The 57671-nt window shown below is 35.7% G+C and carries 49 protein-coding genes and 1 riboswitch (1 of these 50 running past the window's edge); of the genes, 24 read left to right on the top strand and 25 right to left on the bottom strand.

Going from position 1 to position 57671, the window contains the following annotated elements; translation table 11 throughout:
* The first annotated feature begins 107 nt into the window (after window positions 1-107).
* The 5 genes from LZQ00_RS18160 (at window position 108) to LZQ00_RS18140 (ending at window position 4970) form a co-directional block, all read left to right on the top strand.
* Window positions 108-677 (top strand): hypothetical protein, encoded by a 570-nt coding sequence (locus LZQ00_RS18160; RefSeq protein ID WP_234510670.1) that lies wholly within the window; start codon window positions 108-110, stop codon window positions 675-677.
* 104 nt (window positions 678-781) lie between these two features.
* On the top strand, window positions 782-2179 hold the full coding sequence (gene fumC / locus LZQ00_RS18155; protein ID WP_234510669.1) for a class II fumarate hydratase: 1398 nt from the start codon (window positions 782-784) through the stop codon (window positions 2177-2179).
* A gap of 103 nt (window positions 2180-2282) precedes the next feature.
* On the top strand, window positions 2283-2714 hold the full coding sequence (locus LZQ00_RS18150) for a fumarate hydratase (RefSeq protein WP_234510668.1): 432 nt from the start codon (window positions 2283-2285) through the stop codon (window positions 2712-2714).
* A gap of 85 nt (window positions 2715-2799) precedes the next feature.
* On the top strand, window positions 2800-3969 hold the full coding sequence (locus tag LZQ00_RS18145) for an MFS transporter (RefSeq protein WP_234510667.1): 1170 nt from the start codon (window positions 2800-2802) through the stop codon (window positions 3967-3969).
* Window positions 3970-3977: 8 nt separating this feature from the next.
* Window positions 3978-4970: an acyltransferase gene (locus LZQ00_RS18140; protein WP_234510666.1), complete on the top strand. Its 993-nt coding sequence runs from the start codon at window positions 3978-3980 to the stop codon at window positions 4968-4970.
* Window positions 4971-5028: 58 nt separating this feature from the next.
* Here the strand turns inward: LZQ00_RS18140 and LZQ00_RS18135 are convergent, their stop codons facing one another.
* Window positions 5029-5403, bottom strand: a complete 375-nt coding sequence (locus LZQ00_RS18135; protein ID WP_234510665.1) for a DUF3127 domain-containing protein — start codon at window positions 5401-5403, stop codon at window positions 5029-5031.
* A 70-nt stretch (window positions 5404-5473) separates the two neighbouring features.
* Here LZQ00_RS18135 and LZQ00_RS18130 point away from each other — a divergent pair, with 70 nt between their 5' ends.
* The 7 genes from LZQ00_RS18130 (at window position 5474) to LZQ00_RS18100 (ending at window position 12673) form a co-directional block, all read left to right on the top strand.
* Window positions 5474-6655, top strand: a complete 1182-nt coding sequence (locus LZQ00_RS18130) for a class I SAM-dependent RNA methyltransferase (RefSeq protein ID WP_234510664.1) — start codon at window positions 5474-5476, stop codon at window positions 6653-6655.
* A complete protein-coding gene (locus tag LZQ00_RS18125) occupies window positions 6648-7295 on the top strand; it encodes an HD domain-containing protein (protein WP_234510663.1) in 648 nt (215 codons plus the stop codon). Before LZQ00_RS18130 ends, LZQ00_RS18125 begins: the two co-directional genes overlap by 8 nt.
* 271 nt (window positions 7296-7566) lie before the next feature.
* The gene (locus LZQ00_RS18120; RefSeq protein ID WP_234510662.1) at window positions 7567-8334 is read left to right on the top strand and encodes a glycerophosphodiester phosphodiesterase family protein; all 768 of its coding nucleotides are present in this window, start codon (window positions 7567-7569) and stop codon (window positions 8332-8334) included.
* Between the two features lie 4 nt (window positions 8335-8338).
* Window positions 8339-9175 carry an endonuclease/exonuclease/phosphatase family protein gene (locus LZQ00_RS18115; protein WP_234510661.1) on the top strand — a complete coding sequence of 279 codons (837 nt, stop codon included), beginning with the start codon at window positions 8339-8341 and terminating at the stop codon, window positions 9173-9175.
* A gap of 235 nt (window positions 9176-9410) precedes the next feature.
* Entirely contained in the window at window positions 9411-10250 is an 840-nt protein-coding gene (locus LZQ00_RS18110; RefSeq protein WP_234510660.1) for a DUF4197 domain-containing protein, read from the top strand.
* A gap of 553 nt (window positions 10251-10803) precedes the next feature.
* The gene (pepT, locus tag LZQ00_RS18105; RefSeq protein WP_234510659.1) at window positions 10804-12063 is read left to right on the top strand and encodes a peptidase T; all 1260 of its coding nucleotides are present in this window, start codon (window positions 10804-10806) and stop codon (window positions 12061-12063) included.
* 43 nt (window positions 12064-12106) lie between these two features.
* Window positions 12107-12673: a nitroreductase gene (locus LZQ00_RS18100; RefSeq protein WP_234510658.1), complete on the top strand. Its 567-nt coding sequence runs from the start codon at window positions 12107-12109 to the stop codon at window positions 12671-12673.
* A gap of 33 nt (window positions 12674-12706) precedes the next feature.
* Here the strand turns inward: LZQ00_RS18100 and LZQ00_RS18095 are convergent, their stop codons facing one another.
* Entirely contained in the window at window positions 12707-13417 is a 711-nt protein-coding gene (locus LZQ00_RS18095; protein ID WP_234510657.1) for a hypothetical protein, read from the bottom strand.
* A 1-nt stretch (window position 13418) separates the two neighbouring features.
* Entirely contained in the window at window positions 13419-13955 is a 537-nt protein-coding gene (locus LZQ00_RS18090; RefSeq protein WP_234510656.1) for an RNA polymerase sigma factor, read from the bottom strand.
* A gap of 411 nt (window positions 13956-14366) precedes the next feature.
* On the opposite strand from LZQ00_RS18090, the gene LZQ00_RS18085 reads away from it, so the two are divergent.
* A complete protein-coding gene (locus LZQ00_RS18085) occupies window positions 14367-15023 on the top strand; it encodes a DUF6266 family protein (RefSeq protein WP_234510655.1) in 657 nt (218 codons plus the stop codon).
* A gap of 70 nt (window positions 15024-15093) precedes the next feature.
* On the opposite strand, the gene LZQ00_RS18080 is transcribed toward LZQ00_RS18085, so the two are convergent.
* The 6 genes from LZQ00_RS18080 to LZQ00_RS18055 all read right to left on the bottom strand — a co-directional run bounded on the left by LZQ00_RS18080 (window position 15094) and on the right by LZQ00_RS18055 (window position 23112).
* Entirely contained in the window at window positions 15094-16350 is a 1257-nt protein-coding gene (locus LZQ00_RS18080) for a YeiH family protein (RefSeq protein WP_234510654.1), read from the bottom strand.
* 133 nt (window positions 16351-16483) lie between these two features.
* The gene (locus tag LZQ00_RS18075) at window positions 16484-18268 is read right to left on the bottom strand and encodes an acyl-CoA dehydrogenase family protein (RefSeq protein WP_234510653.1); all 1785 of its coding nucleotides are present in this window, start codon (window positions 18266-18268) and stop codon (window positions 16484-16486) included.
* Between the two features lie 294 nt (window positions 18269-18562).
* On the bottom strand, window positions 18563-19741 hold the full coding sequence (locus LZQ00_RS18070; protein ID WP_234510652.1) for an acetyl-CoA C-acyltransferase: 1179 nt from the start codon (window positions 19739-19741) through the stop codon (window positions 18563-18565).
* A gap of 54 nt (window positions 19742-19795) precedes the next feature.
* The gene (locus tag LZQ00_RS18065) at window positions 19796-20158 is read right to left on the bottom strand and encodes a four helix bundle protein (protein WP_234510651.1); all 363 of its coding nucleotides are present in this window, start codon (window positions 20156-20158) and stop codon (window positions 19796-19798) included.
* 38 nt (window positions 20159-20196) lie between these two features.
* On the bottom strand, window positions 20197-22623 hold the full coding sequence (locus LZQ00_RS18060; protein ID WP_234510650.1) for a 3-hydroxyacyl-CoA dehydrogenase/enoyl-CoA hydratase family protein: 2427 nt from the start codon (window positions 22621-22623) through the stop codon (window positions 20197-20199).
* A 36-nt stretch (window positions 22624-22659) separates the two neighbouring features.
* Window positions 22660-23112, bottom strand: a complete 453-nt coding sequence (locus LZQ00_RS18055; RefSeq protein WP_234510649.1) for a MarR family winged helix-turn-helix transcriptional regulator — start codon at window positions 23110-23112, stop codon at window positions 22660-22662.
* A gap of 290 nt (window positions 23113-23402) precedes the next feature.
* Between LZQ00_RS18055 and LZQ00_RS18050 the strand changes: the two genes are divergently transcribed.
* On the top strand, window positions 23403-24365 hold the full coding sequence (locus tag LZQ00_RS18050) for an isopenicillin N synthase family dioxygenase (protein WP_234510648.1): 963 nt from the start codon (window positions 23403-23405) through the stop codon (window positions 24363-24365).
* Between the two features lie 202 nt (window positions 24366-24567).
* Here the strand turns inward: LZQ00_RS18050 and LZQ00_RS18045 are convergent, their stop codons facing one another.
* Window positions 24568-24924 carry an MmcQ/YjbR family DNA-binding protein gene (locus tag LZQ00_RS18045; protein ID WP_234510647.1) on the bottom strand — a complete coding sequence of 119 codons (357 nt, stop codon included), beginning with the start codon at window positions 24922-24924 and terminating at the stop codon, window positions 24568-24570.
* A gap of 193 nt (window positions 24925-25117) precedes the next feature.
* On the opposite strand from LZQ00_RS18045, the gene LZQ00_RS18040 reads away from it, so the two are divergent.
* Window positions 25118-27790: a TonB-dependent receptor domain-containing protein gene (locus LZQ00_RS18040; protein ID WP_234510646.1), complete on the top strand. Its 2673-nt coding sequence runs from the start codon at window positions 25118-25120 to the stop codon at window positions 27788-27790.
* Window positions 27783-28670 (top strand): GLPGLI family protein, encoded by an 888-nt coding sequence (locus LZQ00_RS18035; protein WP_234510645.1) that lies wholly within the window; start codon window positions 27783-27785, stop codon window positions 28668-28670. Before LZQ00_RS18040 ends, LZQ00_RS18035 begins: the two co-directional genes overlap by 8 nt.
* A gap of 23 nt (window positions 28671-28693) precedes the next feature.
* On the opposite strand, the gene LZQ00_RS18030 is transcribed toward LZQ00_RS18035, so the two are convergent.
* The gene (locus LZQ00_RS18030; protein WP_234510644.1) at window positions 28694-29245 is read right to left on the bottom strand and encodes a thioredoxin family protein; all 552 of its coding nucleotides are present in this window, start codon (window positions 29243-29245) and stop codon (window positions 28694-28696) included.
* A 229-nt stretch (window positions 29246-29474) separates the two neighbouring features.
* Here LZQ00_RS18030 and dnaK point away from each other — a divergent pair, with 229 nt between their 5' ends.
* Window positions 29475-31379 (top strand): molecular chaperone DnaK, encoded by a 1905-nt coding sequence (gene dnaK / locus LZQ00_RS18025; RefSeq protein ID WP_234510643.1) that lies wholly within the window; start codon window positions 29475-29477, stop codon window positions 31377-31379.
* Window positions 31380-31576: 197 nt separating this feature from the next.
* Here the strand turns inward: dnaK and LZQ00_RS18020 are convergent, their stop codons facing one another.
* The 6 genes from LZQ00_RS18020 to LZQ00_RS17995 all read right to left on the bottom strand — a co-directional run bounded on the left by LZQ00_RS18020 (window position 31577) and on the right by LZQ00_RS17995 (window position 36076).
* Window positions 31577-31777, bottom strand: a complete 201-nt coding sequence (locus LZQ00_RS18020) for a helix-turn-helix transcriptional regulator (RefSeq protein WP_234510642.1) — start codon at window positions 31775-31777, stop codon at window positions 31577-31579.
* Window positions 31767-32276 carry a hypothetical protein gene (locus LZQ00_RS18015; RefSeq protein WP_234510641.1) on the bottom strand — a complete coding sequence of 170 codons (510 nt, stop codon included), beginning with the start codon at window positions 32274-32276 and terminating at the stop codon, window positions 31767-31769. The genes LZQ00_RS18020 and LZQ00_RS18015 overlap by 11 nt, the downstream gene beginning before the upstream one ends.
* Window positions 32277-32350: 74 nt before the next feature.
* Entirely contained in the window at window positions 32351-32773 is a 423-nt protein-coding gene (locus LZQ00_RS18010) for a hypothetical protein (RefSeq protein ID WP_234510640.1), read from the bottom strand.
* Between the two features lie 4 nt (window positions 32774-32777).
* Entirely contained in the window at window positions 32778-33458 is a 681-nt protein-coding gene (locus tag LZQ00_RS18005; protein ID WP_234510639.1) for a TIGR02117 family protein, read from the bottom strand.
* 102 nt (window positions 33459-33560) lie between these two features.
* Window positions 33561-34472 carry a sugar phosphate nucleotidyltransferase gene (locus tag LZQ00_RS18000; RefSeq protein WP_234510638.1) on the bottom strand — a complete coding sequence of 304 codons (912 nt, stop codon included), beginning with the start codon at window positions 34470-34472 and terminating at the stop codon, window positions 33561-33563.
* 62 nt (window positions 34473-34534) lie between these two features.
* Entirely contained in the window at window positions 34535-36076 is a 1542-nt protein-coding gene (locus LZQ00_RS17995; RefSeq protein ID WP_234510637.1) for a helicase HerA-like domain-containing protein, read from the bottom strand.
* A gap of 224 nt (window positions 36077-36300) precedes the next feature.
* On the opposite strand from LZQ00_RS17995, the gene LZQ00_RS17990 reads away from it, so the two are divergent.
* From LZQ00_RS17990 to LZQ00_RS17975, 4 genes are all read left to right on the top strand, one after another.
* Complete coding sequence (locus tag LZQ00_RS17990; protein ID WP_234510636.1) at window positions 36301-36636, top strand: hypothetical protein; 336 nt, start codon at window positions 36301-36303, stop codon at window positions 36634-36636.
* Window positions 36637-36730: 94 nt separating this feature from the next.
* A complete protein-coding gene (locus LZQ00_RS17985) occupies window positions 36731-38269 on the top strand; it encodes a SulP family inorganic anion transporter (protein ID WP_234510635.1) in 1539 nt (512 codons plus the stop codon).
* Between the two features lie 98 nt (window positions 38270-38367).
* Window positions 38368-39015, top strand: coding sequence for a carbonic anhydrase (locus tag LZQ00_RS17980; protein ID WP_411028058.1), 648 nt, complete (start codon window positions 38368-38370; stop codon window positions 39013-39015).
* A 175-nt stretch (window positions 39016-39190) separates the two neighbouring features.
* Window positions 39191-40861, top strand: coding sequence for a glutamine--tRNA ligase/YqeY domain fusion protein (locus LZQ00_RS17975; protein WP_234510634.1), 1671 nt, complete (start codon window positions 39191-39193; stop codon window positions 40859-40861).
* A gap of 42 nt (window positions 40862-40903) precedes the next feature.
* On the opposite strand, the gene LZQ00_RS17970 is transcribed toward LZQ00_RS17975, so the two are convergent.
* The 5 genes from LZQ00_RS17970 to LZQ00_RS17950 form a co-directional block, all read right to left on the bottom strand.
* Entirely contained in the window at window positions 40904-43918 is a 3015-nt protein-coding gene (locus LZQ00_RS17970; protein WP_234510633.1) for a DUF2723 domain-containing protein, read from the bottom strand.
* A 180-nt stretch (window positions 43919-44098) separates the two neighbouring features.
* Window positions 44099-45055 (bottom strand): methylenetetrahydrofolate reductase [NAD(P)H], encoded by a 957-nt coding sequence (gene metF / locus LZQ00_RS17965; RefSeq protein WP_234510632.1) that lies wholly within the window; start codon window positions 45053-45055, stop codon window positions 44099-44101.
* A gap of 60 nt (window positions 45056-45115) precedes the next feature.
* Window positions 45116-45221, bottom strand: a riboswitch (SAM riboswitch).
* A 124-nt stretch (window positions 45222-45345) separates the two neighbouring features.
* Window positions 45346-46191 carry a hypothetical protein gene (locus tag LZQ00_RS17960; RefSeq protein WP_234510631.1) on the bottom strand — a complete coding sequence of 282 codons (846 nt, stop codon included), beginning with the start codon at window positions 46189-46191 and terminating at the stop codon, window positions 45346-45348.
* A gap of 134 nt (window positions 46192-46325) precedes the next feature.
* Entirely contained in the window at window positions 46326-46853 is a 528-nt protein-coding gene (gene rimM, locus LZQ00_RS17955; protein ID WP_234510630.1) for a ribosome maturation factor RimM, read from the bottom strand.
* A 136-nt stretch (window positions 46854-46989) separates the two neighbouring features.
* On the bottom strand, window positions 46990-47511 hold the full coding sequence (locus tag LZQ00_RS17950) for a 30S ribosomal protein S16 (protein WP_234510629.1): 522 nt from the start codon (window positions 47509-47511) through the stop codon (window positions 46990-46992).
* A gap of 355 nt (window positions 47512-47866) precedes the next feature.
* On the opposite strand from LZQ00_RS17950, the gene LZQ00_RS17945 reads away from it, so the two are divergent.
* Both LZQ00_RS17945 and LZQ00_RS17940 read left to right on the top strand, forming a co-directional pair.
* Window positions 47867-51238, top strand: coding sequence for a UvrD-helicase domain-containing protein (locus tag LZQ00_RS17945; RefSeq protein ID WP_234510628.1), 3372 nt, complete (start codon window positions 47867-47869; stop codon window positions 51236-51238).
* A 3-nt stretch (window positions 51239-51241) separates the two neighbouring features.
* Window positions 51242-54118 carry a PD-(D/E)XK nuclease family protein gene (locus LZQ00_RS17940; RefSeq protein ID WP_234510627.1) on the top strand — a complete coding sequence of 959 codons (2877 nt, stop codon included), beginning with the start codon at window positions 51242-51244 and terminating at the stop codon, window positions 54116-54118.
* 70 nt (window positions 54119-54188) lie between these two features.
* Here the strand turns inward: LZQ00_RS17940 and LZQ00_RS17935 are convergent, their stop codons facing one another.
* The 3 genes from LZQ00_RS17935 to LZQ00_RS17925 all read right to left on the bottom strand — a co-directional run bounded on the left by LZQ00_RS17935 (window position 54189) and on the right by LZQ00_RS17925 (window position 57124).
* A complete protein-coding gene (locus tag LZQ00_RS17935) occupies window positions 54189-55055 on the bottom strand; it encodes a cupin-like domain-containing protein (protein ID WP_234510626.1) in 867 nt (288 codons plus the stop codon).
* 335 nt (window positions 55056-55390) lie between these two features.
* A complete protein-coding gene (locus tag LZQ00_RS17930) occupies window positions 55391-56161 on the bottom strand; it encodes a uroporphyrinogen-III synthase (RefSeq protein WP_234510625.1) in 771 nt (256 codons plus the stop codon).
* Between the two features lie 12 nt (window positions 56162-56173).
* Complete coding sequence (locus LZQ00_RS17925; RefSeq protein ID WP_234510624.1) at window positions 56174-57124, bottom strand: DUF4271 domain-containing protein; 951 nt, start codon at window positions 57122-57124, stop codon at window positions 56174-56176.
* Window positions 57125-57236: 112 nt separating this feature from the next.
* On the opposite strand from LZQ00_RS17925, the gene LZQ00_RS17920 reads away from it, so the two are divergent.
* Window positions 57237-57671 carry the 5' portion of a DNA-3-methyladenine glycosylase I gene (locus LZQ00_RS17920; protein WP_234510623.1) on the top strand. It continues 126 nt past the right edge of the window, so the window shows 435 of its 561 coding nt (coding positions 1-435); the start codon lies at window positions 57237-57239; the stop codon falls past the right edge of the window.

Here is a 57671-nt window from a genome sequence, read left to right as displayed (position 1 = left end):
AATAAAAAATTGTGATTTTTTACGTAAAACAAAAGTTCCAAAAACTGGTTAATCTGTTAAAATTTTCTCAACTTTGAATTTACTTAATAAACAAATAATCTGCCAAAATGCACGAGATTGAACCTTTTTACAATTGGAGATATGATTATATTGCAGCTGAGGATGAGCAATCTCCGTTCTATGCGACAGTATATAATGAGTTTGAATACGACAAACAAATCTATAATTTCCTATTACACCCACAATGGGATGATTTTGGATCCCACACCTTATACCTGAAAGTCTTATTTGTAGACTATGACAAGCATTATGGTATCATTGAGTTTATCGGAGAATGGAATGATGCTATTGACAACGATATCATGATCCTGAAACGAGAATTGATCGATTTAATGATTGCAGCAGGCATCAATTATTTTATTTTAATTGGAGAGAATGTACTTAATTTCCATGCTTCTGATGATACTTACTACGAGGAATGGTTTCAGGATATTGAAGATGGTTGGATTGCTGCCATCAATTTCAGACCCCATGTTGTGGAGGAATTTATTCAAAATAATATTGACTATTACATCAATTTTGGAGGCAATCTCAATAATTTTCCTTGGCGTACCTTAAAACCTTTACAAATTTTTCATCATATCCATGAACAGTTAACAAAACGATTAAACGCATAGTCAGATTTGAAAAAATTATGACATCAAATTTAACTAAGCGTTTACCATGGGATGGCTGTTCTCTATATTTTTCCTTAACTTTGTCCTTATAAAAAATCAACGCTATGTCATTTAGAATAGAAAAAGATACCATGGGTGAAGTTCAAGTTCCAGCAGATAAATACTGGGGAGCTCAAACAGAACGTTCACGCAATAACTTTAAAATAGGCCCTGCAGCCTCTATGCCACATGAAATCATTGCAGGTTTTGCTTACTTAAAAAAAGCCGCTGCTTTTGCTAATGCTGAATTAGGAGTTTTACCTATTGAAAAACGTGATGCTATTGCCGCTGTTTGTGATGAGATTTTAGCCGGTAAACTGGATGATCAATTCCCATTAGTAATCTGGCAAACGGGTTCAGGAACACAGTCAAATATGAACTTGAATGAAGTGATTGCGAACCGTGCTCAAGTATTAGCAGGTTTTAAAATTGCAGAAGGAGAGCCTGTATTGAAAGCAAATGATGATGTGAACAAATCACAATCTTCTAACGACACTTTCCCTACAGGAATGCACATTGCAGCTTACAAAGCCGTTATGGAGGTAACCATTCCTGGAGTTGAAAAACTACGTGATACGTTAGCTAAAAAATCTGCTGAATTTATGCATGTTGTTAAGATTGGTCGTACGCACTTAATGGATGCAACTCCTTTAACTTTAGGTCAAGAACTATCTGGTTATGTGGCGCAATTAAACCATGGGCTTAGAGCTGTAAAAAATACATTAGCCCATTTATCAGAATTAGCATTAGGTGGTACTGCAGTAGGTACAGGATTAAATACTCCTGCAGGTTATGATGTTGTTGTCGCTAAATATATAGCGCAATTTACAGGTTTACCTTTCATCACGGCTGAAAATAAATTTGAAGCTTTAGCTGCACATGATGCGATTGTTGAAACACATGGATCTTTGAAACAATTAGCTGTTTCATTAAATAAAATAGCGAATGATATTCGCATGTTGGCTTCTGGCCCTCGTTCTGGTATTGGTGAGATCATTATTCCTGAAAATGAACCAGGCTCTTCTATTATGCCAGGAAAAGTAAACCCGACACAATGTGAAGCATTAACCATGGTTGCTGCTCAGGTGATGGGAAATGATGTTGCCATTACAATCGGTGGTACACAAGGTCACTATGAATTGAACGTATTCAAGCCTTTGATGGCCGCTAACTTTTTACAGTCAGCGCGTTTAATCGGTGATGCATGTGTCTCTTTTGAGGAACACTGTGCAAGTGGTATCGAACCAAATTATCCTCGTATTAAAGAATTAGTGGATAACTCTTTAATGTTAGTAACGGCTTTAAATACTAAAATTGGTTATTATAAATCAGCTGAAATTGCACAAACAGCACATCGAAACAATTCTACATTAAAAGAAACGGCTATTGCATTGGGATATGTAACTGCTGCAGAATTTGATGAATGGGTAAAACCTGAAGATATGGTTGGAAGCTTAAAATAAGCCTGTGATTCCCTATCTAAAAGAATATAAAAACAGAAAAGCATATCTATTTTTAATGATAGGTATGCTTTTGCTATTTGGAAGCTGTAAATTCAATTCTGAAATGCAAACAGAAGGTGCCAGCTACTTGCAGGGGGAATGGAAACAAGATCGTATCCCCGATCAAGACCAGATGTTACAATATACGTTGACGGAGTTTCGATTTACATGTGATTCCATCTATGCACGCATGTATGTACATGCAAAAACAAAACAAATACCCGACAGCTGTTACAAAAACGGTTCTTGGGTAGAATATGCCAAAGGGTTATATGTTGTCCGTGGTGACAGTGTGATCGTGGATGGGATATACACCAAAGAAAATGGGAAACAAAAAGTGTCTGGTTGTTATCGTCAGGGTCAATATCTCCCCAGATTCAAAGTTGCTTTTCATGGAAAAGATTCTTTGGTATTAGAAAATAAATATGACCAGCGCCCCATCATTTTACGCAAAACAAAAGACGTAATCTGTGTCCCTAAAAAGCGTTGGGAATAAGCTAAACTTTACTTATAGCCATTTATTGTTTAAATGGCTTTTTCTATCATTAATGACAAGCTCATCATCAACTGAGCAAAAAAATATGAACAAAGGAATTATTGCCCTAGCATTTGGTGGTCTCGCAATCGGAATGACAGAATTTTCGATGATGGGTATCCTGCCCGATATAGCAAAAGATTTACACATTGACATTCCAAGAGCCGCTCACTTGATCGCATTATATGCAATAGGTGTAGTCGTTGGAGCTCCTACTTTAGTATTATTATCTGGAAAATACCCCCCTAAAAACGTATTGCTGTTTTTAATGGTTTTATTCTTCATCTTTAACGGATTGTTTGCCATATCACCCACACATTTTACGATGCAACTTTCCAGATTCATGTCTGGTCTACCCCATGGTGCATTCTTTGGTGTCGGCTCTGTCGTAGCTGCACGCCTTGCCCCGAAAGGAAAAGAAGCACAGGCCATATCGATTATGTTTACAGGCATGACCATTGCAAACTTAGCAGGCGTACCTTTGGGAACCTATATTGGTCATCATTATTCGTGGCGCATTACCTATGGCGTCATTAGCATCTTAGGTTTATTGACTTTTTTAATGATTTACATATGGCTACCCAAGATCGAGTCGTCAAAGAATAATGATATCATCACACAGCTTAGTTTTTTCAAAAAGAAAGAAGCATGGTTATTGATGGCTATTATTTCGATTGGAACAGGAGGATTATTTGCATGGATAAGCTATATTGCACCCTTAGTTACCCAGGTATCTGGACTAGACCCTAATCGTGTACCGATCATCATGATTCTAATTGGTGTAGGTATGTTTTTTGGAAATCTATTAGGGGGAAAGTTGGCGGATACGATATCGCCTACAAAAGCAGCAATTGCAAGTTTTAGTTCAATGGCGATCTGTTTGGTGGTGCTCTATTTTATTTCTCCATTTGAATGGTCAGCCTATATCATGGCTTTTATTACAGGGTTAGTTTCCTTTACAATAGGTTCACCAACTCAAATGATGCTAATCAGAACGGCCAAAGGAGCAGAAACATTAGCTGCAGCTGGAGGTCAGGCCGCATTTAATTTAGGTAATACATTAGGTGCATATTTAGGTGGCATCCCAATTATTTACGGATTGGCGTACAACACCCCTTCTTTAGTTGGCGTTGGAATGGCAACTATTGGTGCTATACTAAGTTTCATTTTCCTTGTTCAATATGTTCAAAAAAATCGTATTCCTGTTGCAGATTAATGAATAATATGACAGAAAAGCTCAGCTATATCCGTGTACTTCGCATTATTGCAACAATAGCTGTTATTGCTATTCATGCATCTTCAGGATATTTAAACAGTATTAACATCACTGGTTTTGACTGGAACTATGCCAATGCGATCAATAGCTTTACACGTTTCTCTGTCCCTATTTTTGTCATGCTTTCAGGAGCATTACTCTTAACAAAAGAAGAACAAGTTGGTCTTTTTTACAAGAAAAGACTATCAAAAATCTGTTACCCTTTTATCTTTTGGACGATTATTTACATTCTCTACCATATGCGGGGATTGGATTTAACGACAGACCAATTGATCTCCACCGTTATATACCGATTGAAAAATGGAGCGAATGCACATTTATGGTATCTCTATATGATCATAGGTTTGTACTTGGCCATCCCTTTTCTACAAAAAATAATGCAACACGCAACAATCAGAGAGATAGAAATATTTTTATTCTTATGGTTTGTTACCTTGTTTACTTTCAATAAAGGGTTGCCTAGTTATTTTCCTAAATTGGATTTGACCTTTTTCTCTGGTTATATCGGTTTTTTGATTTTGGGCTATTATTTAAGAGTTAAGGATTTTAGTTCTTATAAGGTATTGAGTTTGTTTATTTTTATCCTAACGGCAGTAGCAACTACTTATTTCACCTATAAAGAGAGCTTGAATGAGGGGAAATTTACACCCTTTCTTTATGGCTATTTATCACCAAACACCTTTATTATTGCGACGAGTTTATTCATCTTCATCAAATCCATCGCTGAGGATATCACGCTTCCAAAATGGGCACTTTGGATAGATGACTATAGTTTTGGCGTATATTTATGTCATATCCTTATTTTGAACTATGTCCATCCCCTATTACCCGTCGGAACCGCTTTAAAAATTCCATTAGCAATTTTAATAACACTTTTCTGCAGTGTGTTATTGACATATATCCTGCGTAAACTTCCATTTGGAAAGTATGTATCGGGGTAATAAAAAAGCTTCAATTTTATGAAATTGAAGCTTTTTTATATTTTAGATTCTCGTCAGACTAGAAAGGTAAATCATCATCGTCACTTGATCCTGAAAGATCAACTGGAGCAGGCATTTCAGCATAACCTGGAGTCGATGCTGCAGTTGCAGTATTTGCTAATTTTGTTACTCTCCAAGCCACTAATGAATTGAAGTATGTTGTTACACCTTCTTTATTTGTCCATGGACGACCACGTAAATTGAAAGCTATTTCAATTTCTTCACCTACTGTCAACCCATCAAAAATTGATGTTCTATCTTGTGTAGCTTCAAAGCGAATATATTCAACAAACTGTGGATTTTCAGCAAATGCAACAATAATATCGCGCTTTTTGAATGACTCTGTTACTTGTTGTGTAGCACCAATTTCGTGTACTTTTCCTCTAATTTCCATAATCAAAAATATTAAAGCGTAAAAATAAGCATTTTTTGAGTAAGAGATTAACTAACTTTGTATAAATATTATGGAAGTTTTCAACACCCCCAATAAAATCATCATCACTTGCAATAAGCGACTTTCGCCTTATTTGCAACAGGAAGTCGAAGAACTTGGCTTCGAGATCAAACGTTCATTCTCTACTGGTGTAGAATTATTTAACACCTTGAGTGAAACGATTAAATTAAATTTAAACTTACGCACAGCTTCGCAGATCTTATATTCGATCAAAGAATTCAAAGCATCAAATCCGCAAGAATTATACGATGAATTAAAAGAAATCGCTTGGGAAGAGCTCATTGCTTTTGATGGCTATTTCTCTGTCACCTCTAATGTTGACAACGAGACGATAACCACACCTCTCTTTGCAAATTTGAAAGTTAAAGATGCCATCGTAGATCGTATCAAAGAGAAAAAAGATATTCGTCCAAACTCGGGCTCTGACTCGAATAAAGCGGTTGTACATCTGTATTGGAAAGATGACCGTGCAGAGATTTTCATTGATTCTTCTGGCGAAACATTAGCCAAACATGGTTACCGTAAACACCCTGGAAAAGCGCCTATGCTAGAAGCTTTAGCTGCTTCTACGATCTTAGCTTCCAAATGGGATGGAAAAAGTTCTTTTGTCAACCCCATGTGTGGTTCTGGCACATTAGCCATTGAGGCTGCATTGATTGCAACAAACCGCCGTCCAGGTCTATACCGTATGAATTATTCTTTCATGCACTTTATCGGTTACGATGAAGAAGTATTTTTTCAAGAAAGAAGAAATCTCAAAGAACAAGTCAACAAGAAAGCAAACCCAAAAATTGTTGCTTCCGATATTTCCCAACAAGCGATTGATATTGCCATCATGAATGCGAAAACTGCAGGTGTCGATCAGCTTATTGATTTTGAAGTATGTGATTTTGCAGAGACAACAGTACCTCAAGATGAAAAAGGAATTGCTATATTTAACCCAGAATATGGAGAACGCCTGGGCAATCATAGTCAATTAGAATTAACTTACAAACGTGTAGGTGATTTTCTAAAACAGAATTGCAAGGGTTATAGGGGCTACATTTTTACTGGAAATCCGGATCTGGCAAAAAAAATAGGATTACGTGCTTCCAGAAAAGTAGAGTTTTATAACGGAAAATTAGATTGTCGTTTATTAGAATACGAATTGTACGAGGGAACTCGCGAAAAACCAAAAGTAATTTATGAATAAGATTATTGAAAGTACGGTTGCATTTGTACAGGATAGATTAAAATTTGCTGAATCAGGTCACGATTGGTCACATATCCAACGTGTATGGAACAACACAAAATTAATTCTTCAAACAGAAGAAGCGGATTATCAAACATGTGAATTAGCGGCTTTGTTACATGATATTGCGGATAGCAAGTTTCATGATGGAGACGAAACGATTGGTCCACGTGTCGCAGGTGAATTCTTAGCATCTCTAGGTATTGAAGAAAAGGTTATTGAACATGTGCAAAAGATTATTTACAACATGTCTTTCAAGGCAAGTCTGGGAGATGTCTCTTTCCATTCAAAAGAATTAGAAGTCGTTCAAGATGCTGATCGTCTTGATGCCATCGGTGCGATTGGTATTGCTAGAGCTTTCAATTATGGTGGTCACAAAAACAGACAAATGTATAATCCGAATATCCCTGTGCAAGAATATCAAGATAAAGAAAGTTACAAACACTCGGAAGCGCCAACTATCAATCATTTTTACGAAAAACTTTTATTATTAAAAGATAAAATGAATACGAAAGCCGCTCAGGCAATCGCGGAGAAAAGACATGAATTCATGTTAACGTTCTTAGACGAGTTTTATGCCGAGTGGGAAGGAAAAAAATAAAAGTCATAAGAATTTTACATAGCATATAGCCTGTAAAACAGAAAATTAATATTTCCTTAATCATAGGGTTATAAAAAAATGGTATTTTAGATAATTATCTAGAATACCATTTTTTTTGTTTAAATTTAGTTTACTACAAACTTCAACAACCTGACCACAAGCATGATTCATGTCATCTCAATCAAAAATAGTTGGACAAAAAAGATGGAAAATAGAGCGCAAAAAATAAAAATATTTGATTTAGACGACAAATGCTTAATTATTTTATAACATGAAAAAAACAGTTTTAGTAATCCTTGCCGCCATAGCCGTTATGGGAATCTCCGAATTGAAAGCACAAACCAAAATCATTGCTCATCGTGGAGCATTTAAAAATACCTTAGTTCCCGAGAATTCAATCGCATCTTTAAAAGCGTCGAAAGATTTAAACCTTTGGGGGTCGGAATACGATGTGCACTTGACGAAAGATGATATTCTAGTTGTCAATCATGATGATGATTTTTATGGAATTGATATTGCAACCTCCACTTATCAAGAATTGTTAGCAAAAAAACATCCCAATGGGGAAAATATTCCAACTTTAGAAGCGTATATCAAAACTGGTTTAAAGTTGAAAAAATTAAAACTCATCTTAGAATTAAAAACGAACAAATTAGGGTTGGCGCGTACCCTAGAAGCTGCAGAAAAAACTGTTGCTTTAGTAAAGCAATTAAAAGCCGAAAAAGTAACGGAATATATTGCTTTCAGCTACGATGCTTGTAAAAAAATTCACGAACTCGCTCCTAAAGCGAAGATTGCTTACCTCAATGGTGATATTGCTCCAGACCAAATCAAGAAAGATGGATTAACAGGTATCGATTATCATCTTGATGTTTTCGTAAAAAATCCGACTTGGTTGAAAGAAGCACAAGATCTGAAATTAACAACCAATGTTTGGACTGTTAATAAAGAAACTGATATGAAATCTTTTATTGATCAGAAGATTGACTACATCACCACCAATGAACCTGAATTGTTAAAAACCTTATTAAAAAAATAATTCTATGAAAAAAATAGTCCTTTCTATCTTTATTTTCTGCTCCTGGATATCCATTACGATGGCACAACAGATACGCGTTGCGACCTATAATATTAGACAAAAAAACAATCACGACATCGGAAATATGTGGGATGAGCGAAAAGATGCTGTTGCTAACCTCATCAAGTTTCATGGCTTTGAAATTTTTGGTATCCAAGAAGCATTTATCGATCAGGTAAAAGATCTACAAGATCGACTCCCTGAATTTCAATCGATCGGAGTCGGTCGGGATGATGGTGCTCAACAAGGCGAGCATTCCTCTATCTTCTATAATAAAAATCGTTTTCAAGCAATAAAAAGTGGCACCTTCTGGTTATCAGCTACAGATACAGAACATCCGAACAAAGGATGGGATGCTGCATTACCTCGTATCTGTACTTGGGGAGTATTTAAAGATAAATCTTCTGGCAAATCCTTTATTTTTATGAATACCCATTTTGATCATGTAGGGGTAGAAGCAAGAAAAGAAAGTGCAAAATTAATCTTAGCAAAAGCGAAAGAATTAGCCAAAAATTTACCCTTAATATTAACTGGAGATTTCAATGTGGATGAACATAATGAAGCTTACTTCACCCTAGCAAATAGTAAAACCGTGGTCGATAGTTATACGGTAAGCCCTCATGTGTATGAGCCTAGTTCATCTTTTAACGGATGGGGGGAAAGCATTAAACCGAAAGGTCGAATTGATCATATTTTTGTTGTACCAAAAATTAAAGTATTAGATTATGGTATCTTAACCGATACTTATCAAGGAAAATTTCCTTCTGATCACTTCCCTGTATTTGTCGAGTTAAGCTTGTAAACAGATATGCGCTCCTGATTACACGACAAGCATCTTTATTTTCGATGCATTTTGATTACACAGGCTCGCAGTATTAAGCTTATTAAAAGTCCTTGATAGCAATCAAGGACTTTTTTGTACACAAGAATCGGCTAATTTTTTGTAGCTAAATACAGACAATCTAAAGAAAATAACTACTGACCATTAAACGTTATGATCCATATGTACTCTAATTCTTAATTAAAAATCAAAACGGATGAAAAATATCTTATCATATGCCCTGATTGCATCAGGTTTACTATTCACACATCAGTCGCAAGCACAATCAACTACGCTTTCTAAACTCAAAGGTATTTTAACTGGGATCAGTGATCAATACAATACAGTAAAAGATAGTACAAAAACAACCACTACTTCAATAGGAACAAATAATACTAAAACAGGAACAAATAATACTTCAACAGTAGCCAATATTACTAAAAAAGAAGCTGCTTCGGGTATTAAAGAAGCATTAAGCAATGGTTTAACCAATAGTGTTCGTACTTTATCTGCCAAGAATGGATTTTTAGGTGATGCAGCTGTCAAAATTTTAATGCCTGCTGAAGCACAAAAAATAGAAAAAACACTTCGGGCTGTCGGCATGGGTTCACTATGTGATCAATTTATCAGCAGTATGAATAGAGCTGCAGAAACAGCTGTTAGCGAAGCTGGAACTGTTTTCGCTAATTCCCTTTCAAAAATGACCATTACAGATGCTTACAGTATCTTATTAAGTGGAAATCAAAATGCTGCAACAACCTTTTTTAAAACAAATACATCACAAGAATTAACAACAAAATTCTCACCTGTTATTAACGATGCCATGGGTAAAAATAATGTATCTACCTATTGGAATCAATTAACAACAGCATACAATAAATTGCCTCTTTCCAAAAAAGTAGAAACGGATTTAACTTCTTATGTTACGCAAAAAGCTATTGATGGTTTATTTGTAAAAGTAGCTGATCAAGAATTAAAAATTAGAGAAAACATTGGTGGATCTAGAAGTACGAATCTACTATCAAAAGTATTTGGTTGGGCAGATACTCAGAAATAAGTGTTAAAGCAGGGCTTAAGGTCCTGCTTATACTTTTATCCTTTTTTGGTTAATATATTTAGAAAATAACCTAGACCAGTTTTTACATTGATAGATCGTGACCAAACCGATCATCATCAATACGGATGTAACAAACATATTAGCAACAAAATAACTAGTTATTTCGACACGTTTTGCCATCAATAACAGTGCGAAAAAAATGTAATATAATCCACATATAATCACATAAACCTGAAAAGCTGACCGCTGAACACCTCGATTCTTAATACCTATAAGTGCCCAAAGCGGTATGAGTAAATAAAGTAACTGACTGATATAAATTAATTGTTTGTACGAATCATCATTACTAAAAAGTAAAAATAATTGAACAATAAGTAGAAGTACGAACATCGCCCTTAACAAACGCAACATACTGAATATCAATTTTTAGGTTATATAAATTTACAAAAAAAATAGCCTTTCGCAAATTTTAAACTATAAAAGGCAAAATTCGCTAATGGTGACATTTTTTGTAGTTTTGTACCGCATGATCACCTTAATGATATAAAAGTATATGAGTAACTTCGAAATCAACAATATTACTGATTTTTCAGTATCTGAAAGATTCCAGCGTTATGTACAAATAGATACACAATCGGATGCCAGTTCACCCACTTGTCCATCGACAGAAAAACAAAAAAATCTAGGCAAGCTTTTAGTAGAAGAGCTATTGACATTCGGTATTGCTGATGCTGCTATGGATGAAAATGGCTATATATATGCGACAATTCCAGCCAACACAGACAAAAAAGTACCAACAATTTGTTTTTGTTCCCATATGGATACTTCTCCCGATTCATCAGGAAAAGATGTAAAACCACTTCTTCACCGCAATTATCAAGGTCAAGACTTAGTATTACCGGACGATAATAGCATCGTAATTAAATATGCAGAACACCCAGATTTAGCCAATCAGATTGGTCATACGATCATCACAGCAAGCGGTACGACCTTATTAGGAGCGGATGATAAAGCCGGTATTGCAGAGATCATGGATGCCGCTCGATTATTGCTGAAACATCCAGAAATCAAACATGGTGATATCAAAATCTTATTTACACCAGATGAAGAAATTGGAAGAGGGGTTGATAAAGCAGATTTAGGTCGTTTAGCAGCAGATTTTGCCTATACAATGGATGGAGAAAAAGCTGGAACCATAGAAGATGAAACCTTCTCTGCAGATGGTGCTGTATTGACCATACATGGTGTTTCTGTACATCCAGGATTTGCAAAAGGAAAAATGCGCAGTGCCATCAAAATTGCAAGTGCTATTATTGATGCACTACCTCAAGACCGCCTTTCTCCAGAAAGTACAAACAAAAAAGAAGGTTTTGTACACCCCACAAATATCGCTGGTACTGTTGAAAAAGCAGAGATTCATTTTATTATTCGGGATCATCAGACAGCAAATTTGGTAAAACATGAAGCCGAATTAGAAGCTATTGCAAAATCCATTGTAACACAATACCCGAATTGTACCTATACCTTTGAGGTAAAAGAACAATACCGCAACATGAAAGAAGTATTGGATCAACATCCACAGATTATGGAAATCGGGATGGAGGCCATCACAAGAGCTGGTATGAAAGCAGAACGAAGAAGTATTCGCGGAGGAACAGACGGATCTCGTTTGTCATTCATGGGATTACCTTGTCCCAATATATTTGCCGGAGGACATGCATTTCATGGAAAACAAGAATGGGTTTCCGAAGAAGACATGCAAAAAGCTGTTTTAACAATTTTACATGTTGCTGCCCTTTGGGAAGAAAAATAAAAGGTAACTTACTCCAAATTCAATTTAATAAGAACATACATTTATGCTATCGAACGAAGTTTTAAAAGCAATACATTATAGAAGATCCGTATTTCAAGCGAATTTTACTGATCAGGAAATTAACAAAGAAGACATTTTAACGATTTTAGAAGCGGCAAATGCTGCTCCTACACACAAAAGAACACAACCTTGGCGTTTTACTATTTTTAAAGGTGAAGGGCTTACTCGATTAGGTACTGAACTTTCACGTATTTATAAAACCGTTACTCCTGCAGAAAAATACGTGGAGAAAACAGAAATTACAATGGGAGAAAAAGCAACACAGTCACAAGTTGCGATTGCACTCGTTGTCAATTATACAAAAGAAGTTCCGGAATGGGAAGAATTAGCGGCAACAGCTTGTGCTGTTGAGAATATGTGGTTAGCAGCACATTCGTTAGGTTTAGGAGGATATTGGGCGACTCCAGGATTAATTAATCATTTAGGTGGATTCTTAAATCTGGAAGAGAACCAAAAATGCATCGGGTTATTCTACTTAGGTCATCATGAAACCGAAGCTCGAGAGCCTGTCCGCAGTCCAATTGCAGATAAAATCCGTTGGGAAGAGTAGATAAAATAATTATAAGTAGGAGAAAAAATAATATTATTTTTTCTCCTCTATTCCAAAGCAGTGCTGTGGTTTGATAGCTGTTTCCAAACTACTCATGGTTATATTTTCAGCGGGAAAATTGATTTTTAACTTTCCTTTCCCCCCTTGCCATTTAGGACCTTGTTCCAATAGTCGTAACGTTTCCTGCTTCAATTCTGCTTGCGGATTCCCCGCAAAGTTTATATGAATGAGTTTGCCATTTTTATCAACCGTAAAATCAATAATCACTTCTCCACCGTTTGCTTTCAGCAGTGTATTTTTTTGCAGATATTGCTCAAATGCATTCCATCCCCCTATAGGAGAAGCATCTCCTCCAGTTAAAAGAGGTTCGATGACTACGCTATTTTCCGGACTGCTCAATTCCACTTCTGTGGTACGGTTTGTTTTTGATGTGAAATTTTTAAAATAAATTAACGCAATTAAAACCACAAAAATAACTCCAGCGGCGGATGCTATCGCCAATCGTTGCCAAGTATAGAATTGCGCATGACGCGTAGATATGGTTTGTTCAACACGGCGGTTTAATCGTTGTTGCAATAAACTCAATTGTTTCACATCCACCCCCTGTTGTAAACGATAGCCTTCAATAGCATCTTGCAAAAAAGGATCTTCTAATGCTTCTTTCTCCAACTGAAACATCTCCTCCTTGCTCATCAACCCACTGATGTAATTATGAATTCTGGATAATTGATAATTATTTTCCATGTTACTTATTCTCCATACAAATTTTCAAATTTCGTTTTCCATTCTGAATATAGCTTTTCACTTTATTCATATCGAAACCTGTCAGATCCACAATATCCTTATAACACTTTTGTTCCAAATAAAATAAACGAATACACCGTTCTTGTTCAGGATTTAGTGTTAACATACAGGATTCCAATTTTTCAAATTGACTTTCGCTCCACTCCTTAGGGTCAGCTTCATCCGAGTAATCATTTCCATCATCGAGATGTTCATCAAGATCAACGCGTTGTGTATTCTTTTCTTTTCTCAATTGCATTAAGCAAAAGTTTCGGGCGAACGTATACAGCCAACTTTTAAAATTATCCACCTCATGTATACGTAGTTTTCGAATTAATTCTTCGAAAATCTGCATAACGGCATCTTGACTTTTATCTGCGTCTTGCAGATATTTAAAACACGCACCGTACAATAAAGACATATAAGGCGAATATAATTTGCCTAAAGTGTCCAAATCACCAGTTTGCTTATAATGTGCCAAGAGTTCTTTTTCTGTCATGCGCGCTCAACGTTCATCTTAATGATGAATTAAGATACACAATTCCATAAAAAAAACAATTTTCAGGACAAAAAACATCGGAATTTTTCTCATAGGAAATGATAAGAGAAACAAGCAGATGCCATATTTAGTGCGCAACAGATCGGACAAAATTCTTCTAAATGACGAAATAGGTTTCATTTATTTATAAGATGAATACATGATAGGAAGTGAAGTTTAATCGGTAAACTAGTAGGGAGCTGATTCGTATCTCATTCGTACCTTGCTCGGACCTCGTTCGAACAAAAACGAATAAAGTACGTCTGAGGTTCGAATAAGGTACGTTTAAAACAAGATGAATTCTGGAAATTAATTGCTTGACAAACGCTATTTCATCAGGTATCTTTATCAGGTAACCTTATTATAAATTTTATGGCAAGAATCAAAAATGGACCGAATGGCTCTGCATCTGGTAAGGCGGGTAGTGTCGTTTTCTGTAAATGGAAAGAAATTGAATACATACGTGGTCTACCCAAAATCAACAAAAACCGATTACTGACTATTGGACAGAAAAAAAATCAATCTAAATTTAAGTTTGTACAAGATCGGCTTCGGATAATCACGAGTGTTGTGCATATTGGGTTTATGCACGCACATCCCAATCGCACCGGATTTAATTCGGCTATGTCCTATAACTTGTTAGAAGGGGCTGAAGAAACCGAAACTGGATATGCGCTTATATGGGAAAAATTTGCTATCAGTAGTGGCTTACCTTTTCCTGTACATACCTATACTATCGTTCAGGATACAGCAGAGACAATTTCTGTAAATTGGGAACTTGATGAAAGTTTAGTCAAAAAATTAGATTATTCTAGCTTTCGCTGTACCTTACTTTTCTACCCCGCTGATTTCGAAAAAGGAGAAGTGTTTGGATGCATTTCTGATCAACCTCTTTCTGATAAAAAGCAGACAGTACAATTAACAACAAGAAATAAGCGTGGCGGATACCATATTTATATGGCTTTCTTTGCCAGCAATGGTAGCAATAAAACGACAGATAGTCGCTACTTAGGCACAATTAATTGGTAACGATGTAGATGAAACAAATTAAACCAGATGTGATTGTTATTTAGATAAAAAAACACCTAAAGGTGCTTTTTTATCTAAATAACAATAGCGCGATCAGTAACGTCACGATGACATTGAATGTCTGCGCAATCAGGAATGCATATAATGGTTTTTTATTGTCCTGTTGGAAAAGATCTTTAAAGTTTGTTTCAAGTCCAATCGATGTAAATGCTAATGTAAACCATAGCCCTTGAATACTTTTTAAACTATCTTTAATCTCACTATTCTTTTCAGGAGAGATGATGAAAGAGAAAAGTAACGATGCGAAAATAAAACCAAGAACAAATTTTGGAAAGCGTTCCCAAATAATCTTGAGTGTTGGTTTCTCCTTCTTTGTTTCATCATCGACAGATTTTGCATAGCTCCAATAGATGCTAATCGCGAAAGCAGCAATTCCAAGTAATACATTTTGTGAAAACTTGACGATTGTACTAATTTTTAAAGCCTCCTCGCCGACTAAACTACCTGAGGCAGCCACAGCTCCGGATGTATCAATTGAACCTCCTAGCCATGCGCCTGTGACTTGCTGGGACAAACCCATTTGCTCTGCCAGATAAGGCATAAAAATCATCATAGGGATTGCTGTAATCAGTACAAGAGAAATCACATAAGAAAGCTTTTTGCTATCTCCTTTGATAGCTCCTGACGTTGCAATAGCTGCTGAAACACCACAGATCGAAACCGCACTTGACAACATCAAAGACATTTCTTTATCAATTTTCAGTTTTTTACACACCCAGAAAGAAAAATACCAAACAGAGATAACCACAACCAAAGCTTGTATTAATCCTAGAGAGCCTGCTTTTAAAATATCTCCAAAAATGACGGTTGTACCGAGTAATATCAGTCCTATTTTAACATAGAGTTCTGTACTTAATGCTGCTTTAAACCATTCTGGAAGTTTGAAAAAATTACTGATGATTAAACCGATTGCTAAGCTAAAAATGACGGCTTCTAAATTATATTCCTTCACAGTGGCGTTTCCTGCTACTATTAGGGCAAACATCGTCAGGATAAAGACACTGGGAAATACGATTAGCAAATTTTTGACATTCTTGCCTAAAAGGAATGCTCCCAAGGTGGCAACAATCATAACAAGACCAAACTGCTTGGCTATTACTTGGAGATTACCGGAAGCAAATACGTGATTCTTTAATTCTGAAAAATTTTGCCAGCTGAAGCTCGGCTTAGGTACGATAACACCAAAAATAGCTAGGAAAACAATCCCTAATCCTAGGATAACAACGACCCAGTCTTCGGCAATTGAAAATGATTTAGAAGATGACATATAAGTAGGTTTTTAATGTTGAAACCTCAAATTTATAAATATTATCCTTGTGACCAAGGCTTAATAGCGAAAATCACCAATAAAAAAGCCGAGGTTTACACCCCGGCCTCACAATTTAGTTCAACCTTTAACCTTAAAAACAATATTTATTCTCATCAATCAATTTTTTAGCAATTCGTTGACGTGCCTCTTTCACATTGAATGGTTCTGACTTTGTGAAACGTCTTAATCCGACCAACATCATTTTTAAATCATCTCCTTCGGCAAACGAATTCAACGCTTCTTTACCCGCAGCGTTCACTTTATCGATGGCTGTATATAAGTAAATTTTAGCCATATCCGACGCATATGTACTCTCGTCTGCTCCTTTTGTATGGTAGAGTTTTTCAGCTCTTAATAAAACAGATTCAGCGATGTATACATAACCAATGATGTCTGCAATATTCATCAAGATTTCCTGCTCTTTCGATAGGGACATCATTAATTTTTGAACCGCAGCACCAGCAATTAACAATCCTGCTTTTTTCAAGTTTGCAATGATTTTTTTCTCTGCTGCAAATGCGGTTTCATCTTCTTCGCCAAAATCCGGGATCGCCATTAATTCGCTCGCTACAGCAGTTGCAGGCCCCATTAAATCGATCTCTCCTTTCATGGCACGTTTCAATAACATATCTACGACCAATAAACGGTTGACTTCATTCGTACCTTCAAAAATACGGTTGATACGAGAATCACGGTAAGCACGTTCCATAGGAGCATCTGCCGAATAGCCCATACCGCCATAAATCTGTACGCCTTCATCAACGGCATAATCCAACATTTCTGAACACCATACTTTTATAATCGCACATTCTATAGCAAATTGTTCTACGGACTTCAATTTCGCTTTTGCTTCATCCATTCCTCCAGCGACTAATGCCTCATAGGCATCATCGATATTTTGTCCAGCACGATAAGTTGCCGATTCTGTAGCAAATAGACGTGTTGCCATCTCTGCTAATTTATAACGAATAGCACCAAATTTGGAAATAGGTAGATTAAACTGAACACGTTCGTTTGCATATTTAACAGCTTGTGTGATCACCATGCGAGAAGAACCAATCGTTGCCGCACCTAATTTAATACGACCGATGTTTAAGATATTCACCGCGATTTTAAATCCATTTTCGCGATCAGAAAGCATATTCGCAACGGGAACTTCACAATCATTGAAAAATACCTGGCGTGTAGAAGATCCCTTGATACCTAATTTATGTTCTTCGGGATTCATGGTAATTCCTCCAAAATCTTTCTCGACGATAAAAGCAGTTAAGTTTTTATCATCATCAATTTTTGCGAAGACAATAAAGATATCTGCAAATCCTCCATTGGTAATCCACATCTTTTGACCATTGATCACATAGTGTGTTCCTGCAGCATTTAGTTTTGCAGCTGTACGACCAGAGTTCGCGTCTGAACCTGAATTTGGTTCTGTTAAACAATAAGATGCTTTCCACTCTCCTGTGGTCAATTTGGGAATATATTTGGCTTTTTGTTCTTCATTACCATAATACAAGATCGGAAGCGTTCCGATTCCAGTATGTGCAGATAATGCAACGGCGAAAGAAAAACCTCCTCCTACCGCATCTGCAACAAGCATAGAAGTATTGAAGTTTTTACCAAAACCACCATATTCCTCTGGAATAGATACGCCCAACATACCCAATGCTCCAGCTTTATCCATCAAACTTGGCATCAAACCTTCCTCTTGCGCATCGATACGATCTAACTTATTTAAAACTTCTGTATCCAAAAAATCAACACAAGTTTGGCGAATCATTCTCGCTTCTTCGTCAAATTCTTCAGGAATAAAAATATCTGTATAGGAAGTTTCTTTAATGACAAACTCTCCTCCTTTAATTGTGTTACCTATGCTCATTGTTTTATAGATTGGAGATGTGAGATTGGAGGTATTAGATTTCCTTGCTCATATCATATTTTAATATTTAGATTAGAGATGTGAGATTGGAGATATCAGATTTCCCTGCTCCCTTACTCATATCATATTTTAATATTTAGATTGGAGATGTGAGATTGGAGATATTAGATTTCTCTGCCTCTTACTCATATCATATTTTAATATTTAGATTATAGATGTGAGATATCAGATTGCTTTCTTCTTTGCCATTTTCTAATATCTCTAGTCTCATATCTAATGTCTCACATCTCTAGTCTAATTTAATAACTCAAATATCCCTGCAGCGCCTTGCCCTGTTCCAACACACATGGTTACCATACCGTATTTTTTATTTCTACGTTTTAGTTCATGTAATATTTGAACGGTCAGCTTTGCTCCTGTACAGCCAAGTGGATGCCCTAAAGCAATCGCGCCACCATTGACATTAACTTTCTCCTCATCTAAACCCAACTCACGAATCACGGCTAACGACTGTGATGCAAACGCTTCGTTCAATTCAAATAAGTCAATATCCTCTTTCTTGAGACCTGCCATTTTTAATGCTTTGGGAATTGCTTCAATAGGTCCGATACCCATAATGCGCGGTGGCACACCTGCAACTGCATAGCTGACAAGACGAGCAATAGGTTTTAAGTTTAATTCTTTCATTTTTTCTTCTGAAACAATTAAAACAAAAGCTGCTCCATCTGAAGTTTGTGAAGAGTTACCTGCAGTAACCACACCATCAGCGGCAAAAACAGGGCGCAACTTTGCTAAGGCTTCCAGAGAAGAGTCTGCACGTGGTCCTTCATCCGTATCCACAATGTATTCTCTCGTTTCTAGTTTCTTACCATCTTTAAGATAATTCTCCTTTACTGTAATCGGAACAATACCATCTTTTAGATGACCATTTTTTATTGCTTCGATAGCTTTTTGGTGTGATTTTAAGGCAAATGCATCTTGATCTTCACGTGAAACATTAAAATCTTTCGCTACTGCTTCTGCTGTCAATCCCATTCCCCAATACCAATCTGGATTTTCTTTAGCAACTTGTGGATTCGGAACAATTTTCCATCCTCCAAATGGCATCCCTGACATGACTTCTACACCGCCTGAGATAATACAATCTGCCATTCCAGCTTTGATTTTAGCAACTGCCGTAGCAATAGTTTCCAATCCGGATGCGCAATAACGGTTAACGGTAACTCCAGGAACTTTATCCGTTTGTAACCCCATCAGTGAGATTAAACGTCCTACATTCAATCCTTGCTCTGCTTCTGGCATTGCATTTCCAACGATGACATCGTCGATTTCTTCTTTATTTAAATTTGGAACTGATGCCACCAAATGTTTGATCACATCGGCAGCCAAATCGTCCGCACGCATAAAACGAAATCCCCCTCGAGGTGCTTTCCCGACTGCTGTACGATATCCTGCAACAATATATGCTTCCATAATTTTAGATTTGAGATGTGAGATTTAAGATATCAGATACTTTAAACTCACATATTATTTCTTATCATTTTTTAATTTATTCAAAAATCCAAAAATCATTTTTTGAATTTCCACGATTTGAGAACACAATTGTTCGCCATGTTCAACTTGCAACAATTTCAGATTTTGAGCTATAATAACTTGCGTTTGCAACTCAAACGAAGAACCATTTGCTATTCCAAGAAAATGGATAAATTCATTAATTGAATTTCTTCCCGCTCCTTCCGCTATATTTGATGCAATGGATACAACAGATCGTTTAATCTGAGAGGAGAGTCCATATTTTTCTTCTGAAGGAAACATCGATACAATTTCATACACTTTTGTAGATAATTCAATTGCTTTGTTCCACACCTTTAATTCTTTCAGATTATGCATAATCTCCTATCTTCAATCTAATGTCTCAAATCTCTTATCTAATTCCTGAGAGGTTTCCTTTTTGTTAACATAAATTGAATACGTTCCAAGGTTTTACGTTCGGCGCATAATTCTAGGAATGCTTTACGTTCGAGATCCAATAGATATTGTTCGGAGACTTCTGTTGGTGCTGATAGATCACCTCCACAAAGGACATATCCTAGTTTTTCAGAGATCTTCTTGTCATGGTCGGAGATGTAATTTCCAGCTCTCATGGAACTCGCTCCCACGTATACAATACCTAAACCTTGGTTACCTAATACTTTGATATTCGTACGTTGTACAGGTTGTATATAGCCTGCATTTGCCAATTCTAAAGCTTTTTCTTTGGCATCAGCAATAAGTCTCGCTTTGTTCATCGTAATCGCATATTTACCTTGTTGTAAATATCCGAGTTCAAACGCTTCAACAGCAGAAGTGGACACTTTAGCGGTTCCAATTGTTAAGAAACGGTCCTTTAATGTATTTTGAACAATTTGATCGTCTTTATATTCATCTGAAGCACGCAAAGCAAATTCTTTGGTACCTCCACCACCTGGGATAACGCCAACACCAAATTCCACTAAGCCCATATAGGTTTCAGCATGTGCTTGAACGAAATCAGCATGCATCGAAAATTCACATCCTCCACCTAAAGTCATTTGAAAAGGTGCAACGACAACAGGGATTGCCGAATAACGCAGACGCATCGATGTATTTTGGAAAGCACGAACAGCCATGTTTAATTCATCATAATCTTGTTCTGCCGCCATCATGAAAATCATACCGATATTAGCACCTGCAGAAAAGTTTTTTCCTTCATTAGAAATCACCAATCCGCGATATTCTTTTTCTGCTAAATCAATCGCTTTGTTTACTCCTTGAATGACATCACCACCGATAGTGTTCATCTTTGTATGGAACTCACAATTGATGATACCATCTCCTAAGTCGATAATCGAGACCCCTGAGTTCTTCCAAATCGTCTTGGTATCACGGATATGATCCAAAACAATTAAATCTTCTGTACCTGGGATAGGTTTATATGACTTGGATGCGATATCATAAAAATGACGAACACCGTTTTCAATTTTATAGAAAGATTCACAACCTGCAGCCAACATATCATGTACCCATTGTGCAACTTCTCCGCGTTGACCGGGTAGACGTTTTTCTTCTGTTTTTATTTTTTCTATAGTTTCACAAACTCCTAGTGCATCCCAAACTTCGAAAGGTCCGATCTCCCATCCAAATCCAGCACGCATAGCATCGTCAATACGGAAGAACTCATCCGTAATTTCAGGAACACGATTGGAGACATACTCGAACAACGGATAGTGCATGGCACGAAACAGCTCTCCTGCTTTATCTTTGCCTTGTTCGTAAACTTTCATTCGTTTACGGATATCCTCAACAAGCTTTGTGGCTTCTAACGTTGCTGATTTTACTTTTCCTTGTGAACGATATGTTAATGTTTTTAGATCTAACGATTGAATTTCAGAATTTCCTTGCGCATCTTTTATTTTTTCGTAGAAACCCTTTTTAGTTTTTTCTCCTAACCATTTATTTTCAACCATTTTGGTAATGAAAGCTGGCAATTGAAAAACTCCTTTTGCTTCATCATCAGGTGCATTTTGAGCCAAGCCATTTGCGACATTCACCAAAGTATCCAATCCGACAACATCTGCTGTACGGAAAGTTGCAGACTTTGGATGTCCCATTGCAGGACCAGTATATTTATCCACCTCTTCAACAGTCAGACCTAATGGTTCAACAAGATGTGTCAGTGCTAACATCGAATAAACACCAACTCTGTTGCCGATAAATGCGGGTGTATCTTTACATAAAACCACTGTTTTACCTAAAAACTTATCACCAAACTCTAATAGAAAGTCCACGACCTTTTTTTTCGTCTCTGGCGTTGGAATGATTTCCAACAGTTGTAAATAACGTGGTGGATTGAAGAAGTGCGTTCCGCAGAAATGATCTTTAAAATCTTCTGAACGTCCTTCTGTCATTAAGTGAATCGGGATGCCTGAGGTATTTGAAGTAATCAAGGCACCTACTTTACGGTATTGTTCCACACGTTCAAATACAGATTTTTTAATATCGAGCCGCTCTACAACGACTTCAATAATCCAATCGCAAGAAGCGATATCCGGCATATTGTCATCAAAATTTCCTGTAGAAATCCTTTTGACAAAAGATTTGCTATAAATAGGAGATGGATTAGATTGGACTGCCGTTTCTAAAGACTGATTGACAATTCGATTGCGCACTAGCTTACTCTCTAAAGTAAGTCCTTTTGCTGTTTCGGCGGGTAGCAATTCTTTTGGAACAATATCCAAAAGTAATACTTCGACACCGATGTTAGCAAAATGGCAAGCGATCCTAGAGCCCATAACCCCAGAACCTAATACTGCTACTTTTCTAATGTTTCTGCTCATTTATGTGATTATTTATGATCAACAGATGGAATACACCTATTCTTGATTGATCGTATTGTATTCTTCTTGATAAGAGGTTGCCAGCTCATTCAATTTGGTCAGTGACTTCATCAATTGAGATCTTTCTTTTTCCGTTAGATTGGATTCTAAATAGTGGTTAAAATTACGTACCACATCTTTCGCTAGCTCTCTTTTTTCTTTACCTAATTCTGTTAAGTAAACTTTAACAGATCGCTTATCAAATTCACTAGCTTCTCGATAAATAAATCCTAATTTTTCTAAATTGTTCAACACACGAGACAAGCTTGTTGTTTTCACTCCTGTTAGATTAGCGATTTGTGATACTGGAGTACCTTCTTTATGGATATTAATTAAAATATAGCCAGCCGCTTGCGTAAAACCATATTGTGTAGCAATTTGGTTATATTTGTTCGCAATAGTCTGCCAACTTATTTTTAAAAAATAATCTATAGTTTTATTCTGATTCATAATTCGCGCTATTATTTACTATGCAAGCATAACAAATCTAATTTATTTTTTTTGAATTTCAAATAGTTAATATTAAATAGTTTAAAATTTACTTTACAGAAATAAATAGGATAAGCATAAAGCTTCAAAATCCATCATTTTGGCTATACCCAATGACAGAACCAAGAATGTGGAAAACTTTTAACAGCTAAAAATCAACCATTTAATACAACAAAAGCATCTGTTACTCACATGCTCGTTTTTATATTCAAAATTAATTCGGTTACATTTGTATAAACAAACATAATTGTATGGCTTTAGTTAATATTCCAAGACTTGACTTGCTAAACTACACTGAAGGAAATTCAGATCAACGCAATCAATTTATCCAAGACATTGGAAAAGCTTTTAACGAAACAGGTTTCGTTACCATTGCTAATCATGGTCTTTCAAAAGAGTTAATCGACGAACTCTACCAAGTGGTTCCTTCTTTCTTTTCTTTACCAGCGGAAACAAAATTGAAATATGAGTTTCCAGAACTTGCAGGACAAAGAGGATATACAACAAAAGGTCGCGAAAAAGCCAAAGACTCCACTACACCAGATTTGAAAGAATTCTGGCAAAGAGGACAAACGATCGTCGGCGAAGAATATAGTAAAACAGACTTTCCAGATAATCCTGAAGTGGCGGAATTACCAAGGTTCAATACAATAACAGCTGAGGTTTACAAAAAACTGGAGGACACGGGACGTCAGTTATTGAAAGCAATTGCTACTTATCTGGACTTAGAAGAAGATTATTTTGAAAAATTTGTCATCAACGGTAATTCCATTTTAAGAGCTATCCATTATTTTCCAATTCTGAATCCTGACGAACTGTCTCCTGATGCTGTTCGTGCTGGTGCGCATGAAGATATCAATTTGATTACCTTATTGATTGGCGCTAGTGCTGATGGTCTTGAAGTGATGACAAAGGATGGAAATTGGTTCCCGATCAAAGCTAAAGGTGAAGATATTGTCATCAATGTTGGTGATATGTTACAACGCCTGACAAACAATAAATTAAAATCAACAACCCATCGAGTGGTTAATCCTCCTCGGGAATTAATGGGTACTTCACGTTTTTCAATCCCTTTCTTTTTACATCCAAAATCTTCCATGAGCTTAGCTTGTTTAGATTCTTGTGTGAGTGAATCCTATCCAAAAGCTTATGCAGATTATACTGCTGGCGAATATTTAGATGAACGTCTAAGAGAAATTGGTTTGAAAATGTAATCAAACAAACTATTTTAAAACAAAAATAAAGCGTTGGGAGGAGATTCCCAGCGCTTTTCTCTTTTATATCAATCCAAACAATTTTATATTTTTAAAGAATAACATCAGGGATTAGAATTTGATTGAAATATACGGCATAAAGCCATTATACTGAACCCAAAGTTAACGACATAACGACTTCAACACTTATATTAATCCAATTTTATGAGAGGCTTTCTTTTATTGCTTTTGTTAATGAGGCGAATACTAAATCATAACTATGGTCAATAAGTTCCATTAATTTCTGATCATTCAGTTGTCGATTTGCATGTACAGTATTCCAATGTTTTTTATTCATATGATAGCCTGGGAAGACTGTTTGCTCATGTTGTTGTCTTAATGTAATGGCATATTCAGGATCGCATTTGACATTAAAAGATAATCCATCAACGCGATCTAGACCAACTAAAAGAAAAACCTTACCTCCTATCTTGAAAACTAATGTATCAGGACCAAATGGTAATTCTTCCGTAACCGCTTTTTTAGCAATACAATATTCTCGAAGTTCTTCTATATTCATCCATTCATTTTTTATTAAAATTAAGAAATAATTGTTATTAGAAAGTTAAATCATCATTTTTTTATCAACAAAAACCGGAAATATGTGAATAAATATTAATAATTTCCAAAATTCATAACATTCTAATTACAGAAGATTTATGCTTCAAGTATTCTTTTATATTTGTAGTTTAACTGCTACCCAATTATAATTTATGAAAAGAGTTTTCTTTCTATTATTATTTTTTTACACATCATTGGGCTTTAGCCAAACCTCCATAAAAGGGAAAGTGCTCGACAAGGGCGAAAGTAAACCTCTCATAAATGCAACGGTGATTTTACTGACTGCTCAAGATTCTATATTAAAAGCGTTTACGCGTACGAATGAGGAAGGAAACTTTACCCTCCAATCGATTGAAAAAGGTTCTTATTTGGTGCTCATCACCTATCCAAAATTTGAATTACATAGCGAAAATATAACCGTTGCAGATACCAAAATTGATCTAAAAGATATCCGAATTAATTCGCGAGCCAATGTGCTTGAAGAAGTGGTTATTACACAGAAATTACCCATTAAAATAAAGGGAGACACTATTGAATATAATGCTGCTAGTTTTGAAACAGAGAAGAATGCAAAACTAGAAGATCTGCTGAGACGATTACCTGGATTGACCGTATCTGCCGATGGAGCAATCACGGCACAAGGGAAGACAGTATCTAAGGTTTTGATCGATGGTGAAGAGTTTTTTGGCTACGATCCTAAAATTGCTATTCGTAATGTTCGAGCCGATGCTGTTGATAAAGTGCAAGTGTATGAAAAAAAATCTGATGAAGCAGAATTAACAGGGGTTGATGATGGTGTACGGATTAAAACGGTTAATGTGGTCTTAAAAGAGGAGGCAAGAAAAGGTATTTTTGGTAACGCAAATGCCAATATTGGAACAAAAGGTTTATTTGACGCCAGTCTTTTTGCTGCTAAATTCAACAAAACAGAACGTATTGGTCTGACAGGTAACTGGAATAATATGGGTGGTAGTAACGATTCTCGCATCCGTTCGAATAGCAGTATCAGTGGCAATCCTGAATATAAGAATATTGGAATCAACTATGATAACAATTTTCTACAAAAAAGGTTAACATTAAATTCCAGCTATAACTTTAACAATAATAGTCTGTCCAATGAAAGAAAAAATTACAATAAACAACTATTACCAGATAAAACCCAGGAAACAACCAGTAGCAATTTTTCAAATGCTGACACTAAAAATCAGAACTTCCGAACACAAATAAAATTCAGAATTGATTCCGTTCAACAGCTAGATGTTCAGTTTAATGCGGATAAGTCAAATGGAAAAAATAGTAATACTTCCGAGAGATCCACGACAAATAACGACACCACATTGATGAATACGTTTAAAGAAAATAGTTCATCATCGAGTAACAATGATAATGCGGATTTACGTTTAAATTATAGAAGGAGATTGAACAACAAAGGAAGATCAATCAATGTGCAGTTCAATACGCAATTATCACAGAATGAATCCACTTCTTTAGTAAAATCAACAACGGATTACTATAAAAAAGGAGCACTTGATAGTACAGCGCTTATAGACCAAAAAAGATTAAACAACAATAGTAGCAACAGAATAGGTGCTTCCTTCAATTTTAACGAAAGGTTACTGAAAGATCTTTCCCTAGCGATAGGTTATAAGTTCAGTAGCTCTACCTCGAAAAATTTAACAAACTCTTTAAATGCAAATAGTCTGGGGGAATATAATAGCTTAGACTCTCTGTATTCTCAGGATGAAGAAAATAACAATATAAATAATGGGGCGAATATTCAATTGAACTACAATATCGAAGATAAATTGATGATTAATATTTCAAATGTTGTTACTTATAAAAGTCAAAAACTAATTGACAGATATCGTGATATTAATCTAAGCCGTAATTTTTGGGACAATAATATCAATGCAAGCTTAAATTATAGAATCTCTTTGAATAAGAACGTAATGGTATCCTATAGCAATGCAAATAATATTCCTTCGTTTAGTCAGTTACAACCTATTCAGCCAGTAAAAAACCCATTATTTATTCAGCTAGGAAATCCAAACTTGAAAAAATCGACGAACAATGCTTATGAAGTATCTTTCAATTCATTTAGCATTTTAAGAGGATCAAGCTTTAATGTAAATGGAAGTTTTTCTTCCACCAATAATCCGATTGTCAATAGACGGGTGATTGATTCGCTGGGTGTGACGACAAGTTCATACGAAAATATAAAAGATCATAGCAATTGGTCCGCAAGAATTTATTCTGGCTATAGCAAACCGATATTCAATAATATACTTCAATTTAATCCAAGTGCTAATTTCGGCTATAGTAATAGTTTTGATTTTATTAATGGTGAGTTAAACAATTCCAAAAACTACAATGCAGATATTGGTTTTGGCATCAACAAACAGAATTCGAAAAATATAGACTTCAATTTTTCAACTAGTATTGGAGTGAATCGTCAAGAGACTTTGTTAAAACCTGAATTGAATAGTAATAGTTTGACAGCTAATATCAATACGGATATCAAATATTTTTTACCTTTTAAATTTGATTTGGTACAGGTCATCAATTATGGTTATACAGGTAAAAATAAATTTTATCCGAAGGCCATCAATCAATTTTATATGAATTTGGAGTTAAACAAAAAGTTGATGAGTAATAATCTTCAATTAAGTTTAAAAGCATTTGATATTTTTAATACGTTTAACACGGTTAGCAGATCTTCTGATACGAGCAGCTTCTCTGAAACAATGCAGAAGATGTTAACGCAATATTTTATGCTGGGTTTAAAATGGGATTTTAATAAAAAATTAGGGAAGAAAAATGACTAGACTATTGACCATTATCTTGATCTTGTTTGTAACAGATTCATTTGCGCAGCATTCGTATTTCGCTCCAAAAGGTATTATTCATTTTGAAAGAGTTGTCTATACGAAAGCAAGAATGCGTGAAATGATGTCTAGTCTCAACAAGGACAATAGAGGAGTGATGTTTAGAGGAAACATCGATGAGATGCCAGAAAGTTCGACATCAAATTTCACCTTACAATTTGACGAAACTCAAACCTTAATGGAACCGAGTGAGTCTACATCAGACGGAAGCCCTAAGCAGACGGATATTCGTATACGTACAGCAAATACAACTGCTCGTGGCAATATGGGAGGTGGTGGTCAAGGAAGGAGACAAGGACAAGGCAGCAACAATAATCGCTCTAGAGGTGGCATGCAAGGTACTCGGATAACGGATAAAATCTATTATCAAAACTTGAAAACCAAAGAATCGGAAATACAGCTTCAATTGGATGAAAAAATAGTGATTAAAGACTCTCTTCCAGATGTTACTTGGCGATTTACAGATGAATTCCGAACAATCGCTGGCTACGAATGTAGGCGGGTCAATGGAGCAACAAAGGATTCATTATATGTCATTGCCTTCTATACAGAAGAGATTCCTGCATCAGGAGGGCCAGTGCTCGTTGGAGGACTCCCCGGGATGATATTAGGTCTTGTAATACCAGAAATGCACATTAATTATTGGGCGACATCCGTAACATTTACCAATGATACTATATCTGGGTCATGGAAAGAAAAAAAAGTGAAAGAAATGACGTCTGCTGAATTTTTTAAGCTTTTATCGGGAACAGTATTTGGAGGAAGGGGTAATAATCAGGCGCAACAAAAAAGACAAATGTTAGAACAGATGATCTATTAGATCGTCTGTTCTAACATTTTTAGCTAAGATAAGATCTGTACTAATTCTTGTTGAATAGCTACACCTTTATCTTGATTATACCATTTTTGGATTTCTTCTTTTATTTCATTGAATTCAGCTCCTTGCTCCTTCATCTTTAAAAATAAATCTGCACATCCTTGTGGTCGCGGTCCCCACACGGCAATATCCTGACCTTGTTCATCACGGATAATCAATTTGGGGATCGATTTACCTCCATTTGTCAAATACTGATCAATGAGAAACGGTTCAGCATCACGTAATTGTATATCAAGCTCGATATTCGGATTATTTTTTACCATTTGATAAATAACGGGAACGGAATGTGCGGCATCACCACACCAAGGTTCTGTAATCAAAATCCAATGTTGTTTCGTCTGAATGCGATTGATAAAAGAACTTGCTTCTGTAGTTGGTTCAAATTTTTTCAGCCAACGATTCATTCTCGACCAATTCAGCTTTGTAAAATTCAAGTACTCTTCATCTTGATAAGCTTGATACTGACTTGGATCGGCTAAAATAGATTCAAAATAAGCAATATATTCTTCGAATTTCATGACATTAAATTTTTTATAATTCTCTAACGGTTTTATCAGGGGGCGAATATGACAAAATTTTACCAAGCAAGCAATTTTGGTAGAATAAACAAACACAGAAATGACAGTTTGTCATCAACTCTGACGTTAAATTGTCAATTTAATACATTTTTGTACAAAAAAAATGATTGGCACAAGGGTTGATTAGATAGCTATACAATTAGATTAGTAAAAAATTAAAATATATAATATGTCTAAAATAATAGGAATCGACTTAGGTACGACCAATTCATGTGTTGCTGTAATGGAAGGTAACGAACCGGTAGTTATTGCTAACAATGAAGGTAAACGTACAACACCTTCTATCGTTGCTTTTGTTGAAGGTGGAGAGCGTAAAGTTGGTGATCCAGCAAAGCGTCAAGCGATCACAAATCCAACTAAAACTGTTTATTCTATCAAACGTTTCATGGGTTTATCATACGATGAATCTATCAAAGAAGCACAACACGTACCATACAATGTGGTAAAAGGCGACAATAATACACCTCGTGTAGAAATTGACGACCGTAAATATACTCCGCAAGAGATTTCAGCAATGATTCTTCAAAAAATGAAGAAAACTGCAGAAGATTTCTTAGGTCAAGAAGTAACAGAAGCGGTTATTACAGTTCCTGCATACTTTAACGATGCACAACGTCAAGCAACGAAAGAAGCTGGTGAAATCGCTGGTTTAACAGTAAAACGTATTATCAACGAGCCTACTGCTGCAGCGTTAGCGTACGGTTTAGATAAAGCACATAAAGACATGAAAATTGTTGTGTTTGACTGTGGTGGTGGTACACATGACGTTTCTGTATTGGAATTAGGTGACGGTGTATTTGAAGTAAAATCTACGGATGGTGATACGCACTTAGGTGGTGATGACTTTGATAATGTAATCATCAACTGGTTAAACGATGAGTTTAAAAACGAAAACAATGGCTTTGACTTGAAAAAAGATCCAATGGCATTGCAACGTTTGAAAGAAGCTGCAGAGAAAGCTAAAATTGAATTATCAAGTACGACTTCTACAGAAGTAAACTTACCCTATATTACTGCTGATGCTACAGGTCCTAAACACTTAGTACGTACATTATCTCGTGCTAAATTTGAGAGTTTAGCTGCTGACTTGATCAAACGTACAATTGATCCTTGTCGTTCGGCTTTGAAAAATGCTGGATTCAATACAGCTGATATTGACGAAATCATTTTAGTAGGTGGTTCTACTCGTATCCCTGCAATCGTTGATGCAGTAAAAGCATTTTTCGGAAAAGAGCCTTCAAAAGGTGTTAACCCGGATGAAGTTGTTGCATTAGGTGCTGCTATCCAAGGTGGTGTATTGACAGGTGAAGTGAAAGACGTGTTATTATTAGACGTTACTCCTTTATCTTTAGGTATCGAGACAATGGGTGGTGTGATGACTAAATTGATTGAAGCAAATACAACTATTCCGACAAAAAAATCGGAAACATTCTCAACTGCTTCAGACAACCAACCATCAGTAGAAATTCATATCTTACAAGGTGAGCGTCCAATGGCTGCTCAGAACCGTACAATTGGCCGTTTCCACTTGAATGATATTCCTTCTGCTCCTCGTGGTGTACCTCAAATTGAAGTAACTTTCGATATTGATGCCAATGGTATCATTAAGGTTTCTGCGAAAGATAAAGCAACTGGAAAAGAGCAAAATATTCGTATCGAAGCTTCATCTGGTTTATCTGACGAAGAAATCAAAAAAATGAAAGAAGAAGCGGAAGCAAATGCGGAAGCGGATCAAAAAATGAAAGAAGAAGCAGATAAAATTAATGCTGCTGATGCATTAGTATTCTCAACTGAAAAACAATTGAAAGAATACGGAGATAAAATCTCTGCAGATAAAAAAGCGCCTATCGAAGAAGGATTAGTAAAATTGAAAGCTGCATATGAAGCTAGAAACTTTGCTGATATCGATACTGTTTCTGCAGCATTACAAAATGCTTGGAACGCTGCTTCTGAAGAAATGTATGCTGCTTCTCAAGGTGGTTCACAACCTCAAGGTGACGCGCAACCAAACAATGGTGGTGCTCAACAAGGTGGTGATGACGTAACTGACGTAGAATACGAAGAAGTTAAATAAGAACTTCTTCTTAAGGATAAAAAAGCTCGAAGATGAATCTTCGAGCTTTTTTTATATCCGTTTATCCAAATTTTAATCTCATACCACTTAGGATTTAAATGATTGGATATAGCTCTCTAGAAGGACGGAAAGAATCCATATGCCGCTACAGTAAAATCGCGTTGAAGTTCGCGTGAGTTCCTATACATATGTTCATGTTAATCACTTTCTTCTAATGTAAATAACTCTTCTATAGTTTTTTCTAATATTTTTGAAATCTTTAAGGATAAGACTGTAGATGGGACATACTTTCCTGCTTCTAATGCATTGATCGTTTGCCGACTTACTTGTACTAAGCTCGCTAACTGCTCTTGTGAATAACTTTTGATCACCCGATTGATTTTAATATTATTCTTCATGCGCTAACCTCCTGTTTAGTTTAAAAATTTGAAATCGAAAAATAATAATATAAAGCAATAATATAATATTTGGGCTTAAAAATGCAAGACTGATGTACCAACTGCCGTATATAAATGTTATTAATAAAACATTAAAAATTGCAAAAGAAATAATTGACCACGACCAAGAATAAAGACGAATTGAATTTATCATTTCATCTTCATACTTATATCGAGTAAAGGCGATAAAACTCAGACCCAAGAAAATCGATAAAAGTTGCAATGTAAGTCCCATGTCTGTATTAATAATTTCAAAAGGGCCATTATCTCCCCCTAAAACTGCAAATGTAGAAAAGGAAAATTCAAAAGGCATTACCTCCACGCCTTTTATTTTTGGATAGTTAGTAATTAAAATACTATTTTCTTTCAGGATATACAAAATAGTGGGGACTAAAAACAATAGGACTAATCCTAGACCAATCCATCGAAAGTGTCGCGGTAATAATGGAATTTTTTTCATAATGATAAGTTTTACTAAGGTTACAATAACTCAAATGTAAAACAAATCTTACATAATGTAAAGTATTTTTTACATTATTTTTTGAAACTAACTGTTTTTTTCAAGGAAGTCCAAAAACTTTCATTTGGATCATGAATTACATAACCGCAAATATTGCAGTCAATTTTTGTTTTTTGAGGAAAATGATTTGGATCTCTTTCTTGTTCAATCGGCGATTGGATCAATGATTCTTGACGAGTAGACAATGGAACTTCCCACTGTACATCATATATATTCCAATTTAAAGAATGACATCTTGGACATCCCAATGTACTAGAAGAATGTGCTACATCCTCCACAATTTGCGCAATAGTAAGATCGCTTAGCCCTCTAACATGCCGAATATAATCGCGAATTTGGCTTTGTGTCTCCTCCATATAACTTTCTATATGATAGGTATACAGAAACGCTAATTCTTGGTCAGAGTATTGTTTAATAAGATCAAGTATTGCACACATACCGTTACTTTTTATAATGACTCAATATTCCCTTATCTAAAGTTGCCCAGATTCCGGCTGGCATATTCGCTTTCTTCAGCGCATTATTTGTCCAGGTGTTACAAGAATGAAACATACTGTAAGATCCTTTAGCCTCATAAAAAGCATCGGAATCACTGTATTGGGCATTTGTGTTGATTAATATGGGTTTATTTTGCGTATCATAATCCAAGCTCTCTTTTACAAAATTGACCAGGGATTGATATTGTTCTGTATCGATCATATGCTTAAAGCAAAGATCATTTTCTTGGACATCTTTATGATAGCTCACATGGAGTGCCGTCTCTCCAATACCTGTAGCAGCCACAAAAGCAGTAGAAGCTTTTAGATCTTTCCATTCAGGTGTATTCAAATAGAATCCTTTATCTCCCCATCCAATACCAACAAAACGATGCGTAGTATCTTTCCCTGTCGTATTACTAAATGGAAATAAGGCAGACCAATCCATCTGTTCATTTTTGACTGGAAATACTAAATCTGTATGAACGCCATTGGACATCACATAGACGGTAATCGTCTTAGGAAGGGTTGATTCTTCTCTAGAGGCACTCATTCGAGAGAGGATACGCTCCGACAACCAATAGACGAAAACGATTAAAACTAAAGCAATGATACTATATAACAACACTTTGAATACTTTTATCATGATTATAATTGATGCGCAAAGAAAGAAAATACTTTTTATTCATCAAACATAAAAAAAACCCATAACAATCGCTATGGGTTTAAAAAATATTATTCTTTTTATTTAAAATAATTTCTCAGGATAAGCTCCGTCAGCAATTAATTTCAAAATAGAATTTTGTACAATTTCTTTATCTTCTTTGTAAGTTACACCGAACCATTTCGATGATGTTGGAATAACTTTAAAGTTAGCTTGTTTGGTTTGTACTAAATAATCTGCTACCGAAGGGATAAAAAATTCTGATTTCGGATCTTCTGAATTTTTCTCAACGAAATTTTTGAACATTTCTCCTGCGACAGCAAAAACTTTAGGTGTAAATCCCCAGAAGTTCATGGATACACGACTAAGTGGGTCTAGTTCTGTGATCGTATCTCCTTCTTCAAAAACAATTTTCTTCTCTCCTTCAAGTTCTTTGTAGTATATTTTTGTACGCTCGGTCACACTTTCCATATGGCCAGAAGGACTTACCACGCAAACACCTCTAGAAACATATCCATAATCAGATAGCGTATTATCAACTTGAAATCCCATCAAAGCCATCTCTTGATCTGAAACTTCAGCTGTTAAAAATTTCGCCATTTTTTGGTAAGAATCTGTACCATAAAAATCATCTGCATTGATCACACAAAAAGGCTCATTGATATGATCTTTTGCACTCAATACAGCATGAGCGGTACCCCATGGTTTTGCACGTTCTATTTCGCGGTCAATTCCGAATTTCTTTAAATCAAAATCTTGAAAAGCATAGTCAACTTCGATTTTACCTTTTAACTTTTCGTCAAAAACTTCACGCATTTTACCTAAAAACTCTTCACGAATAATAAATACTACTTTGCCAAATCCTGCATTGATAGCATCAAAAATAGAATAGTCAATGATGGTTTCGCCATGAGGGCCAAAGGCATCAATCTGTTTCAATGATCCGTAACGGCTAGCCATTCCTGCTGCCAAAATTAATAAAGTTGGTTTACTCATATTCAGTTACTCTAGGACTTTTCTCGTTTAATTTTTTTTTTGCAAATATATAAATATTTAGATTACTTTCTCTTAAAGAATGCTGTTAACAAACCACTTGCCAATTTACCTAACAGCTTCACACCTTCTCGTGCTAAGGTTGTTGTTGCAGTCTTTTGAGCGGCTTCCAGTGGTGTCTGTCTTCTCGATGTACTTTTTGCCTCTTTTGCTTCTTCTTTCTCTCGATTCAGCTGTTCTTGTTGCTCTACAGCAGTCTTTGTTTTTTCGTCAACAATCTCAGCTGCCGAACGATTTTCTTCTCGTTGTTGGTATTTTCCATACAACTCAGATTGCTTCATAATTTGATCGTAAGTCGCTGCATCAGCAGGTCCCATAACCGCGCGTGCAGGCACAAGATGTGTTGCCACAACTTCTGTTGGAATTCCTTTTTCATTCAAAACAGTAACTAGGGCCTGACCGATCCCTAAGGCGGTTAATACTTGATCAATTTCATAGAAATCTGACCTTGGGTAGGTCTTGACCGTTTTCCGTAAGTTTTCAGCGTCATTCGGTGTAAAAGCGCGCAATGCATGTTGAACACGATTACCCAATTGTGCTAAAACCGTCTCTGGAATATCTGTCGGTGATTGGGTACAAAAGAAAACACCAATACCTTTCGACCGAATCAATCGAACAATCTGTTCCACTTGTGTCATAAATGCTTTTGAAGCATCTTTAAACAACAAATGAGCTTCATCAAAGAAAAATACCAACTTAGGTTGATCCAAATCCCCTACTTCAGGTAAGTTTTTAAACAGTTGCGCTAAAATACTTAATAAAAATGTGGAAAATAATACGGGTTGATCTTGTACGTCTGAGATATTCAATAAACTGATGACTCCTTTACCATCTACTTTTTGAAATAGATCTTGAATTTCAAATTCTTTCTCTCCAAAAATATGAGCCACTCCTTGTTGTTCAATGGCGACTATTTTACGTAAGATCGTTCCAGAGCTAGAGGTACTAATTTTACCATAATCATCTTTGATTTCTTCACTGCCAGGGCCATCTGCAAGATAACTTAATAGTTTTTTGACATCATTAAAATCGGTCAAAGGCATATCGTGATCTTGGGCATATTTAAAGATCGCTGCTAAAACACCTGTTTGTGTATCATTTAACTCTAAGATCCGCGACAATAAAATAGGGCCTACATCCGATACTTTTATACGCATCGTCGTGCCTTTTGCTCCTGTTAAAGAAAACAACTCAATAGGGAAACTTGCTGGCTGAAATGGAACACCAACAGCATTTCCCCGATCAATAAGCGCTTGATTCGTTTGTCCTTCTACGGCTAATCCTGATAAATCACCTTTCACATCTAACATAAAAACAGGTACTCCTGCATCAGATAATTGCTCTGCGATTAATTGTAGCGTACGAGTCTTTCCTGTTCCGGTAGCACCAGCGATCAAACCGTGACGGTTCATCATCTTTAAAGCCAAATTAACTTTGGCATCAGCACAAATCTCACCATTCAAAATACCTGCACCCAGATATATAAATGCTCCTTTTGGACTATAAGATGCTTTTACTTTTTCAATAAATTGTTCTTTATCTGCCATTATAATTTATGATCTAATTTTTTAACGAATACCTTTTTCATTTCAGATACATCACGCATTTCATGCAAAGAGTATTCCACTAATTAAATATAAAAGGAAATATTGAGTCTTTGTAATTTTTTTGTCAGGTAAGACTTTTTTTTACAGAATTAACAATTTTTTAACTTGAAAATTGTATTTTTACATGCTTTCATTAAATTCGATCGCGCACACGGCTAAGGAAAATGTTTAACAAGAAGACTAGAAATATTGCGGCTTTATTATGTGCTTTTATCTTTTTCACAAAGATGAGCATATCCATTACCCCTATATTTTCATCTTTACTGGATCAGCACACTATCCTTCAAATTGTACTTCAATTAGAAATTGAAAATAACAATGGCGCACATAGTGATTTTAGCGAGTCTGGTTCCAAGTTTTTTAATACAAAAGCCGAAGAACCTTACACTTTAGCAATCATTACCGATAATAGTCATGCAAAACAAAGGCACTACTTAAAAAATGAGAAAAGCATCCAAGCTTTTCATCCCTCTGTGCCTACACCGCCTCCTAACTGCTAATTTCTTGTCTGTGCTTTCGCACGCAATCACTTCTAATCAGATCTGGTTAGAGTAAAATATCGTAAAAATTAGACAAAATTTAGACAAAAAACTAATGTTTGGAACTCGTATGTCTGCTTTTCTTAAACTTTCGAAAAGAGACTTAAAATATGATGTACCTGCTAGTGTTGTGGTGTTTTTAGTAGCACTTCCACTATGTTTGGGTATTGCAATGGCCTCTGGTGCGCCATTGTTTGCAGGATTGTTAACAGGAGTCATCGGCGGGGTGGTCGTTTCTTCTATCAGTAAATCGCCTTTAAGTGTTAGTGGTCCCGCTGCTGGACTTACAGTAATTGTACTCGGTGCTATTCAGAGTCTTGGGGCTTATGAAACATTTTTATTAGCGGTGCTTCTAGCGGGTGTTATTCAGCTGATCTTAGGTATCGCTAAAGCAGGTATGATTGGTAATTATTTTCCATCTTCTGTTATTGTGGGTATGCTTGCCGCTATTGGTATTACCATTATATTAAAACAAATTCCGTTGGCGCTGGGGATGACTGAACCCCATGCATTCGAATTTGATAATGGCCATGGAATTGCTGCATTTACAGATACATTATTATCTTCTGTCGGTTTAGGTGCTTTTATTATTTGTATTCTTTCCTTGATCGTTTTAATCTACTGGTCCAAAATACCAAAATTAAACAGCATCCCTGCACCGCTAATTGTTGTTGCTTTAGGTATAGGTTTAACTTATGCTTTTAATGGTACAAGTCTGCAATTGACAGATGCTCAGTTTGTCCTGGTTCCGATTGTAAATTCTTTCTCCGAATTTACAGGATTATTTACGCTTCCCGATTTCACACAAATTGTCAATAAGGATGTTTGGATAGTCGCCATTACTATCGCGATCATTGCGAGTTTGGAAACTTTATTGAGTATTGAAGCAGTGGATAAAATAGATCCTTTGAAAAGAAACTCACCAACAAACAGAGAGCTAATCGCACAGGGTATTGGAAATATGACTAGTGGTCTTTTAGGTGGTTTACCGATGACATCTGTTATTGTACGTTCTTCTGCGAATGTAAATGCAGGTGGAAGAACTAGACAATCTGCTGTTCTTCATGGCATGTGGTTATTATTAGCCATCTTATTGATTCCTGGTATTTTGAATTTAATACCGCTATCGTGTTTAGCTGCAATTTTACTGCAAACGGGATATAAATTGGCTAAACCAGCTTTATTTACATCGATGTATAAAAAAGGATTGGATCAATTTATTCCATTCTTTGTTACTCTTGTGGCTATTATTTGTACGGATCTATTAATGGGAGTTGGTGTCGGTATCGTTGTGGCAACGTTCTATATTTTGAAAGCGAATATGCAAAACGCATTTAAATTCGACATCGAAAAACATACTGAATATGATAAAGCAATCATTACTTTAGCTGAAGAGGTTTCTTTTTTAAATAAGGTTCCTATTCAACAAAAGTTATATAGTCTCCCTAAGTCTGTTGGATTAATCGTTATTAATGGATCTCAAAGTAAATTCATTGATAAAGATGTGATTGAAGTCATTAAGGACTTTGAACAAAATGCCTTGAACAAAGGGAAACGAATCGAATTGACGGATATCGTTTACAAGAAAAAATAATAAAATAAAAACAATTAATTAACGAAATTTGTATCCTATTGAGGATCATATAAACAGCTCATCGCAAGAAAAGAGCTATATCAAAAAATAAATATAAAATGGAAAATCAAGATTTAAAATTAGGGTTTGAGAAAATTTTGCAAGGAAATCGTGACTGGATGGATTTTGTTAAAGAGGACAAAACAGGTCGTTTTCAACAATTAGCAAAAGGTCAAAATCCTGAAATTTTATGGATAGGTTGTGCCGATAGCCGTGTTCCTGCAAATGAAATTACAGGAACTAAGCCTGGAGAAGTATTTGTCCACCGTAATATTGCGAATGTATGTGTTCATTCAGATATGAATATGTTAAGTGTGCTGGATTATGCTGTATCTGTTTTGAAGGTAAAACATATTATCGTAGCAGGACATTATGGATGCGGTGGTGTTGCAGCTTCATTAAGCCGTAAGCAATTTGGTGTTATTGACAACTGGTTATGTCACATTAAAGATGTTTATCGATTACATGCTGCGGAAATTGATGCCATTGACAACCAGGAGAAAAAAGAGGATCGGTTGGTTGAATTGAATGTCATCGAACAGGTTTTCAATCTTTGTACGACTTCAATTGTACAAAATGCATGGAAATCAGGTCAACCATTAGCTGTTCATGGTACAGTCATCAATATCGGTACAGGGTCTTTAGAAGATCTACATACAACTTTCACGAATAATGAGACATTAGGTAAAGTATTTGCCTACAAATAGCATCCCATAAAGAAGGTCGGAATTCCGACCTTCTTTATTTTCAAGTCGCTACTTAATATCAACTTACTCCTGCCTCAAGAGTTTCTACAATGCTCTTATACCTTACTTTCGATTATCTTATTTTAAAATACACGAACTACTACGGATAATTCGAAGTAATACTTAACTTTGTGTTATGATAAACGAGGAGAAATCATTAAATTTTATTGAAGAAATTATCGAAGACGATCTTCGTAATGGGACACATGATGGTCGTGTATTAACACGTTTCCCTCCCGAGCCAAACGGCTATCTTCACATTGGTCATGCTAAATCTATTTGTTTAAATTTCGGTTTAGCTCAAAAGTATAATGGCCAGACAAACTTACGTTTTGACGATACAAATCCGGTTACGGAAGATACAGAGTACGTTGAAAGTATAAAAAAAGACATCCAATGGTTGGGCTTTAACTGGGCTCAGGAATTATATACTTCTGATTATTTTGACACCTTATATCAGTATGCTGTTACGTTAATAGAAAAAGGCTTAGCGTATGTTGATGATAGTACCGCTGAAGAAATTGCAGCAGCAAAAGGTGCACCAACGGAGCCTGGAGTTCCGACTCCTGGTCGTAGTCGCAGCATCGAAGAGAATTTAACTCTTTTTCAAGAGATGAAAGATGGCAAATATCAAGATGGTGAAAAAGTATTGCGTGCTAAAATAGATCTAGCAAATCCGAATATGCATTTGCGTGATCCGTTATTATACCGCATCAAACATGCCCATCATCACCGTACTGGTGATAAATGGTGTATTTACCCGATGTATGATTTTGCTCATGGTCAATCTGATTCTATTGAAAAAATTACGCATTCTGTTTGTACATTAGAATTTATCCCACATCGTCCTTTATATGATTGGTGTATTGAGAAATTAGAAATTTTCCCTTCTAAGCAATACGAATTTGCTCGTTTAAACATGACTTATACGGTCATGAGTAAACGCAAATTACTTCAATTAGTCAATGACAAATTTGTAGCGAGTTGGGATGATCCACGTATGCCAACAATTTCTGGTTTACGAAGAAGAGGATATACACCAGCGAGTATTCGTATATTTTGTGATAAAATCGGAGTCGCTAAGCGTGAGAATATGATCGATGTCAGTCTTTTAGAATTCTGTATTCGTGAAGATTTAAACAAAACTGCTTGGAGAAGAATGGCGGTATTGGATCCGATCAAATTAGTGATCACCAATCTTCCTACCGATCATGTGGAAGAATTGCATGGTGAGAATAATCCAGAGGTTGAAGATGGTGAAGGATCACGCAGCATTCCTTTCTCAAATGAATTGTGGATAGAGCGTGATGATTTTATGGAAGATGCGCCTAAGAAGTTTTTCCGTTTAGGTCCAGGTCTTTCTGTACGTTTAAAAAATGCATATATCGTGACCTGCCATGATTTTGTTAAAGATGAGCATGGAAATGTGACGGAAGTACATTGTACCTATGTTCCAAATTCAAAATCTGGTGAAGATACTTCGGGTATCAAAGTAAAAGGTACTATACATTGGGTTTCTGTTCAACATGCCAAAGAAGCTGAAATCAGGTTATACGATCGTTTATTTAATGATGAAAATCCTGCAGCAGCAGAAAACTTTAAAGAATCGATCAATCCAGAAAGTTTAAAAATTGGTAAAGCATTCATAGAGCCTGATTTATTACATGCGGTACCAGGTAAAGGTTATCAATTTATTCGATTGGGATATTTTACGTTAGATACAACTTCAAAACCAGAGTGTTTGGTTTTTAATCGAACGGTCGGACTAAAAGACTCTTGGGCGAAAGAGGTTAAAAAAGCACAATAATAAATAGAAAGGGAAGCAAATGCTTCCCTTTTTTATGATCCATCACTCTCCGAGATACATCTGTTTATATTTTCGACCCAAATCTGCTACATATGCATAACGATCCTTTTCTTGTGTACTGGCGAGTATCCGTTCATACAAATTGACCGAGTCAATAGCCATTTTTATGTTGCGAACTTCCAGTCCTGTTTCTGGTTTGTCCTTAGCCAATTGCTGATAGTAGTCCATATGTTCGGTTAAAAATTTCATATTACGATCGACTAACTGATTGGCAAACTTTGTTTCCCCTGTCTTATAAAGTGTATCGATAACATCGGCATAACTCGTCACATCAGACATACTATATAAGCGTTGCGGTAGTTCGTTACATGCTTTTACAGCCACTTGTCGAGCTTGCTCTGTTTTCCCCTGTGCGAGTAGTGTTCTTGCTGCTTTTCCAAAAATTTCCTCGGCATACATCCCTGCAAAACGAAAGGAATCTGTATCCAAATAGGTTGCTTGATGTATATTTCCCCAAACATATTTTCCAACAATATTTTTATACAAATTATCTGCATTAATTAATGATTCTCCTTCTGCAAGTTTTGCCTCTATGGGCATTAAGCGATTGGCAAACCCCTCATTGACCATGTATTTATCTAATCCCATTAAGTTTTCACTTGGGATCATAGTGGAAAAATAGATTGGTCTTTGCCAATTGTTATTGACAAGAACTGACATCAAACCTAGATCTGCTCGGGTTACATAATCATTATTAAAAGTCCATTCCAGATGATTTGCTATTTCATTTTCCCATTCTTTAGGCACAACTTGATTTTGGATCACATCAGCTTTATTGACAGCAAGTTTGAAATGCTTTGTTGGTAAGAAATTTTCATACTGTCCATCTCTCATTTGAAGTTTATTATCATTACTATCGGATAATAAGAACTCCAGCAACAAGTTAATATCCGTAGATCCAGCTAAATTCAGGTCATGGTAAGGCAAAGATTCGCGGATTCCTTTTGCCACTTTTTCATTCGGAATGGTTATAGGCAGTCCTGCTGCTTGATAGGTTCCATTTTTCACTTGACGAAAATACCAATCGGAAGCCAAATAACTAATGACTACGATTCTCACATCTCGACGTACAGCTTCCACTTCTTGTAAATACCAGAGGGGAAAGGTATCGTGATCACCATAAGTGAATAGAATAGCATTGGGAGCGCATGTTTCCAGATAATTTTTTGCAACATCTCTTGCCAATGATTTCTCTGACCGGTTATGGTCATCCCAATTTTGATTAAGGAGTATCAAAGGTGCAGCAATAAGGCAGAATGATGTTGCCAAGAGGGCTGCATTTCGTTCATTGATATACTTTTTGAGAAACTCTGAAATGGCAAATACACCCAAACCAATCCAGATGGTAAAAGCATAAAATGATCCTGCATAGGCATAATCTCGTTCACGCGGCTGTAAAGGGGATTGATTTAAGTATACGACGATAGCCAATCCTGTAAACACAAATAACAAACCAACGACAGCTGCATCTTTCTTATTCCGTTTAAAGTGCCACAGCGCACCAGAGAGCCCAATTAACAAGGGAAGAAAAAAGTAGGTGTTCCGGGATGGATTATGAATCATCTCATCCGATAATTTGGACTGTCCTCCTAGATGCAAATTGTCAATCGCTTTGATACCTGACAGCCAATTCCCTTCTGCTAAGGAACCATTTCCTTGTTGATCATTTTGACGTCCAACAAAGTTCCAAAGAAAATAACGGGCATACATGTGTCCGATCTGATAATTAAAAAAGAATTTCAAATTATCTGTAAAATTTGCTTGTCTTCCTTCTTCAATGCCTAAATATCCTTTATAAAAATATTGATGATATGGTTTTTGACTATAAATTCTTGGGAAGATCGTCTCTCGATCAAATTGATAGCTTGATGATCTTTTTATTGCAGTATATTGATGGCTGTCTTTTCTATAATCAACGCGTTCATTAACATCTATTGGATTTGAATCAAAGTATGGGCCTTTTACCAATGGTTCTGATTCATACTGCTCCCGACTCAAATATCCTAAAAAAGAGAAGACATTTTCAGGGTCATTATTGTTTAGTGAGGGGTTGGCTTCTGCTCGAAGCAACACCATGGTGAAAGAGCTATACCCCAATAGTATAAAACAGGTTGCTAAAAGGGCTGTATTCAAAACAACTTTCCCCTTTTTGATGGAGTAGTGGATGCCATAAATTAATGCTGCAATCATCAATACTGCGAAAATCAATATACCTGAACCGAATCCGAATCCAATGGTATTGACAAAGAATAGATCAAACTTAGCAGCAAATTTAATGAGGTATTGGATCACGCCCCAAAGGATAAAGGCTAAAATTCCAAGCCCAATTAACATGGCTTTACTGATCCCCCAGAAAGTCGCTCGTTCGGTTTTCTTGAAATAAATAATGAGTGCTATCGCTGGAATAACCAATAGGTTCAATAGATGAACCCCAATTGAAAGTCCTATTACGTAAGCAATGACAATGAGCCAACGATCTGCTTGTGGTTTATCTGCACGTGCCTCCCATTTCAGGATTGCCCAAAATACGACTGCTGTACATAAGGAGGACATGGCATAGACTTCGGATTCCACTGCTGAATACCAAAATGTATCGGAGAAACTGTAAGCTAAAGCTCCAACCACACCTGCTCCCATTATTTTAATAAGCTGATTTTTATCAACGGGTTGATCATCGGAATGGGTAATTTTTTTAGCTAGAGCTGTAATGGTCCAAAATAAAAACATAACGGTCAGACCACTGCAAACAGCAGAACCGATATTCATCCAAAAGGCAATCTGCGATACATGACCTAAAGCGAAATTTGAAAATATGTTCTGCAACATCAGAAATAAGGGTGCTCCAGGTTGATGAACAATCTGAAGTTTATAAGCTGAGGCAATAAATTCGCCTGTATCCCACCAACTGGTCGTCCTTTCGGCCGTCATACTAAAAACTAATGTTGCCAAGATGGCACATACCCAGCCTAAGGTGTTATTCACTTTCGTATAGTTCATTGTTGCTAAAAGTTATATTTGGTTAAACGATAAATCAAATTGTAAACTGATTTTTAACTAAATATAACAAAAGGGGATTTCATTTTATACCGATTAACCTTTTTTAACAAAAAATTTACAACACATAAAAAGAGCCTGTTATAGCTCGATAACAGGCTCTTTTTATAATATTCAAATATGTTAAAATAATTTTTCTACAATACTCTTTGTTGGACCTGGGTTACTCATGGTATAAAAATGCAAAACAGGTGCACCAAACTTAATTAACTCTCTACATTGTTCCACTAACCACTCCTCACCTACCTGTCGTACATCTGCATTATTTTTACACGCAGATACTGCTTCACTTAATTCTTCTGGAATATCCAAATGGAAAATCTTAGGTAATGTGATTAGTTGCTTTTTTGTTGTCAAGGGTTTTAATCCTGGTATAATAGGAACATGAATACCATTTTCTCTGCATTTGGTGACAAACTCTTTATATTTTTCCACATTGAAGAACATTTGAGTTACAATAAATTCAGCACCCATTTCTACTTTTTTCTTCAACCATTTGAAGTCTGTATTAAAGTTCGGGGCTTCAAAATGTTTTTCCGGATAACCTGCAACCCCAATACAAAAGTTTGTCTTTTCTGAACTTACGATATCTTCATGTAGGTACTGACCTTGATTCATATCCGCAACTTGCTGCAATAGATCCGTTGCAAATGCATGACCTCCTTCAGTAGGAATGAAATCGGCATCCCCTTTTCGAGCATCCCCTCTCAAGACCAATACATTGTCGATACCCAAGAAGTTCAAGTCGATTAATGCGTTTTCCGTTTCCTCTTTTGTGAAACCTCCGCAGATAAGATGCGGTACTGCATCGACTTTATACTTATTCATAATAGCCGCACAGATCGCTACTGTACCAGGGCGTTTGCGATAAGCGACACGCTCTAATAAACCGCTTTCGTGCTTCTTATAGAGATAATCTTCTCTATGATAAGTCACATCGATAAAAGGAGGCTTGAATTCCATAAGTGCATCCATTGTTTTAAAAATACTCTGGATACCTTGTCCTTTTGCTGGTGGCAACAACTCAAAAGAAAACAACGTATTTCCTTTGGCATTATTGATATGATCAACGATTTTCATTAATTTCTTTTAAATGTGATTTGGTTGGCTTAAATCGAAATGCACAAGTAAACTTGTTTCAACTTATCTTTCCCATCTCTGAGTTGGGGTAGAATGTAGCACCTTGTAAATTAACAGGTTGCTAAGGCTTCATTGGGTCTAGTCCCTCTGCCTTTCTCTATAAGCATCGGCTAATATCGGTAATAGAAGTAAATAATCAAAATAATATTAACAAGCTTGTTAAAAATAGTGCTTCATCTTATCGCAATTTGCTTCAAAAAACATCAAAAATGCTCAATATAATGCAGTTACTATAAAGTACCAAGCGTATTTCGCAAGTCTTTTAGATAGAAACTCACTAATAAACTACCCTTTATTCCGTATTTTACGCGCTCACCTTTTTTAAATCCTTGAGATAAGTAATCATAAGCTACTCGAGCATTGTTATCGTTAAAATATAATTCTTTCCAAAATAATGGAACATCAGCCCATTCTTTCAAAGCTATCCCATTTGAACCATATATAATCGGGGATTCAATGGCGTCTATTTTAAAATCATTATAAATCCCTGAATTGCTAATGTGTTGAAAGTATGCAATTGAATAATCTAAAAAGTTTAAAGCTCGTTGTTTTACCTGCTGTTCATTCTCCAGTTGTGTTGGAATATGACGCCATTCATTGATCGTTATATCAAATTTACTTGGTTTCTCTCGTTCTGCTGTTTCATCTAAAGCAAGATTGATATATAGTTTACCACTATTGGGTAATCGAATCGAATTAAAATTTGAAAAATCTCCCTTTAATTGGACAAAGCCTACTTCTGTTTGCATAATTTCTAATGGAAAAGATTCGTTATTTTCATCTTCCAATATAATTTTATCATCGTCAAATGTGTATTGACCATGTAATAACACATCATCTATCGCAAGGATATAATGATGATCATCTTTTAATGACAAAAAAGATCGATGATAACTTGGATATTCGCATGCTATACGACAATCGATACTATTTATGTCGTCTCTCTTATGTTCCAGGTAGCTTTTTTCAGTGTAACCACAGATAACTTGATAGTTTCCCTTGGGTATTGTTTTACTTCCGCCAAAAAAAGAGCATGAGGAAAACAGGAACATCAAAATCGGCATGTATACTTTCATAATGGCTAGGTTATTCTTGACAATAAAGATAATTCTTTTTATAATTATTACAAGTTTGTTCTCCCTAAAAAAGAAGAGTTGCTACAGCAATAACTATAGCAACTCTTCTTTTTTACTAAAATGGTTCTTTCCGTTTATATTTCTTTGTACAGCTCGACCAATCCTTCTGGTAGATCGACTTCCAAAACTTCTTCTTCGGGATCAATTCCCAATATCAGGTCGTCATTTAAAGGGAACATCAATTCCTTATCGTTAAAATCTACGGTTGCGATAAATTGTTGTGGCATTTCTTGTACATGCGTAATCTCCCCCAACTCACCATGTGTCTCGTCAATAACAAGATACCCGATCAGATCCGTATACCTAAAATCTTCCGGATCTCGTTCTGGCATTTTATCATTGGGAAGATAGATTTTCTTACGTACTAAGGGTTGTGCTTTGTCAATATGATCTACATCCTCCAAGTTCAAGTAGGCCGTGCTATTTGTTTGGTACTTGATATTGTCAACAAAATAGGGTACTAGTTTTTTATTGACTTCAACAAATAGGACATCAAAGTCTAAATCTTGATAATCTTCAAATTCAAAAAAAAGTTGGAGCTCTCCTTTTAATCCACGAGTTTTACTAATATAACCGATATAAAAACTTTCTTCTATTGTCATGTTCTTAATTGAAAAGGCAAATTTAAAAATATAAATACAAGATTGAAAGATTTTTTAGGTGTATGCCTTTCAATCATGATTCAAAAAAAGCCGGATCATAATGAACCGGCTTTCTTGATACTGTATGAATAGAAAATTATCCTTCAGTTTCTTCTGTCGCTGGAGCTTCAGTTTCTTCTGCAGGAGTTTCCTCTGCAACTGGAGCATTTTTAGCAGCAATAGCAGCAGCTTTGTCTGCTTTTTTCTTAGCTTCAGCAGCCAATGCTGTTTTCTTAGCTTCAGCTTTAGAAGATGCTAAACCGTCTTTTTTACCAGCAGTTTTAGCGTCATTAGCGTCATTCCAAGCAGCAAATTTTGCATCTGCAGCAGCTTCATCAAATGCACCTTTTTTAACACCACCCAATAAGTGTTTTTTGTATAAAACACCTTTATCCGAAAGGATAGTACGAGCTGTGTCAGTAGGTTGAGCACCTTTATTCATCCAATCCAAAGCTTTTTCAAAATCCAAAACGATAGTCGCTGGGTTTGTGTTTGGGTTGTAAGAACCAATACGTTCAATGAATTTACCATCGCGTGGTGCGCGTGCATCTGCTACTACTAAGTGGTAAAAAGGACGTCCTTTTTTACCATGTCTTTGCAATCTGATTTTAGTTGCCATGTTTTCTTTTTATTTATGTATTCAACATATCCCCCGAGCTTCATGCAAGAGGGGACGCAAAGATACAAATGATTTTTGAAAGTAAAAAGCTAAAAATCACTCTGCTAACTCTTTGAGCTATAACCCAAAAGAAGGATGTAAAATTTCAAAGCACAGATTCTCAAAAATGAACTACATACGTCGTAAATCACTCACTCCATTACAGATATACATTTTATGGGGTAAGCACTTTCAAGAGACAGTAGCATTTCATCGTAAAAAGGGTTGAATAAACGATGAGTATTGATTCTGCGCTTTTTACTTCATTTTCATATTATCTATGGATTATTGCCGATATAATATTAACTTTCATTCCATGAATAACATTGCCCCTTTAAAGATTTTAAAAGCTTCGGCTGGTTCAGGAAAAACATTTAGTTTAACCGTCCATTATCTTACTTTATTACTTTCGAAAGAAAATAGCTATCGCGAAATTTTAGCAGTTACGTTTACAAATAAAGCGACGGCAGAGATGAAGGAGAGGATTTTATCTGTTCTTAAAGGACTTGCTCAAGGTGATCCCAGTAAAAAAATCAACGATTATCGGCTGTTGCTTTTAAAACAATTTTCAAATTGGGACGCGGGATTGATTCAAGAAAAAGCATACCGTGTCTATCGAAAAATACTTCATGATTATAGTCATTTCACCATTAGCACGATTGATGGATTTTCGCAAAAAGTGATTCGAAGTTTTACCTATGAACTTCACCTGGATGCAGCATATAAAATAGAAATGAACACCAGTAAGGTTAGACAGGATCTTACCGTGATGTTAAACCACTTATTGGATAAACGTCCCGATTTATTGGAATGGATCATTGAGTATGCGGAGAAGAAAATTGCAAATAATGAAAATTGGAATTACCGAAGAGAATTAACCAATCTGGCCAATGAAATATTTTCTGAAAATTTCAAGGAATTTGACAAGTTTCTCTTATCTCAAAACTCAGATCAGGTATTCAATAAATTAAATAAGGAGATTGAAACATTCATTCGGGTATTTTTAGAAGCCTTACAAGAGGAAGTGAAAAAATTCGAAGGGGCTTTTAAATCGCTAAATCTGGATGCTGCTGATTTAAAAGGAAAAAGTAGAAATCCTATTTACACTTTATCTCATGCCCAAGTGAATGTTTTCAAATTAAGCACAGCTAAGCTTGAAGAGATTATCAATAAGTATGTGAGTCTGATTGGTCATGATGACGCCTTTTTAGATGGTAAAAAGGAAATCAATTGGGGTCTGCAGCAAGCTATTTTACCCATTCTAGGCAACTTCAAACTATTAGCAGATAAATTTAGGACATACATCACTTACGAAGCCTTCCAAAAGAACTTCTATTACCTACGTTTGCTCAAAGAAATGAGTGACTTGCTAGCGCAATGGCGAAAGGAAAATAATGCGCAATTGATTTCTGATGCACAAATTCAATTGAACAAGCTGGGATTAGATCAACATGGCGATCCTACTTTTATTTGGGAAAAGATTGGAAATCGCTATCAGTATTTTCTTTTTGATGAATTTCAGGATACTTCACGAATTCAATGGAAAAACTATAGTCCTCTATTGATCAATGCGCTTGGAAATGCTTCTGGAAAACTCGCTGAACATTTAATCGTTGGGGATGTGAAGCAGAGTATTTACCGTTGGAGAAACGGTGATTGGAGAATCTTACTTGAGCAGGCTGAAAAACAAGTGGCAAACTCTTTTCACATTTCAAATGAAGAGGATCTAAAAGAGTTAATCGAAAATGGTTCTTTAGATATAAACTACAGAAGTCTTCCGAATATCATTCATTTTAATAATTATCTTTTTGAAACTATTCCGCAACAGATTCAACAGTTGCTCAATGAACATATAGAAGAGAATTTAACGGATGAAGGGAAAAATTGGTGGAAAGAGATGGGTTATGATCATATGATCATGAAGGCTTATGAAGGTGCTTCTCAACAAATTCCAGAAGAAAAAATATACGATGAGTCGAAAAAAGGATCCATTACGATCAAGTATTTACCGGTTGAAAACAACATCCGAAGAAACTCGCAAGTGGAGCCTGCAGCTGTGGAAGCTTTATGTCAGCAGATTCATCATTGGTTGGCAACAGGAAGATATCAAGCCAATCAAATTGGTATTCTCGTTCGCTCCAATAAACAAGCTCGATTGGTCATCCATGAATTAATGAATTATCGGAACGAGCATCATCTACAATTTGAGGTGATCTCTGGTGATGCATTAGCGTTAGAAGCTAATGAGGGCATACAATTGTTGATCGAAACGTTAAAAGCTTTTGTCTTCAATACAGATAAACATATTTTGTATAAGGCAAGGTTTACTCATCTCTATCATATTATTCAAAAAGGCAAAAACTTTGATGATGAAATCTGGCTAAAATTTAAAGACAATGATGTTCGAAATCTACAGGGCGATCTTCCAAAAGATTTAATCGACAACTGGGATAACTGGCAAAAGCTACCTCTAGTTCATTTGGTTGAGAAGTTGATAGAGGCTTTTGGGTTGACTTCACAAAACAATCCTCATATACCTTATATTTTAGCATTTAAGGATATGATCGCAAATTTCTCTTCCAATGGGGAAAGAGGGATTAATCAATTCTTAACCTTTTGGGATGAAGATGGGACTAAAGCGGTATTGCCCTCATCGGGTAAGATAGAGGCTATTGAAGTAACGACTGTCCATAAATCAAAAGGTTTGGCTTATGATGTGGTCATGATTCCGTTTTGCAGTTGGACGCTAGATGGTATGACGAATGGGAATTTTTGGATTGATACAGAAGAGACAGCATTAGCACCAATAGGGAAAGCGCCTATAAAATATACTGCAACTCTAGGGCAATCAACTTTATACCGAAAATATTATGAAGAGATGGTCTTCAATTATATGGATGCGCTCAATACTTTTTATGTAGCAACTACGCGTGCAATAGAACATATATATATTTCTGCTCCTGCTTTTAAGCAACTTGCAGATAGAAAAACAGGTGAAATATTGGGAATGGATATAAAAAATGATTTGATAGGTGATATTGTGTATCAATCATTGATGAGCAATAAAAATCAATTTGGTTTAACGGAGAATGAGCTGAACATGGATTGTATTATTGTTAGAGAAAGTGAGGATAAAATTGAAATTGGAAAAATAGCGCTTCAGCAATATCCGATTTCAAAAGAACTAGATAAAGCTTTTGAAAAGTCATCACAACGCACAATCAATAGCATTTTATTATTAGACAAAGCTTCTCAATATGGGGTGATGGCGCACGAGATCATGTCAATTGTTACTTCGAAAGACGAAATAGAACCCACCATCAATCAATATATTGCAGAGGGTATTTTTACTGCGGAAGAGAAGTCTGCTATTTTACATGAAGTTAATCAGATCTGGCAACATCCACAGATTAACAGGTGGTTGGTCGGTGATTTCAAGATCTGGAATGAATCAGGCATCATTACTGCCAAAGGCGAAACATTACGTCCAGATAAAGTTTTCACAAGTGAAAACGAAACAATTGTTCTGGACTTTAAGTTTACGCAGAATGAAGCTTTATCGCATCAAAAGCAAGTCAATCAATATGTTAATACGCTAGCGGAATTGGGTTATAAAAACGTAAAGGGGTTTTTATTTTATGCCAAATCAAATGATTTGGTTGAAGTTGTATCACATGTTAAATACTAAGAAATGAATCCATTTTTAAAAGACGTCGCTATAGATTTAAAAGATCGTTTCGGAGAGAGTTTACACGAAACTGCAATTATATTCAACAATAAAAGACCGATAACTTATCTAAAACAACATTTGGCGGATGTATATGGACAGGCTATTTGGTCGCCACAGTTTTTTACGATTCAAGAATTTTTCAGATTATCAACGAATCTATCGGAGGCAACTCCTATTGCGCAGTTCTTCATGTTATATCATTTACATAATGGTTTGTTAGCTAAGGAAGGGATTGAAGCAGAAACCTTAGAAGAATTTTACCCAATTGCAGAAACGATATTAAGTGATTTTGCACAGTTGGATTATGATCTCGTTAACATCGATGAGATTTTCATGGAATTATTTGACAACACACAGATTGATTTGCAGTTTCAACATTTCACCACCGAGCAACAAGAGTTTATTCGTCAGTTTTGGCAATCGTTCTCCATATCAGAACATTCTGCAGTACAGGAACGTTTTCTAAAACTGTGGAGGCGCCTACCAGTTTTATATCGTGCTTTTAAGGAAGAATTGAAAGCGAAGAAAATGACGAATGTTTCTACGTTTTATCGCGAGATTGTGGAAGAGAAATCTAAAAATCAAACGTTTCATAAAAACTATAAGCAAATCATTTTTGTAGGTTTCAATGCTTTGAACAGAGCTGAGGCTATATTATTTAAAAAATGGCAAGAGGAAGGTTTGGCATTATTCTACTTTGATGCAGATGCTTATTATTTAGATGATAAACAACAAGAAGCAGGTTTGTTTATTCGTCGTAATATCCAACAAACGGGTTTAAAAAATGCTTTAGGGGATAGTCCAAATGTCATTGGCAATCGTCACACAGAGGTGAATCTGTATGCTGCTACGGGCAATGTGAGTCAAACCAAACTGCTTCATGATATTCTAGTAAATCATGAAAAGGATGGTCAATCTTCGGCCATTTTATTAGCTGATGAGTCTTTATTGGTTTCTTTATTACAAAGTTTACCTGATGTGAAACCGAACATTACAACAGGTTTTCCACTTACACAATCGCCAATTTATGGTATCATGGAGTTATGGATGGATGTACAGCATCTGATCACGCATCAGAAAAAGACAAAAATCCCCTATACCTATATTGAAACGTTTATTAATCATCCTTTAACCAACGTTTCTAAAGACGAGAAATATGCTATTCAGCAACTCATTGCAGATAAACAGCTCTTTGAAGTTGATTTCAAAGAACTGACCTTCAAAAGTTCAACCTTAGCACATTTCTTTCAGCCGATCATCAAAATAGAAGAAGCTATAGCCGTATTGATTCACCTGATCGATAATCTACTGGCTAATCTTGCGCAGGAAGATCGCATTAAACAAATTGACAGTAACTTACTTATTGAAGTAAGAAAGACCTTAAACCAACTCCATATAGGCTTGGAGACACTACAACCTCTCAGTATACCTTTTCAATTTGGCCTTATCAATAAAGCCATTGCAAGCATTAATTCTGCTATCGAAGGTAATCCGCTAGAGGGTTTACAGATTATGGGGCTTTTAGAAAGTCGTTGTCTTAATTTTGATCAGGTTTATGTTTTAGGTGCCAACGAAGGTATTTTACCCAAAACATCAAGTTCACCAACCTTTATACCGAATTCGCTTCGACAAGCTTACGGACTTCCAATCTTAGAAAATCAAGATGCTCTTTCAGCCTATCTATTCTATCGTCATTTTCAATACAGTGAGGGAATCCACTTGCTCTATAATGGTATCGTGAGTGAAAGCTCTTCTGGAGAAGAAAGTCGTTTTATCAAACAATTGGAATTTGAAAGTAAATTTCAATTTATCAATCATCATCAACAGCAGAATATCACATTTTTACCAGATCAGGAGGAATTAATCATAGAAAAGAAGGGAAAGATATGGGATAAGCTTATGCGTGATTATGTTGAAAATAAGAAGAAAATTTCGGCAACAGCACTAACGACTTATTTACAATCTCCACTTCATTTTTTTTTAAAACATGTTGCCGAGATCAAAGAACCTCCAAGTATTACACAAGAATTTGAAATGAACAACTTGGGAACGGTCATCCATAATGTGATGGAAAAAGTATATTTACCGTTCAAGGGTGTCGAAAAATTCGTTCCTATTGCTGAATTAGAAAAATCTTTAGTAGTTGTGGATGCTTTGATTATTAATGAGATTATCGAACTATATCAGTTAGAAGGAACCGGACTGCATGCTTTAAATAGCTTACAGCGTATCATGCATAAGATTGCTGCTGAATATGTTACCTTACTGATTCAACATGATATTGATCATTTTATCGGTATTAAGATCATTGAACTAGAAAACGACCAAGATTATGTCATCAACTTTCCTATTCAAATCCAAGGTAAGGAAGAAAATATCAGTATTTACGGTATCATTGATCGTGTAGACGAAGTTTTGTTAAAAGATAAGTCTGTCAAAACACGTATCGTCGATTACAAAACTGGTGCCGATGAAGTTAATTTTAAATCATTGGATAAAGTATTCATAAAGGGCACTGAAAATAAAGCTCTTGTTCAAACGCTGTTCTACACCTATGTTTACGAACAGGTAACTGGTCGAAATGGTATTGAGCCTAATCTATACGTCGCACGTAAAATGCGTGAAGAGGGGACGTTATTTTATGGAAGATCTGAAATACTGGAGGCAGAATATCTAATTGCGGTAAAAAAAGAATTTCAAACATTCTTAAAAGAAACTTTAGAGGAAATTTTTAATCCTGAAATTCCTTTCAAACATGACCCAAAAGCAAAGATATATGACTCAGATCCTTACGTACTGTTCTATAAAAATGCACTAAATGAAGAAGAGATAGAGTAAAAGGTATAATATATCACGAAACAAAAAGCTCCATCGGGTCAAGATCGAGCTTTTCTATGCTGTTTATATATTATATTCTTTTTCGAATTGCTTTTTGTGCTCTCTTTTTCGCCATATCAATTTTATAATCCAACCAACCATTCTTAAAGATTTTTCGCATGGTATCATCAAAATAGCGTGTGATAAATAGATTGCGAGCTCCTTTTAATTTTTCTGAGAAAGTATTTGCCAACGCCCGAACGGAAATTGAATATCCTTCTGTATCGTATTGGATATAATGCCACCATCCTGCAGGCATATACAACGTATCTCCTGGATTAATAACGGCTTCATAGCCTTCAATATATTTTAATCCTGGATAGTCTTCTTCTCTGCTTTTTTTCGGATTAGCGATACTATGAAAATTATAAGGTAATTTATATAATAAATCGGATTGATCATTGGGAAATAACCAAATACGTTTTGAGCCTTGAAACTGTGAGATGAATACATGTGACATATCAATATCAAAGTGATTACGCGTTGCAGAGCCTTCTCCTCCAAAAAACAAATATGGAAGCCATTGTATTACCTTACCACCTGTCACATCGTTATAAATAACATCCTTCTTAAGTTCTGGTCTTATTTTTAACAAATTAAAAAGAAATAAACGCATCTCCGTAGGTTCAGCACTTATTTTATCTAAATATTCAGCAAAAGTCATTTTTCCAACAGGAGGACTTGCAGCATGGTTTTGAGATTCTTCTTCACGACCATAGACATCTACTTGCTCCTGACCTGCTATTTCCTTAAAATAATCATAACTCCACTTCTTCCAACATGCACTATCTTTACTTATAAAGTCTTTGATAATTACAGGCTGACCTTTACTTAAGTAATCTTTTACAAATTCTTTTGGAGTTATTCCTGAGATACTATCAACTGGTTTTAATTTCACAAGCTATCTGTTTTTACAACTACTACAAACTTAAAAAAATATTTCTACTTAAACTTATGCTGTGATTAAAACAATCACTATTGCTAAAGTACTAATTTCGCACATAAATTCGTAGAAATATTCTAAATAACTCAAATGATTATGACCATTTAGCTCATTTTTTAACTTTCTTTAATTATACCTAAAGATCGTGCTTATCATCTATCAAAGCTGCTCAATTTTGGATAATTGACGATGTATAATGGGAAACTCTAGCTGAAATAATTGACTAAAAATCCTTTTAAAACAAAAAAGAGGAAAATTCCTCTTTTTTGTTTTAAAATGTAAGTAATGCTTTATTTGTTCACAATCTTAACATATTCCTCTACAGCCATTGTCATACTTGGTGCTTTTGGCGTAGGTGCCGGGATATCCAAGACTAAACCATGTTCTAGGAGAGCTTGCTGCGTACTTGCTCCAAATGCAGCAATACGTGTTTTATTTTGTTTAAAATCAGGGAAGTTCTCATAAAGAGACTGTACGCTTGACGGACTAAAAAAGACGATGATATCATAAAAAACGTCTTTCAAGTCTGACAAATCACTCACCACTGTCTTGAATAAAACTGCAGGGGTAAACTTATATCCGTTTTCTTTCAACCATTTGCTTGTTTCTTCATTGGCTACATCGGAACATGGAAATAAAAAGTTTTCATCTTTGTGCTTTTTTAACACTTCTTCCAGATCCTTAGCTGTTTGCTTTCCAAAGAAAATTTTACGTTTACGGTATTGAATATACTTTTGAAGATATAATGCTATGGTTTCGGAAATACAAAAATATTTCAACTCGGCTGATACCTCAAATCTCATTTCTTCACATACTCTAAAGAAATGATCAACAGCATTTCTACTTGTAAAAATAACAGCTGTAAACTCAGCAAGATTTACTTTATCCTTTCTTACATCACGAGCAGGAACCCCCTCCACATGAATAAAACCTCTAAAATCAAGTTTTAGATTATACTTCTGCGCGAGGGCAGAATATGGCGATTTATCATTTTCAGGTTTTGGCAAGGTAACTAATATACTTTTTACCTTTTTTGCTCTTTCTACATCTGAAGCTTGCATATTATCTTTTAATTAGCTTAGTAGTCGCACTAATATTAAAATCGGTGCTATTTCTAGGCAGCAAAGATACAAAATTAAATAAAAAACTGAAAATTGCTGTTGTGACACAACATTCAATGCAGTCCTTAAAAAACGGTATAAAAACAATATTACACCAATGAATACGGTAAAATTAAAGATAGAAGAAAGATAATGTAGTGGGACTAAACTTACTACCAATACAGTGGGTAGCAAAAATAACAATGAATTAAAATAAATTAAATATAAGATTGTAACATATTCTTTGACGAGTCTTTGTATCTCAAAAACATAGGCTATAAATCGAATAAATCCTATTTTCAAGGCAAATATAACGGCTATGATGATGGAGACTTTTAAATAATTACTAAAGAACAAGAAGTCAATCTGTTGCAAAACGTAGGCGTAAAATATACAAACGAAAAGACTGAGCGATAAAGAAAAAAGTAAGTACAAAAAGATAAATGCCCATGATGTTAAAATGGTATCCTCCTTACTCACTTGTGCGATAATACGTTCATTAAAATACGCTTGAATAATTAATTTCACATCGGAAGAGAAGAAAAAACGAATGACACCAAATGCTAAAAGAAGAAATAAACTGGTAAATAAAACCCATCTTTTCCGTTCATATTTTAGCACTCCAACATGTATCTTATTTTTTCCTGTAAGATTATTTGAAAAAAAATATTGAGTAACGGCATAGGATTCCATGTTATGGAGAATAATTCGATCTCCATCAATATCCAATATGCGATACGCTGTCGTAGAAGGAGTCAACAACCGTTGATCTTTTGGGATTGCATTATTTGAAACGGTATCTAAAGCAGTAGTAGAATCTGCAGAAACAAGACCTATTGTATCAATCAAATCTTGTCCTTTTGCGTAAGGGGCAAAAGGTAGGAGGAAGAAAAAAACAAATCGAATAATGTAACTTAATTTCACCTGTATAAGCTTTGAAATCTTTTAAGAGTTGTAAAGTTAGGATAAAAATTGATTTTCAAAAAAAGATTCCAAACGCTTTTCTTAACTTCATCAAAAAAATAAGCAATAATTTATGTCAGTAACAAGATGTTTATGGTGTGGCAATGACCCACTTTATATGGACTATCATGATCAAGAATGGGGTAAACAAGTAAAAGATGATCAAACGTTGTTTGAGTTTCTAATTTTAGAATCAGCACAAGCTGGACTTAGCTGGATCACGATATTAAAACGAAGGGAACAATATAAACAAGCATTTGCTAATTTTGATGTACATGCTGTTTCAAAATTCACTCATGAAGATGTAGAAGAAATCTTAAGCAACTCAGGGGTTATCCGTCATCGAGGAAAGATTGAATCTTCGATCACAAATGCACAGATTTTCATTCAGATACAAGCAGAATTTGGGAGTTTTTACCAGTATCTATATAGTTTTATGCCGAATCAGGAAAGAATTGAAAATAACATCGTCACACAGAAAGATGCTGCAGTTACTTCTACAGAATCG

The sequence above is a fragment of the Sphingobacterium sp. SRCM116780 genome, from assembly GCF_021442025.1.
Lineage (GTDB): Bacteria > Bacteroidota > Bacteroidia > Sphingobacteriales > Sphingobacteriaceae > Sphingobacterium.
Note: the sequence above shows the minus strand (reverse complement) of the source record. Positions and strands in the feature narration are given on the sequence as shown.

Excerpts from the sequence above, each read along its gene's own strand:
- LZQ00_RS18145 (WP_234510667.1), top strand. The coding sequence starts at position 2,800 with ATGAACAAAGGAATTATTGCCCTAGCATTTGGTGGTCTCGCAATCGGA.
- LZQ00_RS18140 (WP_234510666.1), top strand. The coding sequence starts at position 3,978 with ATGACAGAAAAGCTCAGCTATATCCGTGTACTTCGCATTATTGCAACA.
- LZQ00_RS18020 (WP_234510642.1), bottom strand. The coding sequence starts at position 31,777 with ATGAAGAATAATATTAAAATCAATCGGGTGATCAAAAGTTATTCACAA.
- LZQ00_RS18115 (WP_234510661.1), top strand. The coding sequence starts at position 8,339 with ATGAAAAAAATAGTCCTTTCTATCTTTATTTTCTGCTCCTGGATATCC.
- LZQ00_RS18070 (WP_234510652.1), bottom strand. The coding sequence starts at position 19,741 with ATGGAAGCATATATTGTTGCAGGATATCGTACAGCAGTCGGGAAAGCA.
- LZQ00_RS18150 (WP_234510668.1), top strand. The coding sequence starts at position 2,283 with ATGCAAACAGAAGGTGCCAGCTACTTGCAGGGGGAATGGAAACAAGAT.
- LZQ00_RS17930 (WP_234510625.1), bottom strand. The coding sequence starts at position 56,161 with ATGCAAGCTTCAGATGTAGAAAGAGCAAAAAAGGTAAAAAGTATATTA.
- LZQ00_RS18040 (WP_234510646.1), top strand. The coding sequence starts at position 25,118 with ATGAAAAGAGTTTTCTTTCTATTATTATTTTTTTACACATCATTGGGC.
- LZQ00_RS18110 (WP_234510660.1), top strand. The coding sequence starts at position 9,411 with ATGAAAAATATCTTATCATATGCCCTGATTGCATCAGGTTTACTATTC.
- LZQ00_RS17960 (WP_234510631.1), bottom strand. The coding sequence starts at position 46,191 with ATGAAAGTATACATGCCGATTTTGATGTTCCTGTTTTCCTCATGCTCT.
- LZQ00_RS17995 (WP_234510637.1), bottom strand. The coding sequence starts at position 36,076 with ATGGCAGATAAAGAACAATTTATTGAAAAAGTAAAAGCATCTTATAGT.
- LZQ00_RS18135 (WP_234510665.1), bottom strand. The coding sequence starts at position 5,403 with ATGGAAATTAGAGGAAAAGTACACGAAATTGGTGCTACACAACAAGTA.
- LZQ00_RS18000 (WP_234510638.1), bottom strand. The coding sequence starts at position 34,472 with ATGAGTAAACCAACTTTATTAATTTTGGCAGCAGGAATGGCTAGCCGT.
- LZQ00_RS18030 (WP_234510644.1), bottom strand. The coding sequence starts at position 29,245 with ATGAAATTCGAAGAATATATTGCTTATTTTGAATCTATTTTAGCCGAT.
- LZQ00_RS18015 (WP_234510641.1), bottom strand. The coding sequence starts at position 32,276 with ATGAAAAAAATTCCATTATTACCGCGACACTTTCGATGGATTGGTCTA.
- fumC (WP_234510669.1), top strand. The coding sequence starts at position 782 with ATGTCATTTAGAATAGAAAAAGATACCATGGGTGAAGTTCAAGTTCCA.
- LZQ00_RS18050 (WP_234510648.1), top strand. The coding sequence starts at position 23,403 with ATGGCTTTAGTTAATATTCCAAGACTTGACTTGCTAAACTACACTGAA.
- LZQ00_RS18035 (WP_234510645.1), top strand. The coding sequence starts at position 27,783 with ATGACTAGACTATTGACCATTATCTTGATCTTGTTTGTAACAGATTCA.
- LZQ00_RS18125 (WP_234510663.1), top strand. The coding sequence starts at position 6,648 with ATGAATAAGATTATTGAAAGTACGGTTGCATTTGTACAGGATAGATTA.
- rimM (WP_234510630.1), bottom strand. The coding sequence starts at position 46,853 with ATGACAATAGAAGAAAGTTTTTATATCGGTTATATTAGTAAAACTCGT.
- LZQ00_RS18075 (WP_234510653.1), bottom strand. The coding sequence starts at position 18,268 with ATGAGCATAGGTAACACAATTAAAGGAGGAGAGTTTGTCATTAAAGAA.
- LZQ00_RS17945 (WP_234510628.1), top strand. The coding sequence starts at position 47,867 with ATGAATAACATTGCCCCTTTAAAGATTTTAAAAGCTTCGGCTGGTTCA.
- LZQ00_RS18100 (WP_234510658.1), top strand. The coding sequence starts at position 12,107 with ATGCTATCGAACGAAGTTTTAAAAGCAATACATTATAGAAGATCCGTA.
- LZQ00_RS18120 (WP_234510662.1), top strand. The coding sequence starts at position 7,567 with ATGAAAAAAACAGTTTTAGTAATCCTTGCCGCCATAGCCGTTATGGGA.
- LZQ00_RS18130 (WP_234510664.1), top strand. The coding sequence starts at position 5,474 with ATGGAAGTTTTCAACACCCCCAATAAAATCATCATCACTTGCAATAAG.
- LZQ00_RS17990 (WP_234510636.1), top strand. The coding sequence starts at position 36,301 with ATGTTTAACAAGAAGACTAGAAATATTGCGGCTTTATTATGTGCTTTT.
- LZQ00_RS18095 (WP_234510657.1), bottom strand. The coding sequence starts at position 13,417 with ATGGAAAATAATTATCAATTATCCAGAATTCATAATTACATCAGTGGG.
- LZQ00_RS18060 (WP_234510650.1), bottom strand. The coding sequence starts at position 22,623 with ATGAGCAGAAACATTAGAAAAGTAGCAGTATTAGGTTCTGGGGTTATG.
- LZQ00_RS18045 (WP_234510647.1), bottom strand. The coding sequence starts at position 24,924 with ATGAATATAGAAGAACTTCGAGAATATTGTATTGCTAAAAAAGCGGTT.
- LZQ00_RS17985 (WP_234510635.1), top strand. The coding sequence starts at position 36,731 with ATGTTTGGAACTCGTATGTCTGCTTTTCTTAAACTTTCGAAAAGAGAC.
- LZQ00_RS18055 (WP_234510649.1), bottom strand. The coding sequence starts at position 23,112 with ATGAATCAGAATAAAACTATAGATTATTTTTTAAAAATAAGTTGGCAG.
- LZQ00_RS18065 (WP_234510651.1), bottom strand. The coding sequence starts at position 20,158 with ATGCATAATCTGAAAGAATTAAAGGTGTGGAACAAAGCAATTGAATTA.
- LZQ00_RS17950 (WP_234510629.1), bottom strand. The coding sequence starts at position 47,511 with ATGGCAACTAAAATCAGATTGCAAAGACATGGTAAAAAAGGACGTCCT.
- LZQ00_RS17940 (WP_234510627.1), top strand. The coding sequence starts at position 51,242 with ATGAATCCATTTTTAAAAGACGTCGCTATAGATTTAAAAGATCGTTTC.
- LZQ00_RS17975 (WP_234510634.1), top strand. The coding sequence starts at position 39,191 with ATGATAAACGAGGAGAAATCATTAAATTTTATTGAAGAAATTATCGAA.
- dnaK (WP_234510643.1), top strand. The coding sequence starts at position 29,475 with ATGTCTAAAATAATAGGAATCGACTTAGGTACGACCAATTCATGTGTT.
- LZQ00_RS18080 (WP_234510654.1), bottom strand. The coding sequence starts at position 16,350 with ATGTCATCTTCTAAATCATTTTCAATTGCCGAAGACTGGGTCGTTGTT.
- LZQ00_RS17970 (WP_234510633.1), bottom strand. The coding sequence starts at position 43,918 with ATGAACTATACGAAAGTGAATAACACCTTAGGCTGGGTATGTGCCATC.
- metF (WP_234510632.1), bottom strand. The coding sequence starts at position 45,055 with ATGAAAATCGTTGATCATATCAATAATGCCAAAGGAAATACGTTGTTT.
- LZQ00_RS18005 (WP_234510639.1), bottom strand. The coding sequence starts at position 33,458 with ATGATAAAAGTATTCAAAGTGTTGTTATATAGTATCATTGCTTTAGTT.
- LZQ00_RS18010 (WP_234510640.1), bottom strand. The coding sequence starts at position 32,773 with ATGTGTGCAATACTTGATCTTATTAAACAATACTCTGACCAAGAATTA.
- LZQ00_RS18085 (WP_234510655.1), top strand. The coding sequence starts at position 14,367 with ATGGCAAGAATCAAAAATGGACCGAATGGCTCTGCATCTGGTAAGGCG.
- LZQ00_RS17980 (WP_411028058.1), top strand. The coding sequence starts at position 38,368 with ATGGAAAATCAAGATTTAAAATTAGGGTTTGAGAAAATTTTGCAAGGA.
- LZQ00_RS18160 (WP_234510670.1), top strand. The coding sequence starts at position 108 with ATGCACGAGATTGAACCTTTTTACAATTGGAGATATGATTATATTGCA.
- pepT (WP_234510659.1), top strand. The coding sequence starts at position 10,804 with ATGAGTAACTTCGAAATCAACAATATTACTGATTTTTCAGTATCTGAA.
- LZQ00_RS18090 (WP_234510656.1), bottom strand. The coding sequence starts at position 13,955 with ATGACAGAAAAAGAACTCTTGGCACATTATAAGCAAACTGGTGATTTG.